Annotated in this window: 58 protein-coding genes, 1 tRNA gene and 1 pseudogene (1 of these 60 cut by a window edge); 29 read left to right on the forward strand and 31 right to left on the reverse strand. The window is 55.8% G+C overall.

The window, feature by feature from the left end:
* Nucleotides 1-260: hypothetical protein (locus tag L1047_RS14410; RefSeq protein WP_235279703.1), on the reverse strand; the 260-nt coding region annotated here is incomplete at its 3' end.
* Between L1047_RS14410 and L1047_RS14415 the strand changes: the two genes are divergently transcribed.
* Together L1047_RS14415 and L1047_RS14420 are read left to right on the forward strand one after the other, a co-directional pair.
* Entirely contained in the window at nucleotides 259-1770 is a 1512-nt protein-coding gene (locus L1047_RS14415; RefSeq protein ID WP_235279704.1) for a hypothetical protein, read from the forward strand. The genes L1047_RS14410 and L1047_RS14415 overlap by 2 nt on opposite strands.
* Nucleotides 1771-1857: 87 nt before the next feature.
* Nucleotides 1858-1937 (forward strand) — tRNA-Leu (locus tag L1047_RS14420).
* A gap of 123 nt (nucleotides 1938-2060) precedes the next feature.
* Here the strand turns inward: L1047_RS14420 and L1047_RS14425 are convergent.
* Nucleotides 2061-3407 carry an aspartate aminotransferase family protein gene (locus L1047_RS14425; RefSeq protein WP_235279705.1) on the reverse strand — a complete coding sequence of 449 codons (1347 nt, stop codon included), beginning with the start codon at nucleotides 3405-3407 and terminating at the stop codon, nucleotides 2061-2063.
* A gap of 34 nt (nucleotides 3408-3441) precedes the next feature.
* Nucleotides 3442-4365, reverse strand: a complete 924-nt coding sequence (locus L1047_RS14430; RefSeq protein ID WP_235279706.1) for an NAD(+) kinase — start codon at nucleotides 4363-4365, stop codon at nucleotides 3442-3444.
* A gap of 184 nt (nucleotides 4366-4549) precedes the next feature.
* Between L1047_RS14430 and L1047_RS14435 the strand changes: the two genes are divergently transcribed.
* A complete protein-coding gene (locus L1047_RS14435; RefSeq protein WP_235279707.1) occupies nucleotides 4550-4963 on the forward strand; it encodes a hypothetical protein in 414 nt (137 codons plus the stop codon).
* Between the two features lie 49 nt (nucleotides 4964-5012).
* Here L1047_RS14435 and L1047_RS14440 read toward each other — a convergent pair whose 3' ends face one another.
* The 3 genes from L1047_RS14440 to L1047_RS14450 form a co-directional block, all read right to left on the reverse strand.
* Nucleotides 5013-5639, reverse strand: a complete 627-nt coding sequence (locus L1047_RS14440) for a pentapeptide repeat-containing protein (RefSeq protein ID WP_235279708.1) — start codon at nucleotides 5637-5639, stop codon at nucleotides 5013-5015.
* A gap of 130 nt (nucleotides 5640-5769) precedes the next feature.
* Nucleotides 5770-6609, reverse strand: a complete 840-nt coding sequence (locus tag L1047_RS14445) for a DNA-formamidopyrimidine glycosylase (RefSeq protein ID WP_235279709.1) — start codon at nucleotides 6607-6609, stop codon at nucleotides 5770-5772.
* A gap of 76 nt (nucleotides 6610-6685) precedes the next feature.
* On the reverse strand, nucleotides 6686-6913 hold the full coding sequence (locus tag L1047_RS14450; protein WP_235279710.1) for a photosystem I reaction center subunit IV: 228 nt from the start codon (nucleotides 6911-6913) through the stop codon (nucleotides 6686-6688).
* Nucleotides 6914-7023: 110 nt separating this feature from the next.
* On the opposite strand from L1047_RS14450, the gene L1047_RS14455 reads away from it, so the two are divergent.
* Both L1047_RS14455 and L1047_RS14460 read left to right on the forward strand, forming a co-directional pair.
* On the forward strand, nucleotides 7024-7959 hold the full coding sequence (locus L1047_RS14455; RefSeq protein WP_235279711.1) for a penicillin-binding transpeptidase domain-containing protein: 936 nt from the start codon (nucleotides 7024-7026) through the stop codon (nucleotides 7957-7959).
* Between the two features lie 96 nt (nucleotides 7960-8055).
* Nucleotides 8056-8208 carry a chlorophyll a/b-binding protein gene (locus tag L1047_RS14460; protein WP_235279712.1) on the forward strand — a complete coding sequence of 51 codons (153 nt, stop codon included), beginning with the start codon at nucleotides 8056-8058 and terminating at the stop codon, nucleotides 8206-8208.
* A 181-nt stretch (nucleotides 8209-8389) separates the two neighbouring features.
* On the opposite strand, the gene L1047_RS14465 is transcribed toward L1047_RS14460, so the two are convergent.
* The gene (locus L1047_RS14465; RefSeq protein WP_235279713.1) at nucleotides 8390-8683 is read right to left on the reverse strand and encodes a hypothetical protein; all 294 of its coding nucleotides are present in this window, start codon (nucleotides 8681-8683) and stop codon (nucleotides 8390-8392) included.
* Nucleotides 8684-9156: 473 nt separating this feature from the next.
* Between L1047_RS14465 and L1047_RS14470 the strand changes: the two genes are divergently transcribed.
* Nucleotides 9157-9324: a hypothetical protein gene (locus L1047_RS14470; RefSeq protein ID WP_235279714.1), complete on the forward strand. Its 168-nt coding sequence runs from the start codon at nucleotides 9157-9159 to the stop codon at nucleotides 9322-9324.
* Nucleotides 9325-9353: 29 nt separating this feature from the next.
* Nucleotides 9354-10811: a DASH family cryptochrome gene (locus L1047_RS14475; RefSeq protein WP_235280086.1), complete on the forward strand. Its 1458-nt coding sequence runs from the start codon at nucleotides 9354-9356 to the stop codon at nucleotides 10809-10811.
* A 6-nt stretch (nucleotides 10812-10817) separates the two neighbouring features.
* Here L1047_RS14475 and L1047_RS14480 read toward each other — a convergent pair whose 3' ends face one another.
* The 3 genes from L1047_RS14480 to bchM all read right to left on the reverse strand — a co-directional run bounded on the left by L1047_RS14480 (nucleotide 10818) and on the right by bchM (nucleotide 13055).
* On the reverse strand, nucleotides 10818-11018 hold the full coding sequence (locus L1047_RS14480; RefSeq protein ID WP_235279715.1) for a hypothetical protein: 201 nt from the start codon (nucleotides 11016-11018) through the stop codon (nucleotides 10818-10820).
* A gap of 242 nt (nucleotides 11019-11260) precedes the next feature.
* On the reverse strand, nucleotides 11261-12280 hold the full coding sequence (locus L1047_RS14485) for a TauD/TfdA family dioxygenase (RefSeq protein ID WP_235279716.1): 1020 nt from the start codon (nucleotides 12278-12280) through the stop codon (nucleotides 11261-11263).
* 109 nt (nucleotides 12281-12389) lie between these two features.
* Nucleotides 12390-13055, reverse strand: coding sequence for a magnesium protoporphyrin IX methyltransferase (bchM, locus tag L1047_RS14490; RefSeq protein WP_235279717.1), 666 nt, complete (start codon nucleotides 13053-13055; stop codon nucleotides 12390-12392).
* A 169-nt stretch (nucleotides 13056-13224) separates the two neighbouring features.
* Between bchM and L1047_RS14495 the strand changes: the two genes are divergently transcribed.
* Nucleotides 13225-13713, forward strand: a complete 489-nt coding sequence (locus tag L1047_RS14495) for a hypothetical protein (protein WP_235279718.1) — start codon at nucleotides 13225-13227, stop codon at nucleotides 13711-13713.
* On the opposite strand, the gene L1047_RS14500 is transcribed toward L1047_RS14495, so the two are convergent.
* Nucleotides 13684-14655, reverse strand: a complete 972-nt coding sequence (locus tag L1047_RS14500; RefSeq protein WP_235279719.1) for a D-alanine--D-alanine ligase family protein — start codon at nucleotides 14653-14655, stop codon at nucleotides 13684-13686. The genes L1047_RS14495 and L1047_RS14500 overlap by 30 nt on opposite strands.
* Before the next feature lie 60 nt (nucleotides 14656-14715).
* Entirely contained in the window at nucleotides 14716-15825 is a 1110-nt protein-coding gene (gene ftsZ / locus L1047_RS14505) for a cell division protein FtsZ (RefSeq protein ID WP_235280087.1), read from the reverse strand.
* A gap of 644 nt (nucleotides 15826-16469) precedes the next feature.
* Between ftsZ and L1047_RS14510 the strand changes: the two genes are divergently transcribed.
* Both L1047_RS14510 and L1047_RS14515 read left to right on the forward strand, forming a co-directional pair.
* Entirely contained in the window at nucleotides 16470-17537 is a 1068-nt protein-coding gene (locus L1047_RS14510) for a metal ABC transporter substrate-binding protein (RefSeq protein WP_235279720.1), read from the forward strand.
* Between the two features lie 102 nt (nucleotides 17538-17639).
* On the forward strand, nucleotides 17640-18389 hold the full coding sequence (locus L1047_RS14515) for a metal ABC transporter ATP-binding protein (protein WP_235279721.1): 750 nt from the start codon (nucleotides 17640-17642) through the stop codon (nucleotides 18387-18389).
* Nucleotides 18390-18508: 119 nt separating this feature from the next.
* Here the strand turns inward: L1047_RS14515 and tkt are convergent, their stop codons facing one another.
* On the reverse strand, nucleotides 18509-20509 hold the full coding sequence (tkt, locus tag L1047_RS14520; RefSeq protein WP_235279722.1) for a transketolase: 2001 nt from the start codon (nucleotides 20507-20509) through the stop codon (nucleotides 18509-18511).
* Between the two features lie 195 nt (nucleotides 20510-20704).
* Between tkt and lipA the strand changes: the two genes are divergently transcribed.
* Both lipA and L1047_RS14530 read left to right on the forward strand, forming a co-directional pair.
* Nucleotides 20705-21634 carry a lipoyl synthase gene (gene lipA, locus L1047_RS14525; protein ID WP_235279723.1) on the forward strand — a complete coding sequence of 310 codons (930 nt, stop codon included), beginning with the start codon at nucleotides 20705-20707 and terminating at the stop codon, nucleotides 21632-21634.
* Nucleotides 21635-21660: 26 nt separating this feature from the next.
* Entirely contained in the window at nucleotides 21661-22824 is a 1164-nt protein-coding gene (locus L1047_RS14530; RefSeq protein WP_235279724.1) for a DUF389 domain-containing protein, read from the forward strand.
* 13 nt (nucleotides 22825-22837) lie between these two features.
* Here the strand turns inward: L1047_RS14530 and L1047_RS14535 are convergent, their stop codons facing one another.
* The 6 genes and pseudogenes from L1047_RS14535 to L1047_RS14560 all read right to left on the reverse strand — a co-directional run.
* The gene (locus L1047_RS14535; protein ID WP_235279725.1) at nucleotides 22838-24034 is read right to left on the reverse strand and encodes a peptidase C39 family protein; all 1197 of its coding nucleotides are present in this window, start codon (nucleotides 24032-24034) and stop codon (nucleotides 22838-22840) included.
* A 140-nt stretch (nucleotides 24035-24174) separates the two neighbouring features.
* Nucleotides 24175-24801: a DNA-3-methyladenine glycosylase gene (locus L1047_RS14540; protein WP_235279726.1), complete on the reverse strand. Its 627-nt coding sequence runs from the start codon at nucleotides 24799-24801 to the stop codon at nucleotides 24175-24177.
* The gene (locus L1047_RS14545; protein WP_235279727.1) at nucleotides 24776-25051 is read right to left on the reverse strand and encodes a MoaD/ThiS family protein; all 276 of its coding nucleotides are present in this window, start codon (nucleotides 25049-25051) and stop codon (nucleotides 24776-24778) included. Before L1047_RS14545 ends, L1047_RS14540 begins: the two co-directional genes overlap by 26 nt.
* 36 nt (nucleotides 25052-25087) lie before the next feature.
* Nucleotides 25088-25600 carry a fasciclin domain-containing protein gene (locus L1047_RS14550; protein WP_235279728.1) on the reverse strand — a complete coding sequence of 171 codons (513 nt, stop codon included), beginning with the start codon at nucleotides 25598-25600 and terminating at the stop codon, nucleotides 25088-25090.
* 94 nt (nucleotides 25601-25694) lie between these two features.
* Nucleotides 25695-27011 (reverse strand): threonine synthase, encoded by a 1317-nt coding sequence (gene thrC, locus L1047_RS14555; protein WP_235279729.1) that lies wholly within the window; start codon nucleotides 27009-27011, stop codon nucleotides 25695-25697.
* 190 nt (nucleotides 27012-27201) lie between these two features.
* Nucleotides 27202-27570: pseudogene (locus L1047_RS14560) on the reverse strand (Uma2 family endonuclease); the annotation flags it as partial.
* Between the two features lie 124 nt (nucleotides 27571-27694).
* Here L1047_RS14560 and mnmG point away from each other — a divergent pair.
* Complete coding sequence (mnmG, locus tag L1047_RS14565) at nucleotides 27695-29638, forward strand: tRNA uridine-5-carboxymethylaminomethyl(34) synthesis enzyme MnmG (protein ID WP_235279730.1); 1944 nt, start codon at nucleotides 27695-27697, stop codon at nucleotides 29636-29638.
* A gap of 52 nt (nucleotides 29639-29690) precedes the next feature.
* Here the strand turns inward: mnmG and tsaD are convergent, their stop codons facing one another.
* A complete protein-coding gene (gene tsaD / locus L1047_RS14570; RefSeq protein ID WP_235279731.1) occupies nucleotides 29691-30839 on the reverse strand; it encodes a tRNA (adenosine(37)-N6)-threonylcarbamoyltransferase complex transferase subunit TsaD in 1149 nt (382 codons plus the stop codon).
* A gap of 297 nt (nucleotides 30840-31136) precedes the next feature.
* On the opposite strand from tsaD, the gene L1047_RS14575 reads away from it, so the two are divergent.
* Nucleotides 31137-31682: a Photosystem I reaction center subunit III gene (locus tag L1047_RS14575; RefSeq protein WP_235279732.1), complete on the forward strand. Its 546-nt coding sequence runs from the start codon at nucleotides 31137-31139 to the stop codon at nucleotides 31680-31682.
* Between the two features lie 20 nt (nucleotides 31683-31702).
* Here L1047_RS14575 and L1047_RS16825 read toward each other — a convergent pair whose 3' ends face one another.
* Nucleotides 31703-31897: a hypothetical protein gene (locus L1047_RS16825; RefSeq protein WP_443081732.1), complete on the reverse strand. Its 195-nt coding sequence runs from the start codon at nucleotides 31895-31897 to the stop codon at nucleotides 31703-31705.
* Between the two features lie 129 nt (nucleotides 31898-32026).
* Between L1047_RS16825 and L1047_RS14585 the strand changes: the two genes are divergently transcribed.
* Entirely contained in the window at nucleotides 32027-32503 is a 477-nt protein-coding gene (locus tag L1047_RS14585) for a photosystem I reaction center protein subunit XI (protein WP_235279734.1), read from the forward strand.
* 110 nt (nucleotides 32504-32613) lie between these two features.
* Here the strand turns inward: L1047_RS14585 and L1047_RS14590 are convergent, their stop codons facing one another.
* Nucleotides 32614-32808, reverse strand: a complete 195-nt coding sequence (locus tag L1047_RS14590; protein WP_235279735.1) for a CsbD family protein — start codon at nucleotides 32806-32808, stop codon at nucleotides 32614-32616.
* Nucleotides 32809-33019: 211 nt separating this feature from the next.
* Between L1047_RS14590 and L1047_RS14595 the strand changes: the two genes are divergently transcribed.
* From L1047_RS14595 to thiD, 5 genes are all read left to right on the forward strand, one after another.
* Nucleotides 33020-33451 carry a ribonuclease III domain-containing protein gene (locus tag L1047_RS14595; protein ID WP_235279736.1) on the forward strand — a complete coding sequence of 144 codons (432 nt, stop codon included), beginning with the start codon at nucleotides 33020-33022 and terminating at the stop codon, nucleotides 33449-33451.
* A 32-nt stretch (nucleotides 33452-33483) separates the two neighbouring features.
* Nucleotides 33484-34599, forward strand: coding sequence for a 23S rRNA (guanosine(2251)-2'-O)-methyltransferase RlmB (gene rlmB, locus L1047_RS14600; protein ID WP_235279737.1), 1116 nt, complete (start codon nucleotides 33484-33486; stop codon nucleotides 34597-34599).
* A 47-nt stretch (nucleotides 34600-34646) separates the two neighbouring features.
* Nucleotides 34647-34904 carry a DUF1816 domain-containing protein gene (locus L1047_RS14605; RefSeq protein ID WP_235279738.1) on the forward strand — a complete coding sequence of 86 codons (258 nt, stop codon included), beginning with the start codon at nucleotides 34647-34649 and terminating at the stop codon, nucleotides 34902-34904.
* Nucleotides 34904-35221, forward strand: a complete 318-nt coding sequence (locus L1047_RS14610) for a 2Fe-2S iron-sulfur cluster-binding protein (RefSeq protein WP_235279739.1) — start codon at nucleotides 34904-34906, stop codon at nucleotides 35219-35221. The genes L1047_RS14605 and L1047_RS14610 overlap by 1 nt, the downstream gene beginning before the upstream one ends.
* A gap of 246 nt (nucleotides 35222-35467) precedes the next feature.
* Entirely contained in the window at nucleotides 35468-36325 is an 858-nt protein-coding gene (gene thiD, locus L1047_RS14615; protein ID WP_235280088.1) for a bifunctional hydroxymethylpyrimidine kinase/phosphomethylpyrimidine kinase, read from the forward strand.
* An 11-nt stretch (nucleotides 36326-36336) separates the two neighbouring features.
* Here the strand turns inward: thiD and L1047_RS14620 are convergent, their stop codons facing one another.
* The gene (locus tag L1047_RS14620; RefSeq protein ID WP_235279740.1) at nucleotides 36337-36540 is read right to left on the reverse strand and encodes a hypothetical protein; all 204 of its coding nucleotides are present in this window, start codon (nucleotides 36538-36540) and stop codon (nucleotides 36337-36339) included.
* Nucleotides 36541-36749: 209 nt separating this feature from the next.
* On the opposite strand from L1047_RS14620, the gene L1047_RS14625 reads away from it, so the two are divergent.
* Together L1047_RS14625 and L1047_RS14630 are read left to right on the forward strand one after the other, a co-directional pair.
* Nucleotides 36750-37814 (forward strand): glycosyltransferase family 4 protein, encoded by a 1065-nt coding sequence (locus tag L1047_RS14625; RefSeq protein ID WP_235279741.1) that lies wholly within the window; start codon nucleotides 36750-36752, stop codon nucleotides 37812-37814.
* Between the two features lie 14 nt (nucleotides 37815-37828).
* Nucleotides 37829-40000, forward strand: a complete 2172-nt coding sequence (locus tag L1047_RS14630) for an amylo-alpha-1,6-glucosidase (RefSeq protein WP_235279742.1) — start codon at nucleotides 37829-37831, stop codon at nucleotides 39998-40000.
* 6 nt (nucleotides 40001-40006) lie between these two features.
* On the opposite strand, the gene L1047_RS14635 is transcribed toward L1047_RS14630, so the two are convergent.
* The 6 genes from L1047_RS14635 to L1047_RS14660 form a co-directional block, all read right to left on the reverse strand.
* Nucleotides 40007-40843 carry a SirB1 family protein gene (locus tag L1047_RS14635; protein ID WP_235279743.1) on the reverse strand — a complete coding sequence of 279 codons (837 nt, stop codon included), beginning with the start codon at nucleotides 40841-40843 and terminating at the stop codon, nucleotides 40007-40009.
* A gap of 23 nt (nucleotides 40844-40866) precedes the next feature.
* The gene (locus tag L1047_RS14640) at nucleotides 40867-41496 is read right to left on the reverse strand and encodes a hypothetical protein (protein ID WP_235279744.1); all 630 of its coding nucleotides are present in this window, start codon (nucleotides 41494-41496) and stop codon (nucleotides 40867-40869) included.
* A 43-nt stretch (nucleotides 41497-41539) separates the two neighbouring features.
* Entirely contained in the window at nucleotides 41540-42001 is a 462-nt protein-coding gene (locus L1047_RS14645) for a divergent PAP2 family protein (protein WP_235279745.1), read from the reverse strand.
* Between the two features lie 79 nt (nucleotides 42002-42080).
* Nucleotides 42081-42974 (reverse strand): geranylgeranyl diphosphate synthase CrtE, encoded by an 894-nt coding sequence (gene crtE, locus L1047_RS14650; protein ID WP_235279746.1) that lies wholly within the window; start codon nucleotides 42972-42974, stop codon nucleotides 42081-42083.
* A gap of 114 nt (nucleotides 42975-43088) precedes the next feature.
* Entirely contained in the window at nucleotides 43089-43673 is a 585-nt protein-coding gene (locus L1047_RS14655; protein ID WP_235280089.1) for a cupin domain-containing protein, read from the reverse strand.
* Nucleotides 43674-43728: 55 nt separating this feature from the next.
* A complete protein-coding gene (locus L1047_RS14660) occupies nucleotides 43729-44304 on the reverse strand; it encodes a sigma-70 family RNA polymerase sigma factor (RefSeq protein ID WP_235279747.1) in 576 nt (191 codons plus the stop codon).
* A 413-nt stretch (nucleotides 44305-44717) separates the two neighbouring features.
* Between L1047_RS14660 and L1047_RS14665 the strand changes: the two genes are divergently transcribed.
* From L1047_RS14665 to gmk, 6 genes are all read left to right on the forward strand, one after another.
* Nucleotides 44718-45416, forward strand: a complete 699-nt coding sequence (locus L1047_RS14665; RefSeq protein ID WP_235279748.1) for a DUF4331 family protein — start codon at nucleotides 44718-44720, stop codon at nucleotides 45414-45416.
* Between the two features lie 40 nt (nucleotides 45417-45456).
* A complete protein-coding gene (locus L1047_RS14670) occupies nucleotides 45457-46080 on the forward strand; it encodes a DUF4331 family protein (RefSeq protein ID WP_235279749.1) in 624 nt (207 codons plus the stop codon).
* Between the two features lie 35 nt (nucleotides 46081-46115).
* Nucleotides 46116-47465 (forward strand): tetratricopeptide repeat protein, encoded by a 1350-nt coding sequence (locus L1047_RS14675; protein WP_235279750.1) that lies wholly within the window; start codon nucleotides 46116-46118, stop codon nucleotides 47463-47465.
* Between the two features lie 25 nt (nucleotides 47466-47490).
* Complete coding sequence (locus L1047_RS14680) at nucleotides 47491-48921, forward strand: nickel/cobalt transporter (RefSeq protein WP_235279751.1); 1431 nt, start codon at nucleotides 47491-47493, stop codon at nucleotides 48919-48921.
* 110 nt (nucleotides 48922-49031) lie between these two features.
* Complete coding sequence (locus L1047_RS14685) at nucleotides 49032-49628, forward strand: Ycf51 family protein (RefSeq protein ID WP_235279752.1); 597 nt, start codon at nucleotides 49032-49034, stop codon at nucleotides 49626-49628.
* A gap of 186 nt (nucleotides 49629-49814) precedes the next feature.
* The gene (gene gmk, locus L1047_RS14690; RefSeq protein WP_235279753.1) at nucleotides 49815-50450 is read left to right on the forward strand and encodes a guanylate kinase; all 636 of its coding nucleotides are present in this window, start codon (nucleotides 49815-49817) and stop codon (nucleotides 50448-50450) included.
* A gap of 353 nt (nucleotides 50451-50803) precedes the next feature.
* Here gmk and L1047_RS14695 read toward each other — a convergent pair whose 3' ends face one another.
* A complete protein-coding gene (locus tag L1047_RS14695; protein ID WP_235280090.1) occupies nucleotides 50804-52108 on the reverse strand; it encodes a dihydrolipoamide acetyltransferase family protein in 1305 nt (434 codons plus the stop codon).
* A 97-nt stretch (nucleotides 52109-52205) separates the two neighbouring features.
* On the reverse strand, nucleotides 52206-54686 hold the full coding sequence (gene ppsA / locus L1047_RS14700) for a phosphoenolpyruvate synthase (RefSeq protein WP_235279754.1): 2481 nt from the start codon (nucleotides 54684-54686) through the stop codon (nucleotides 52206-52208).
* Nucleotides 54687-54973: 287 nt separating this feature from the next.
* Between ppsA and L1047_RS14705 the strand changes: the two genes are divergently transcribed.
* Nucleotides 54974-55537, forward strand: the 5' portion of a protein-coding gene (locus L1047_RS14705) for an RluA family pseudouridine synthase (RefSeq protein WP_235279755.1). Its footprint extends 474 nt past the window's final position; 564 of the gene's 1038 nt are visible here — the first part of the coding sequence; the start codon lies at nucleotides 54974-54976; its stop codon lies beyond the right edge, outside the window.

Raw genomic sequence — 55537 nt, forward strand, 5'->3', positions numbered from 1 at the left:
CAAACTTGCCGTTTCAATTTGAACCTGAGGTGCAAAATATCAACAATTGGCTCATTTGGCAACCGGCACCCTCGACATGGATACCTCGCTCTGTCACGGCTACCCTTTTCCAGCATTATCTGAGGCAGCAGATTCAGGTCAATCCCTTGTCCATAAGGTTTTTTGCGTAGCTCAAGGGCCTGTGTGAAGCCGGAAAAGGCTGTATGGGGATGATAGTCTGGTGCAGGCCAACCTGAGGAGAGGGTTTGAAGCTGTGCCATGAACTCTGCTCAACGGATCATTAAACGTTCCACTTTGAAGGGACGCAATCGCTGGATGCTCCTTTACGAGAAGGGAATGGCCCTAATTGCTCTGAGCAACTTGTGTTTGGTGCTCTTCGATCTCAGCTATGTGCCTGGGCGAGACTTTTGGTTGCAGGGGCGGGTACAAGTTTTTGGTGGGTTTGGCCCCCCAATCCCTCTACCGATCCTCTCCACCGAAACCAGCCGTTCGCCAGTAACCGATCTCTACGATCCGGTGAAAGGCATTGAACCTAACCCAGACACTCAACAATACCTAGAACTGGTGGATGAACTGCGACAGGTGACGCTGCGTTTTGGGGTGGAATCAGAACCTGCGCGACAGATTCTCTTTCAACTGCGGGCTCGCAGCAACGAACTCATTGATACTAATCCCTTTCAGGCAGCGGGCAAAACCGGGCAGTTGGCTCGCATTCTCAACCTGATGCGGGAGCATATGCAGGAAGAATCGGCTCGGGCTGCCTTCTCTCGTTTTTGGACCCCTCAGTACCTGGCCAGTGTGGATCCAGAAGAGGGCATCGAATTTTTCCAAATACGACTGCGACCCCTCTTTGAAACCAATTACTCTCGCCCAATTGGAGAAAGCGGCAACCCTGTCGACTTTTTCCCGGTATTAGATTTTCCCTTTGTGCTGTTATTCGGATTGGAGTTTTTATTGCGGACGGTGGTGATTAGCCGCCGTTATACCGGGGTGAACTGGCTAGATGCCATGCTCTGGCGCTGGTACGATGCCCTGTTGCTCATCCCCTTTTGGCGTTGGCTACGGGTGATCCCGGTAACAATCCGGCTGGGACAATCGCAGTTGCTAAATCTGGAGCGGGTACGGGCCCAGGTGAGCCAAGGCTTTGTTACCCATTTTGCTGAAGATCTGACGGAAGTGGTGGTGGTGCGGGTGATCAACCAAATTCAGGGATCCATTCAGAGAGGATCCCTGCCCTTGCTTTCGGCAACCAATACCCTGCGCGACTACATCGATATCAATGAGATCAACGAGCTCGAGGCCATCGCCAACCTTTTGTTACGCATTATTCTCTACCAGGTCTTGCCACAGGTGCAGCCGGATGTAGAACAGTTGCTCCGCTACAACCTGGATAGCCTGCTCAAACAACTACCCGCGATGCAAACCCTAGAGCGGTTGCCCGGCTTGGGATCCCTGCCCACTCAACTAACACAACGCCTGGCCACCGAACTGACCACCACCACCTACAAAACCCTGACGGGCAGCTTTGAGGATCCCGTTGGTTCTAAGCTCACCGCCCAACTGACGCAACGGTTTGGCGAAGCTTTGGTGCGAGAACTCACCCAACAACATGCCCTAGAAGAGATCCGCTCGTTGCTAAGGGATTTACTCGAAGAGATCAAGATCAACTACGTGGAGCGGCTGTCTCATGAGGATTTGGAAGAGGTGATGGAGCAAACCCGCAAGTTACGCCAAAAAGCCCAACAACTGGAGAAAGCTCGCGACACCTAGAGGCAATTAGACAATTAGAGAAGAAGGGATCCCGTTTCGGCCAGTTGACGAGGTTCTGCCGGTTCTGTAGGATATTAGTCTTGCTCTGGGCGAGTGGCGAAACTGGTAGACGCACCGCACTCAAAATGCGGCGGGAAACCGTGTCGGTTCGAATCCGACCTTGCCCACTTCTCATAAAGGCCTCCGAGATGACCCCACCTTGCGTTAGCGGATGGGGGTTCTTGAACTTGTCATCCGCTATTCATCATTTGTCTTATGGGTAAGCAGTGCTTGCTCTCTATATGAGGCTATTAAGGTAGCTCTTGAAGCACTTGTCTTAGACTGGCGATCAGCTGTTCAATGTGGGTTTCCTCGATGATCAAAGGGGGAGAGAGAGCGATGATATCCCCGGTGGTGCGGATCAATACCCCTCGCTCGTAGCAGCGTAAAAAGGCCTCAAAGGCCCGAACCGTCGGTCGACCAGGGATCCCCTCCAATTCCACGGCTCCGACCAAACCCAGGTTGCGCACATCGATCACATGGGGCAACCCCTTCAGGGAATGGAGGGCTTCTTCCCAGAGGGGGGCTAAGCAGGCGGCTCGTTCGAACAACCCTTCCTGTTGATACAGGTTCAGGGTGGCGAGGCCGGCAGCACTGGCGACGGGGTGTCCAGAATAGGTGTAGCCGTGGAACAGCTCAATAGCGCTATCGGCGGATTCCATGAAGGTGTTATAGATCTCTTGCTTGACGATCACCGCCCCCATCGGAATGGTGCCGTTGGTTAGGCCCTTGGCACAGCAAATTAGATCCGGCACCACGCCAAAATAGTTGGCAGCAAACGGGGATCCCAGACGCCCAAACCCGGTGATCACCTCATCAAAAATCAGCAAAATGCCGTACTTATCACAAATAGCCCGCAGCTTTTCCAAATAGCCGACCGGGGGGAGCAACACCCCCGTCGAACCGGCTACCGGTTCTACGATCACTGCCGCGATCGTGCTGGCATCATGAAGGGCGACGATCCGCTCCAATTCTTCTGCCAAATGGGATCCCCACTGGGGCAAACCGCGACTGAAGGCATTGTGCTCCAGGTTATGGGTATGGGGCAGGTGATCCACTCCTGAGACAAGGCTGCCGAAATACTTTCGGTTACTGGAAATGCCGCCGACAGAAATGCCCCCAAAGCCAACACCGTGGTAACCTCGCTCTCTGCCGATCAACCGCTGGCGGGATCCCTGGCCGCGGACACGGTGATAAGCGATGGCGATCTTCAGGGCAGTATCCACCGCTTCTGAGCCGGAGTTGGCGAAAAAGACGTGATCCAAACCTGGTGGAGTGAATTGGGTGAGCTGTTCCGCCAGTTCAAAGGCTTTGGGATGGCCCATTTGAAAGGCCGGGGCATAGTCCAGTTGGGCCACCTGCTGTTGGATCGCTTCCACAATCGGTGGGCGACAGTGACCGGCATTCACGCACCAAAGTCCAGCGGTTCCGTCTAAGATTTGCCGTCCGTCGTGGCTGGTGTAGTGCATGCCTTGGGCTGCCACCAGCAGACGTGGATTGGCCTTAAACTGCCGATTGGCTGTGAAGGGCATCCAGAAAGGTTCTAGGTTCAGTTCAGCTTGCAGTTCTAAAACTGCTTTTTTCATCGTTTCTGGCATGATTAGTCCCTCTGAAATCCGCATCCCAGTCAGCTCAGGGCAACTCCACCGAAGTTGGCTTGGAGGCATGGGGTAACCCCCAGCCTAGCTTCTCACGCATGATGCGGAAAAATTCCGGTCGCTGCAAACGCATGAGGTCTGTCCAATAGGGGGCGCGCACTACACGGATTTGATCTTCGGGCATGATGTAACACCCTGCATTGCCATCCACCACCAAAACCAAAGGTTGAGGGGTGACGGGGCTAATCCACACTTCCTCAGAATCTTCAAAAACCAAGGCTCGGGAGGCCATGGAATGGGGACAAATCGGGATCAACTGCAACACAGGTACTCCCGGTGTCAGGACTGGCCCCCCTGCGGAGAGGGCATAGGCGGTGGAACCAGTTGGTGTGGCCAAGATCACTCCATCAGCGGCCACATCCAAAGGAGAGTGCTGCCCAATCGTCACTTCGAAATGGCACATGCTGGTCAGAGGTTCGCGGTGCAACACCATCTCATTCAGGCTCAAGACTTCCCAACGCAATTGATGGTTTCGATACACCTGCGCCAGCAACATGCTGCGCCGATCTAGGGTGTAGTCTCCGGCAATGGCGGCTTCAGCCGCTTCTTCCAGATGAGAAAGATAGGTTTCTGTCAAAAAACCCAGGTGACCCGTATTCACAGCCAACAACGGGATCCCCTTTGGGGCCAATTGCCGGGCTGCTGCCAGTACGGTGCCATCTCCCCCCAGCACCACAGCAAATTGCATAGAGGAGTCAAACCCGGCTGGGGCTAGGCTATCCACCTGGGTTAGACAAATGGGGCTGTCGGGCTTGGCATAGCCGAGGATCCCTCCCCAATTGGGGGCAGCATAGACCTCCCAGCCTTGCTGCTGAAACCATTGGGATAACGTCTCGCTACTGCGCTTGGCGGCAGGTTTGGCATCGTTGTAAAGGATCCCGGCTTTGGGCTTGGTCATGGGACAGGGGTGAGGCAGGAGTGCCAAAACTCTATCAGTTCTGTATGCCCTTCTGCCGGAATGAGCTCAATAATACATTTGCATAATTTATCTGCACAATTTGCACAAATATCCGGCCTTCCTTCCCTGCCTGGCCATAGCTGTAGAGGATTTGGCAGAATCAGGAAAGATGCTGGCCTGAACTATGGAACGGGGATTGCTCTGGCTACCCTTGCTGACGGGGTTCTTTGGCTTGGCTGCCCTGGGTTGGTGGGAATACCGTAAGGTGGAAACCTACCGTACTTGGGCTGAAAATTTTGAACGGAGCAAATACGATCTTTATACCGTTTTGGGCTGGACGGATACGTGGCTCACTTGGGGTAAGCCCTCTCCTTTTGGCCCCCGCGACCTCAAAACCCTGAACCTAAAGGATGTACAGGCGGTTTGGCTGTTGTTGGATGAACAGCGCCTGCAGCAGGATCAGAACCCTCTGCAAAGCAAGCCCCCTCGCCAAATTGAGCTGGAGTTTCAACCTCAAGGGATCCGGATCCCGTTTAGCCAGCTGGATCTGGCTTTGGTGTGGTGGCAGGCTCTTTGCCATGCCTTGGAGCAGGATTGATACAGATTTTCGAGTATTTGAGGCTCATCCAGAACAGAAGACTCTTTACCTAAGGTAGGAAAACCATACCCAATTCGCTGGGGTTAAGGTCGGGATCCAGTTGGGTCTTGGCATCGTAAAGTGCGCCCGTTAAATCGGCCTCTGCCAAAAAAGCGCCCCGCAGGTCAGCCCCCCGCAAATCGGCATTGTGTAACTTGGCCCCGGTTAAATCTGTCTGGTGTAGGGTGGCTCTGCGCAGATCTGCTTCACTCAAATCCGCCACCTGTAGGTTCGCACCCGTCAGATCCGCCTGTTGCAGATTGGCATGGGATAGATCTGCCTCCCATAAAAAAGCCCCCGATTGATCGGAGTCACTCAGGTTGGCTTGGCTCAGATCCGCCAAATTTAAGATCGACTGGGACAGGTCAGCAGCTTGCAAATTGGCCTGTTTCAGGATGACCTCTTTTAAGTTGGCCCCTTGTAAATCCACTCCCGGCAGTTCTGCCCCCGTCAGGTCGCAGGCGGGGCAATCTTTGGTGGGGGAGACGATCTGGGAGCGGCCCAACTGGGCATCCAACTCCAACTGCGCCGAGGCCATAGCCCCGGACATCCAGAAGGCCAGCATTGTCCCCATCCAAAAGAAGCTTGGCTGGGTTAACCCCGAAGGCTTCACCGACGGGCTATGAGTCCATCCCATGATATTCACCGGGATCCCCTGGGCGCGCTAAGGGTGTGTTGAGAAGGCTCCTACCATTGATAGTATCCGCTTTGGTTAAGTTTCTTTGGGATCCCCTACATCTTGAGGGCGTTGGGGATGAAAACTGGGCTTAGGGTAACTCCGGCTGACAGTGGGGACAAAAATGCGCCGAGCGTCCCGCCAGTTTGAGCCGCTGAATCGGTGTACCGCACACCCGACAGGGATCCCCTTCTCGACCATAAACCCAGGCTTGCCCCTGGTAGTTGCCATTAAGCCCATTCAGATCTCGGTAATCCCGTAAGGTGGTGCCCCGGTGATTTAACCCTGCCTGCAAGACCCTGACAAGCGTTTCTCGTAACTGCGCTATAGCAACGCTCGACAGCCGGGAAGCGGGTGTGGTCGGGTGAATGCCACTCAAAAATAGGGATTCGTCTGCGTAAATGTTGCCTACCCCCGCCACCAGAGTTTGATCCAGCAGGGCAGTTTTGATGGGGCGCTTGCTCCGCTCCAAAGCTGTTTGAAAGTATGCGTCTGAAAACGCTGTCGAAAAAGGCTCTGGCCCCAACGTTTGCAGGGTCGTGATCACCTGCTCCGGAGCTACTCCGGCGGGTACCAACCACATCTGACCAAAGGTGCGCTGATCGACAAAGCGCAGATCCCATTCCCCTTCTAGGCCTAAACACACGCGGGTATGAGCTGACAAAGGCACGGATCCCTTTAACCAAAGCATTCGTCCGGTCATGCGCAGATGCACAACCAAACTTGCCCCGGAATTCAGGGATCCCAGCAAATATTTTCCTCGTCGCTGCCAATTTGTAAAGCAAGTGCCTACTAAGCTGTACCGAAAGGCTTCCACCGCCGGATAGGCGATGGTGCGGGGCAGAAACACCTCTACCCCGAGCACCGCTGACCCGAGGGTGAGGTCTTGCAAACCTTGCCTAACCGTTTCAACTTCCGGCAGTTCTGGCACGGAACGACAGGCTCAAGCGACACAACTCCCGGCAAATGGATCCCGGCTTGGGTATTTCGTTAGACATCTCAGTGCCTTAGGCGGCAGGAGCAGCTTTGGCCTTGGCTTTGGGAACTTCCAACACTTCCAACTCATCTTCACGGAAGTTGTTGGTGTTGATGTTGTAGTAATTGATTTTGTCGAAACGGACGATGACAGGGTACAAAATACCGCTGGTATCCACAGCTGCGACGGTTCCCACATCCCGATACCAGTAGGATTCTTTCCGCAGCACACGCACTTTGGCACCACGCTGAATCGCCATGAGGGTTATCTCCATTGACCTGAACTCAGATTACCTTAGTCAATGAGGAGGCTGCGATTTCTGAATTTTTGTGACAGGGATCCCTCTCCATCCTTTCTGGTGAACCCCAAATGAAGCGTCGAATCTGTGGGGCTTGGCTGTGCGGGTCTGCCTTGGCTTGGGGACTCCAGGCGGAATGTGAAGGTTTTGCGCAGTCACAACTGCCTCATCCCCGGGATTTTGCCGCCGTTCTAAACCTGCAAACAGGCCGGAAGGTCGCCCTTTTGCAACCGGAACAAGCTTCCCGGATTCAGGCGAGTCCTGGCTCGACGGTGAAGTGTGCTGTTGCGGCGGCGGCTCTGGAAACGGGACTCAGTTATGGACAACGAACCCTTCACTGCCCAGGATGGTGGGATCCGCCACCGCAGTTGGGGTTGGGTCGCCTACCCTGCTGGGATTCGCGTGGCCATGGCTCCCTAACCCTATCTGAGGCCTTGGCCCAGTCCTGTAATGTGCATTTCTACCAGTTGGGGTGGGAACTGGGGGCAGTGGCTCTCTCCGAGTGGCTACACCGCTTTGGCCTCGGAAATGCCCTCCCACTGGCGACAGAAACAGCTCCTCCTCCCCTGTTGGCCACAGGTCAGCTTCCCGGTTGGCAGGTGGATCCCTGGGATTTGCTGGCCTATGGGGCTGCCATTGCCCGACGCGGGGTACCCTTGGAGGGAGAGGTGCGGATCCCAGCCCTTCATCTGGCTGCGCCCATTTGGGATTCGATTCACGCGGGCTTGCGGCTGGCCGCCCTTTCCGGCACCTGCCGAGGGATTGCTCCAGAAGGGATCCCGGTGGCGGCTAAGTCAGGAACGATTCTAAATTCTCGTCGAGTTGGGCGGCGAATTCTCTGGGCCGAGGATTTTCAAGCTTGGTTGTTGGCCTTTTGGCCCCTGCCACAACCTCGCTGGGCCCTAGTTCTGCATCTGCATCAAGGCAAAGCTTATGAAGCCGCCATCCCTTTAGCCCGACAGATCATCGAAACCATCGCATCCTCCTCCCATTCCTTGCAACCATGAAGAAATGCAAACTATACTGAAGGCCAAGCCTGTTCCTATTTGTGATTCTTCACACGTCCATTCTCACCCTTACTTCCACTCATCTCGGAGGTTCTCATGTCTAACCCCAATTTGTCTGAACCCAAGTTTGGCTTTAACGAATACGCGGAGCGCCTCAATGGTCGCGCTGCGATGATTGGTTTTGTCTTGGCGATTGTCATCGAAGCGGTTACTGGTCAGGGGGTTGCCTCTTGGCTGGGCTTGCTCTGAACCAGATGTCCTCTCCGGTTGGATCCAAGTGAACTTCCTCTGTAGGCCAGCATCTCCAAACTAAAAACAAAAAATCAGGGACGACCGCAAGAGCGTCCCTGATTTAAGGGCTCAATTTGGATCAATTTACCCCTAGATTAGAGATGAGATTACAGATGAGCTAGCCATCCTCTAGGGGATATCATTTCCGTTTTAGATTGCGGGCCATGTTGCGGAAGGTATCCATGTCGGATCCCGCCTGGCGCCGAGGACTGGTCTGCCTACTGCTGCTACTTGTGGTATTGGATCCCTGTTCAGAAGTGGCTTCAGGAATTTTAGTCTCTTCCGTGATCAGCTTGATCTTACCAAGGGAAGAAACTTGCTCTACAACTTCCACTTTTTCTGTAGCACCAAAATCCAAGAAGGTATGTTTCACGATTTTCGGGGTGCGCATGTAGTCGATATTGCCAAGGGTTTTGGCTTCATCAGGATCCAAGAAAAAAGAGTTGTCTCTTGACTTTGACTTTGTGGGCTTAGAAACGGGTTCTGGAGCGGGTATGGAATCTGCTTTGCCACGGGAGCCAAAAAACCGTCTGAAGATACCTACCATGGTTGTTCTACCTGCGATGCGAGGGTTGGATGGAATTAGCTAAGGAAAGGGGCTGGATTCCCTCGACCAGGGATCCGAAAGTTATGCCCAATCATGAAATTATGTTAAGCTAGTCTAGGATAGCACGCCCTCTGCTGGTGCTGAGGATTTTTCTTGCCCGGCGCTCATGTTCTGAAATGTTGAGGCAAGTGGGAGTAGAGATGAAGCAAGTTTGGCAGCCTCTTCAGCGAATTCAGGGATCCCACTTGCCCACCATCGTACAAGCTATCAGCTCAAAGATCCGTACTGATTCGCTTCTCTTTGTGTAGTTTAGTGCTCCATGATCAGGGTTGGGAGTGGGGTTTGATCTAGGAGGAACCATGACCATCCAATCGATTGTCGAGGAGATACTACAAACCCGCTGCTTTACCTCGCAACACGAAACCCTGATCCATCGTTTATTGTGTAACCGTTGTTTTGATGATAGGGATTTGCTCGCATTGGCTAACCTGACCGAAGCGATGATTCAAGGTGCAGTGCTTCGCTAAGATGCAAGCCCGGCTAAGATGGCAGCATGATGGCCAACTTGCTTTGGTTCCGCAGCGATTTGCGCCTGCTGGATCACCTGCCCCTGACAAAAGCCTGTCGCCAGGGATCCCCGTTGATTCCGGTGTATTGCCTGGATCCCCGCCACTTTGCCCAAACTTCCTTCGGATTTCCCAAGACCGGGGCTTTTCGGGGCCAGTTTTTGCTGGAGAGTTTGGCGGATCTGCGGCAGGCCCTACAAACGGAGGGATCCGATCTGGTGATCCGACGGGGCCAGCCGGAACAGGTGATCCCGGCCTTGGCCAAAAAATGGGAGGTGAGCGCGGTCTACGCTCATGAGGAAGTGGGTACAGAAGAAGAGACCGTTACCCACGCCCTGAGGCTGGCTTTGGAATCGTTGGGCGTTCCCCTCTACACTTTTTGGGGCCATACCCTCTATCACCCCCAGGATCTTCCCTTTCCCATCGCCAAAGTGCCGGAGCTGTTCACCCGCTTTCGCAAACAGGTGGAGGCCGAAAGTTCCATCCGGGATCCCTTGCCCATCCCCAACCTTCCCCCTCTGCCCCAGGGTTTGGATCCTGGCCCATTGCCGCCGCTGGCGGAGTTGGGGTTATCCTTGCCCGCTCGGGATCCCCGCGCTCGGTTGGTCTACACCGGCGGGAGTGCAGCCGCCCAAGCCCGCCTACACAGCTATTTCTGGGAACAGGATCGGCTGCGCTTCTACAAGGAGACTCGCAACGGCATGTTGGATCCCAACGATGGGTCGCGGCTTTCCGCTTGGTTGGCCCTGGGTTGTATCTCTCCGCGTACGGTGTATGCCGAGGTGAGCCGCTACGAACAAGAACGGGTGCGCAACGAGTCCACCTACTGGCTGGTGTTCGAGCTGCTGTGGCGGGATTATTTTCGCTTGATCTTGGCCAAACATGGGCGCAAGCTGTTTCGCCCTTCCGGTTTGCAAGGGATCCCGATTGCTTGGCAGCAAAATTGGCCACAGTTTCGGCAGTGGTGTCGGGGAGAAACCGGTTACCCGCTGGTGGATTCCAATATGCGGGAGCTGGCGGCGACGGGCTTTATGTCCAATCGCGGGCGGCAGAATGTGGCCAGCTTTTTAACCAAGAACCTGGGCATCGACTGGCGGATGGGGGCGGAATGGTTTGAGTCTCTGCTGATCGACTACGACGTGGCCAGCAACTACGGCAATTGGAACTACAGCGTCGGGGTGGGCAACGATGCCCGTGGCTTCCGCTACTTCAACATTCCCAAACAATCCCGCGATTACGACCCCAAGGGGGAGTACCTGCGCCACTGGCTGCCGGAACTGGCCGGGATCCCGGGGGATAAAATCCACGAGCCTTATCGTCTCACTGCTTCTGAGCAGAAGCAGTTTGGGGTGCACCTGGGGGGAACCTATCCGCGTCCTGTGGTGGATCTACAAAAATCCTTGCAGATCAATCAACAGATCTACGAGGCGGCCCTAGCACAGGGTTAAATGCGGTCAGGCGGCTACATGATTTCCACAATAGTCAGATGAGGTTTGGATCTCTTTACGAACAATCGCCTCTACCAATTCGTCCAAGGCATCTAGGTCAGACAGACTGTAGGTCTGTTCCAAGAGGATTTTATTAATGGCCGACTCCTGCTGTAGAGTTAAAACTGAGGTTTGTAAAACCTCTCGGATGATCTCGCGAATGGACATTTCAACCTCGCAAAGATAGAAAAAGGGTTTATCAAGGCAGTAATTCTAGAATGCTGGAAATGAGTTGTATCTGCCATCGGAAGATCACGTATTTTTAATCAGAACCTCATCGGGAGGATCGGTTTTCTCTCAGGGGAAATGCCCATAGTAGTCTCACGGAGCTTTGAATGCTGCTCTGGGTAGGACTATGGTTTTTTGCAGAAGGAGATAGTCTTATAGGTCTTACAGTCTGACTTACAATCTTAATTAAGCGCCGGTCGGTCAGCAGTAAAAGCTGTGCGAATGATTCGTTCCCCAGGATAGCGATCTACCGCCGAAAGGCCGAGATCCCGAACCACAAATGAGCGTTGGATCCAGCGGTCGAAACCGTCGTAGCGGGGGGTAAAGGCGGTACGTCCATGGACAGTGCGGCGGTTGTCGATGCAGAGTAGATCGCCCGTTTCTAATTTGAGGCCTCGGTAGACAGAGTTGATCGCTCCCTTCAGGGCTTCTAGGGCCATACCGGCTTCGGGGGTCAGCCCCACCATCAAGTCTTCGTCGTAGTTCAAGAAGGGATCCTCGCGGCGGCCATACAACACGGGCAAAATTGGGCCATTGGTCAAGGTTTGCAGGTTGCCGAAGGAATAGTCGATGCCGGTGCGGTAGAGGGGTTCAAACAGCAACTCCCGCTCCCGCTCGCTCAAGAGGGGTAGGGCATGGCTGACGCTGGCGTAGGTGGTTTCTGCCACACGGTCATGGTCGGGGCGTAGACAAAACAACAGCAGAAATTCCGGCGGGTAGGGGTGAAAAACCGTCTCACGGTGGAATTGGAGCCGGGTGCGGGATCCCTCTGAAGATTGCACCTCTTCACTACCCGGTGTGGGCACTAAGTTTTGGAACAAATCGCCGTTTTTCTCTTGAATGTAGGAAACCAAGTGGCCCAGGCGGCTGCCGATCATGGCCAAACAGCGTTCGCTGACAAAGGTGGTTTTCTCCTCTGAACGCTGGGCTAGAGCCGGAGTATGAGTGTGGTAGAGCCCCGGATCCACAGGCAACCCCCGCAACAACAGGATCCCTTCCGGGTTGGAATACACCTGAAACTCCAGCAAAGCTCGCCGCAGATAGCGGGGCAACTCATCCGCCCGCATTTCACAATCGAGCAAGAATTCTTCCGTTTCCCGATAGGGATGCGGCCCTGGCAACAAAAACAAATTCACGGTCGTTTCATCGAAGATCCGACAATCGATGAGCGGGTATCCTTCTCCGAGCTGTAGAGTTCGCATGACAATCCCTCACCACCCACTGCTCTAGTCATAGCAGTTGTGGCGAAATTTTGGCGGTGATCTAAGTACCCAAAAAATTGGGAAATGATCTTGGATCCAGGCTCAGGATTCACCGGGTCAGATCCAGAATCCAGGCAAAGTAAAAGCGGCTACGAATGGTTTGTCGTTGCCGAACCTTCCAGCCCAATTCGGTTAATTTGCTCACCAAAATGGCTTCTCGGTGTTGGTAGGCACGGGTGGCTTTGCTGGGGCCAGGAAAAAATTCCCCCACTTTTTTGAGCAGGGTGAGGAGAGGGGTTTTGGGGGCAAAACTGAAGATCAGGCGAGACTGGGCCAGGCGGGTCAGATGTTCCACCATGCGCAGGGCATCGGCTTCTGGGTAGTGGATCATCACATCCAGGCAAATCACCACGTCGTAGGATCCCGTCAGGTCTTCCAAATCGGAGACGCAAAATTGCGGGTTTTCCGTGGATCCCAACTCGATTTTTTGGCGGCGGCGCGCTTCGTGCACCATTTGTTCGGAAATGTCGCTGGCGAAGACCTTGGCCCCCTTGGCGGCCAACGGCAAACTGAGGCTGCCAACCCCACACCCAGCATCACAAATACGCAAACCCGAGGGATCCCCCAACCACTCCAACACCGTGGCCACAGTACGGGCATGGCCGGAGCGAATATCTTTTTGGACAAAATTGACCTCCCCTTCGCCATAGATGCGCCGCCAACGGTCGAAACCAATGGAGTTGAAATAGTCGCGGACGATGCTTTTCTCTTGCATAGAACTGTCAGGTGTGCTGTGGGGATCCGATCAGGGAAAGGGCGCGTCAGGGGCGGATGTCTCTTCGCTAATGCGAACCGTATTCTACCCTGGAACCCCCACAACCATCCGAAGCATTAGCCCTAGGATTGTATTAGAATTAACCCGCCTATGTTCGGATGTTGCCCTTATGACCGAAGCTGAGATCGCAGCGGTGTTGCAGTCCCGGTTGGCTGCCCCCGTCAAGATTGCCATTAAACGTCGCCAGGGGCACTTACATGTTTTGCTCAATCGGCCCTCCCAAGCTCGGCTGGATTACCCTCACCTTACCGATCAGGTGCAGGCGGAACTGAAGGCGTTGGCCCTATCCGGCTTAGAGCAGGTGACGGTCTATGGACGCGAGTCGGGCCATACCGAATACGAGTGGGAACAGACGGGATCCCTGCTCAATCCCACCTTGGCGATGGCAGACACCACAGTTTCTCTGGCGGAGAAAAGCGATCTGCTCTTAGAGGATCTGACTATTGTCGCGCCCGACCCGGTTAATCTGCGACGCAATCCTAGGCCAGAACCGGTGGATCGAACCGAGACTGGATCCCGTTTTTCGTTGGTTTGGTTGGGAGGAGCGTTACTGGCAGCAGGAATTGGGTTAGCTTTTTTGATTCTGGCTTTCCTGTAGGGTTGGGCGGTGCAGAGCCGGAGAGGTTTTTTGGAGGGCTTCTCGCAACATCCGCTCCACCAATTCTGTAAACGTCCAACCCAGCGCTGCCGCTGCATCCGGACAAAGAGAAGTGGGGGTCATGCCGGGCAGTGTGTTCACTTCCAGCACCCAGGGGTTCTCGGCGGGATCCACCCGCAGATCCACCCGCGCTAAGCCCTCGCATCCTAGGGCCTGGTAGGCTCGCAACCCCGCCGCCTCGCAGCGGGCCAATCCCGCCGGGCTAAGGGAACAGGGGATGAGGTGCCGGGATCCGCCAGGTGCATACTTGGCTTCGTAATCGTAGAAGCTGCCCTGAGTTGGGATAATCTCAATGGCGGGGAGAACTTGCCCTGACAAAATCGAGAGGGTGATCTCTTTGCCAGGAATATAGCGTTCCAAGAGGATCCGCGACGAGACCGACCGAGCCAGTTTCAGACCCTGAGCAAAGGATCGCTCATCCTCGACGATGCTAATACCGACAGTAGAGCCATCGTTGCTGGGCTTGATCACCAACGGGGATCCCAGCTCTGCCGCACACTCGGCCCAAGTGTGGGGGTTCTGCTCATCCCAAGCCATCCAATCGGCAGTCGGGATCCCTGCGGTTCGAAAGATCTGCTTGGCAACCAACTTATCCATGGCTAAGGCACTGGCCAACTGCCCGGATCCCTGATAAGGCAGGCCCAGCCAATCCAACATCCCCTGAACCACCCCATCTTCGCCACCGGGGCCATGCAAGGCGATCCAAACGAAATCACAACCTGCTTCCCGTTCTTGCCAAAGGCGTAGAGGCAAATCCACATCTGGATCGATGAGCTTCACCTGATGTCCCAGATCTTCAAGGGCGCGCTTACAGGCTTTGCCAGTGACCCAGGAAACCTGACGCTCTGCCGAGCGACCTCCTGCCAAAACGACGATACGCATTGCTCCTGCTCTCCCTCACCCCACCATCAGCACAAGGATTCTGATTTCACTGATTTCACCCTACAGGGTTGGACGGCGGCGACGCAAAAACTCGGGAATATCTAGGCCACTAGACGTTGGCGGTTCGGGCTCAGCCGCTTGACGTGGGGAAGGCTCAGGGCTGGGGGCGGCGGGTTTACGGGCTGTAGATTTGCTGGATACGGGCACCTTGGCTGGGGTTGCTGTGCGTTGGGATCCCCCTTCAAAGCCTGTGGCGATGACCGTAACACGCACTTCACCCTGCATACGCTCATCTTGGACGGTGCCGAAAATGATGTTGGCTTCGGGATCCACAGCTTCAGCAATGATCTCGGCGGCGGCATGGACTTCGTGTAGAGACAGATCCAGTCCACCGGTGATGTTGAAGAGAACGCCCTTGGCCCCTTCGATAGAGGTTTCCAACAGCGGGGAAGAGACCGCCGTGACAGCAGCTTCGCGGGCGCGGGATTTACCGGATCCCATGCCAATCCCCATCAAGGCTGAGCCAGCATCGGCCATGACGCTGCGCACATCGGCAAAATCAACGTTGATCATGCCGGGGATGAGAATGATATCCGAGATGCCTTGTACTCCCTGGCGCAACACATCATCGGCAACTCGAAAAGCCTCCTGCACGGGGGTTTGCTCTGAAATCACCGAGAGCAACTTGTCGTTGGGGATCACAATCAGGGTATCGACGGCCTCCTGCAGCACTTGGATCCCTTCTTCTGCTTGGCGGGTACGGCGCTTGCCCTCAAAAGAAAACGGCCGAGTTACGACCCCCACCGTCAAGGCCCCACTTTCTTTGGCAATGTGGGCAACAATGGGCGCTCCGCCTGTGCCTGTGCCGCCTCCCATGCCCGCGGCGATAAACACCAAATCAGCTCCCTCTAGGGCAGCAGCCAATTCTTCACTAGATTCTTCCGCGGCTTTTTGCCCCACAGCCGGATTACCTCCAGCCCCCAAGCCCCGCGTTAGCTTTTGTCCAATCTGTAGCCGATTCAAGGTGGAAGACTGAATCAGCGCCTGAGAATCAGTGTTGACGCTCCAAAATTCCACACCAGTCAGATTGCCGGCTGCCATCCGACTGACCGCATTACCGCCACCGCCACCCACGCCCACAACCTTAATCTTCGCGGCATTGCTCGGCATGATCCCCTCTGGATGACCCGCCGTTTTGGTCTGTGACCCATTCTTCTCGTACTCGGCGTGAGAAGCCTCGCCCATGTAGCGCTCACTCCAACGGGAAGGTGCTGTCTGGGTTTGATCCAACCCTTGCCCTGGATTAGGAGGATGGATATCTGACCAATTGGATGGCATGTCAGCTCTCAAGATAACTTAATTCCGGCAAATATCGAACATGCTAGCTGATTTAATATAGAGCAACTCTCTTCGAATGCCAACGCTGAAGATATTTGTGGATTTTCTGACTGGATTCCGGTTTCCAACTGTACTGAATCATCTGGTTCTCCGTAGCCTCAGGTTCCATGCTTTATTTGAGAAACCTGACTGGAACCAAGGCTGCTCTGAGGTTGCTCTTTCCTTCAGTTCCCATCCGTAGGGATTCGTGTTTTTCAATACTTGCACAAGCCCATTTGCTGCTGTTGAGATCTCCTCAGGCATTGCTGATCCTTACACTTGCGTGAAATTGAACCTTTGCTGCCGATCCAGAGTTGCCAGGAATACCAAACCCTGGGATCCCACCCCTTGCGACTAAAAATGATAATGATTATCCTTGTACGGACGGTGGCCCTAGGGGCCTCATCCGTAGTCTGTAGGTATTTCTGGGATGACTTATGAAAACTACACGCGCTGCACTCTCACAGCACTCCCTCTGGAGCCTAAGCCTATCGCTCTTATGCTTGATTGGGCTGCCAGCCTGCCGCTTGGCGGAAACACGCGCTTCTAGTGCCCAGGGTTCTGAGTCTCCGGTGGTGGCCCAAGTTCCGGCGGGTGTGGAGGGGTCTGTTGAGCCGGAGGTGCAACTGCGGGTGCTGGCCAGTACCAGCTTTATCGCCGATATCGTCCAAAATGTGGCCGGGGATCGTCTGCAGGTGGATTCTCTAATCCCCATTGGGGTGGATCCACATGGGTTTGAACCTGCTCCCAGTGATTTGCGCCGTGTTGCGGATAGCCAGGTTTTGATCGTGAATGGGGGTGGATTTGAGGAGTTCCTGGGCAGCTTGCTGGAGAATGTCGGGGGTGAACGGCTGCTGATCGAGGCTTCGGCTGGCTTAGAAATGCGGCAGATCCCGGAATCGGAGGAAGCCTTGTTTGCACATGCACATGGGCACGGGCACAGCCATGATCATTCCCATGGGCACAGCCATGCTCACGACGGGGATCCCCACTTTTATCTGGATCCTCTGCAAGTGATCCGCTATGTGGAAAATATCCGCGCCGGTCTGACCGAAGCGGATCCCCCTGGAGCAGATGTATACGCCGAAAATGCTGCCGCTTACATTGCCCAGTTGCAGGAGCTGGATGCCTGGATCCAAGAGCAGGTTGCGCAGATCCCTGAGGCTAATCGTTTGCTGGTGACCAACCACGATACCCTCGGCTATTTCGCCGACCGCTACGGTTTCCGGGTGATCGGGACGATCCTGCCTGGTGTAAGCACCAATGTCTCCCCTTCAGCGCAAGAACTGGCCAGTCTCATCGACACCCTTCAGGAAACCCAGGTGCCAGCGATTTTTCTGGAGACGGGCAATAACCCGCAACTGGCGGAGCAACTGGCCCAGGAGTTGAATTTGCAGGTTAAACGCCTCTACAGTCACTCCACCTCTACAGCAGATGGCCCCGCTGCCACCTATCTGGACATGATGCGCTACAACACCGAAACCATTGTCACTGCTCTGCAATGAAGTAGAGTTCGCCTGTCAATCTGGGATCCCCTCCCAATCGCGTCAGCGGGACGGAGTCCTATCCGACCATTTGTGTGCCGTTAGCAGTGTGGATGAAAAACAGTGTATATCCGCTTGCAAGATGTGTGGGTTGCCTATGGTGAGCAGGCGGTGCTCCAGGGGATCGACCTGCATATTCCGATGGGATCCCTGGTGGCGGTGGTGGGGCCGAATGGGGCCGGTAAGTCCACTCTGTTTAAGGCGATGGTCGGACTGTTGCCCCTCTGGCGGGGAGCGATCCAGGTCGGTGGGGGGGCACGGGATCTCTCGGGTTCGGTTGCCTACATTCCACAGCGGGAGGAGGTGGATTGGCGCTTTCCGGTGACGGTACTGGATGTGGTGCTGATGGGGCGCTATGGTCAACGGCACTGGCATCAACGTTTGCAAGCTTCTGATCGAGAAATTGCCTGGGTTTGTCTGGAGCGGCTGGGGTTAGCGGGGCTGGCGACCGCTTCTATTGGGGAACTGTCGGGTGGACAACAACAACGGGTGTTTCTGGCGCGTGCTTTGGCGCAGCAACCGCGGGTTTTGTTAATGGATGAGCCCTTGAGTGGGGTTGATGTTTCCCATCAAGAGGTGGTGTTACAAGTGCTCGCAGAGTTGCAAAAGCAAGGGGTGACGATCCTGCTTTCCACTCATGATTTGGGCTTGGTTTGGCAACGGTTTCAACAGGTTCTCTTACTCAATCGGCGGGTGATCGCCTTTGGGCCTTGTCAGGAGGTGATGGTATCGGGGTTTCTGCAACAAACCTTTGCCGGACAATGGATAATCCTGCCGGATGGATCCCTGTTGACGCAACCTTGTGTAACCTAATCGATAAAGTATCATCCGGCTCAGGGACGGAGCCGGATAAGCTTTGTACCAAGGGCGCGCTGCGCTACGTATGGATATGCCTACAGGAGAGCGCGGTACCCCTGCTGCTCTAGCTGAACTTAGTTCAACAACTGCTTGGCCGTATTCACTACGTTTTCTACCGTAAAGCCGAACTTTTCCATACACACTGGGCCGGGAGCAGAAGCACCGAAGCGGTCGATGCCGATGGCCACCCCCTCAAAGCCAAGAAACTTGTGCCAGCCGAAGGTGGATCCCGCCTCGATGGAGATGCGCTTGATAACGCTGGGGGGCAACACGGAATCCCGGTAGCTCTGCGGCTGGGCCTCAAACAATTCCACACAGGGCATGGAGACCACCCGCACCGCTCGGCCAGCTTCTTTGAGCTGGGCGGCTGCTTTGACCGCCAGTTCCAGCTCAGATCCAGTGGCGATCAGGATCAACTCTGGGTTGTCGGCATCCACTACCACATACCCCCCCTTGGCTACGCCTTCGATGGAAGTGCCCTCCACCGGGTTAACGGCTTGGCGGGTGAAGATCAACAAAGAGGGGGTTTCTTTGGCTTCTAGGGCTACCTGGTAGGATCCCACGGTTTCTCTGGGATCCGCCGGACGCAGCACGTACAGGTTGGGGATCGCCCGCAGCGAGGCGATGGTTTCCACCGGTTGGTGGGTGGGGCCATCTTCTCCCAGTGCTACCGAGTCGTGGGTCATGACGTGCAACACCCGCACTTGCGAGAGAGCCGACAACCGGATTGCCGCTCGCATGTAGTCGGTGAAGATCAAGAAGGTGGCATCATAAGGGATGAGGCCGCCGTGCAGAGCCATGCCATTGGCTACTGCCCCCATGCCATGCTCCCGTACCCCAAAGCGGAAGTTGCGCCCTTCATAGGATCCGGGCTGAAATTCCGGGATCCCTTTCAGGAAGGTCATGTTGGAGTGGGCTAAGTCGGCGGATCCCCCCAGCAGTTCCGGCACCACTCCCGCCAGAGCATTCAAACAAAACTTGGAGAGGTTACGGGTGGATTCTTTGCCGGTTTCAGCGATCGGGGCCAGGGCTTCCTTCCAGCCAGATGGCAATTCTCCGGCCATGATCCGCTTAAACTCGGCAGCCTCGGCAGGATAAGCCTTTTCGTAGGCAGCAAAGCGTTCGTTCCATTCCGCTTCTGCTTTCGCTCCTTTGTCCACCGACTGACGGAAGTGGGCCAACACTTCATCGGGAATATAAAATTCCGGCTCCAACGGCCAACCGAGGTTTTCTTTGGTCAGCTTCACCTCATCCGGCCCCAGCGGTGCCCCGTGTACCCCTTCGGTTCCAGCCTTGTTGGGGGATCCGTAGCCGATGGTGGTCTCGACGATGATCAAAGAGGGCTTGTTGCTGACTTCTTTGGCCTTTTGGATGGCCTCGGCAATGGCTTTCAAGTCGTGGTTGCCATCCTCCACCTTTTGCACATGCCAGCCGTAGGCTTCGTAGCGCTTGCCCACATCCTCGGTAAAGGCGATCTCAGTGTTGCCGTCAATGGAGATGTGGTTGCTGTCGTAGAGCATGATCAGCTTGCCCAACTGCAGATGACCCGCCATGGAAGCAGCCTCTGAGGCCACCCCCTCCATGTTGCAGCCATCCCCCAAGATCACGTAGGTGTAGTGATCCACAATCGTGTGGCCGGGCTTATTGAAGCGGGCCGCCAAGTGAGCCTCGGCAATCGCCAAGCCGACGGCATTGCCGACCCCTTGACCGAGAGGGCCGGTGGTCACTTCCACGCCGGGGGTTTCGAAGTTTTCCGGGTGGCCGGGAGTTCTGGATCCCCATTGGCGAAATTGCTTCAGATCTTCCATCGTCACATCAAAGCCGTTCAGGTGCAGCAGCGCGTACTGCAACATACAGCCGTGCCCCGCCGAGAGCACAAAGCGATCCCGATCCGCCCACTTCGGGTTGTGGGGGTTGAATTTCATGAATTGCTGCCAAAGCACATAGGCCATCGGTGCTGCCCCCATCGGCAGGCCAGGGTGACCGGATTTGGCCTTCTGAACAGCATCTACCGCCAAAAAGCGAATCGTATTGATGGAGAGTTGTTCCAAGGAGGGAGGAGCAGCAACAACCATGTGGGGGGATCCCTATCGCTCGACATTCGCTTTCCAGTATGCCCCCTTTTGGGTCTTGCTTCCGAGCCGGTCTGGGCTAATCTGTACCGCCAGCAGGGATTTGGTCAAAGGGATCCCGCTGCACTTGGGTTAACAAGATAAGCTGAAGGACAGGCTCGCTGCTCTCAGATAACCGGACCTGATCGGAGTGTTCCTTTGACTGCTTCTTTTCCCACAACCGGCAAACCCCCTTGGCTGCGGGTGAAAGCCCCTCAACGGGTGGGATCCGTTAAACAGTTGCTGCGGGATTTGCACCTGAGTACGGTTTGTGAAGAAGCCTCTTGCCCGAATTTGGGGGAATGCTTCGCCAACCGCACCGCCACCTTTTTGATCATGGGGCCTGCCTGTACGCGGGCCTGTCCCTACTGTGATATCGATTTTGAAAAACGCCCTCAACCTTTGGATGCCACCGAACCCGAACGGGTGGCTGAGGCGGTGGAGCGGTTGGGCTTGCGCCATGCGGTGATCACCTCGGTGAATCGGGATGATCTGCCGGATGGGGGAGCCCGTCAGTTTGTGGCTTGCATTGAAGCGATTCGCCAGCGTATGCCCCTGACCACCATCGAGGTATTGATCCCGGATCTGTGTGGCAACTGGCAGGCGTTGGAGCAGATTTTGGCCGCTAAGCCGACGGTGCTCAACCACAATACCGAAACGGTGCCGCGCCTCTACCGCCGGGTGCGTCCACAGGGGAACTACGAGCGCTCCCTGAAGCTGCTGGAGTTGGCTCATCAACAGGATCCTGGCCTGTATACCAAGTCGGGGGTGATGCTGGGCTTGGGAGAAACCTCTGAAGAGATTTTGCAGGTGATGCAGGATTTGCGGCGGGTGCAGTGCGACATTCTCACCTTGGGCCAATATTTGCAGCCCAGCCCCAAGCATTTGCCTGTCGAGCGCTACGTCACTCCAGAGGAGTTTGACCATTGGCGACAGGTGGGGGAAGAGCTGGGCTTTTTGCAGGTGGTGTCTTCGCCCTTGAGCCGGAGCTCTTACCATGCCGAAGCCGTACAGGATTTGATGCGCCACTCTCCCAAGTCTGTGCCGATGCCAGAACCGCAAAAACGGGACGAATTGTCCCTAAGCTAGACTCCTGAAAGGATGTGCTTGGGGAGATGAGTGTGGAACGGATCCCTCCCACCCGGATTGATGCAGATGCGGTAAATCCAGTAACAGATAGCAACGGGATCCCGCCATCCCGGCGCTGGCCGGCTGCGTTCCGGTTGCCAGTCGCCAATCCTGAAGAGTACGCGGAGCTGATGGTGGGGTTGATGCGGGAGTCTCGCCTCAGCTTGAACTATCTCATACTGGTGATTGGCTCTTGTGTGATCGCCACGTTGGGGTTGATGGCCAATAGCCCGGCGGTGATTATCGGGGCGATGATCGTGGCCCCTTTGATGCTGCCGATTCGTGGCATGGCCATGGGGGCTTTGGAGGGCAATCTCGTCCTGTTTCGTACCGGGATTCTCTCGATTATTGTCGGCACGGGCATCGGGGTGGGGGTATCGTTTCTGCTGGGGCGGCTAGTGGGTTTGCCCGAGTGGGGTAGCGAAGTGTTGGCCCGGACTCAACCCAACCTGCTGGATTTGGGGGTGGCACTGGCGGCAGGGGGAATTGGTGCTTTTGCCAGGGTACGCAAGGAGATCTCCGACAGTTTGGCAGGGGTTGCTATTGCGGTGGCGTTGATGCCGCCGGTCTGTGTGATTGGTTTGGGACTGGCCCACGCCGATTGGAGCACCAGCTTGGGGGCGACCCTGTTGTATGCGACCAACTTGCTGGGGATCGCGCTGGCTTGTATGGTTACCTTCCTGGCCATGGGCTACGCACCCCTGCACAAGGCTCGCTCGGCATTGTCTTGGATGCTGGGGTTGGTGCTGCTGCTGGTGGTGCCGCTGGGGGCCGGTATGACGCGGCTTGTGTATCAAGCCCGATTGGAGGCGGCGTTGCGATCGGCTTTGTTGAATAAAACCATCACCTTTCAACGGGTAACTCTGGTGCGCAGCGATTTTAACTGGGTGGTTTATCCGCCGGAGGTGGTGTTGTCGGTACGAGCCGATGAGCCGATTACCCCCAGGCAGGTGACTTTACTCGAAGAATTCGTGGAATCGGATGTGGGCCGTCCTTTTACTCTTATTTTTCAGGTGGTGGAAGCCCAGGAGATTCGCCGAGAAACACCTGCCCCGGAGGATCCTGTGGACGAAGAAAACCCTGGGATCCCTTCCAACCCGGCTGCGTCTCTTTCTTCTCGAGTTCTCAGAGGGATTATTCCACCCTATTAACTGACTTTGCGCTTCAGAGTTTAGGTGTCGGCCAGTCGGGAGGATGAATGAGATAAACCGTTCCCCCAGAATGCTCTAGCCACAAAGACTCCAATTGAGCACGACGGTAGGTTCTCCGCACTTCTGTATCGGTTTTGGCTGCCGGATCGTTCACCACGGGATCCCCATTGGCATCAAACCCCACCAAGACCGCCAAGTGGCCATCACTTTTGGGAATTGGTGCTCCATCTAGGTCTCCTTCTGCCCAAGCAAAGCTAAGGATCACGGGCACTCCCGCGGCAATCCAGTCTTCTGCCTGGGCAAAACTTTCCAAGCGCGCCACCACCCCAGCCAAACCCTGTTCGGCTGCATGGGCTACGTTAAAGACCCAATTGCCGTGGCCTCTGTACACCCAGTCGTATACCCCGGCCACGGATGAGCGCACCATTGGCTCACAGGGGCCGATATCCTGCTGCCAATAGGCCATGACCATGGCCAAAGAGGTGGGGCTACACCACACTTCTCCCCCCTCCGGGTAAACCATTTGGGAGCACTGCGGCACTTCCAAGATCTGACCCCAACGGGCGGGATCCCCTGGCAGCAGGCGGTCGGGTTTAACCGGCACATTGGAGAGGGCAACTGCCACCTGATCCACCCTTGCCGAACGGCCTGGATCTTGGGTGAACAGGCGCAACTTCACTTGGAAGGCTTCTGCCCCATTGATTTCATCATCCAGCACCAACAAATCGGTATACAGGGTGCCATCTTCATCCCGTTGCCCTTTCACAGAATGACTGGCCAGTGTGGAGGGATCCGCAGCCCATACCCCGCCGTGATACCATTTCGTCCAGCGATCCTGGACTTTGGCGCGAATTAACAGCTCTAACCAAGTGCCCCGTGGAGTGATGGCATTCCAGGAGGCGATAGCTCCTACCATAGCGAATCCGGTCGGAACTGCCGGGCTAGTAGCCTCTCCAACCCAGTAGCTACCGCCCGTGTAAAAACTGCCTGCCTGTAAGCTGTAGGCACTAAGTTCTCCCGCAAGAGAATGAGCAAACTCTGGGTCGGGATCCTCCTCTCGAGTCAAGCCTTGGGGATCCAACTGCATCTGCCCCTGTGCGTTGATATGGATCCCTTGAGTTGACCAGTCCCGAAACCCTTGACCTTCTCTTGAGCGCCAACGATGGAACCCTGTGCGGTAGGTCGGGTAAGTTTGAGGTTCGGTTGGCATAGATACCAGTTCAAAAGAGGGTTGAGCTTGGGCTGGCAGTGCTGGATATAGCGAGAAAAACCCGATCAGGACTAACAGAATCCCTTTCCCACTCTTCTTGCATTGTGTGAACAGTGTGAACATCTTCCCTCTCTCCCCCACTAATAGCGGGATACTGATGGATGCCCACCAATGTACCAGCGCCACGGGATCTCGGCTCCCCGAGTAATGCCAATGCGGGTGGTTTGGATGATTTGTGCCTGTGATTGTGTGGGATCCAAGGTGGATCCCTCTAACCAAAATCCCTCCTCATCCGTTTTGGTTTTCCGCAAAGGCCAACCATTGTGGGAGCGATCAATCCGTAGAGCCTGACAAAGCAAGCCTGGCCCGGCCCCAACCCGTTCGGGTTGACGACGCTTTTGGGGTGGGATCCACTCAGGCAGTTGATCCAGTTGCACCGCCCGAATCAAGACTGCTGCCGGGATCCCTTCCGCTTCGGTGACGATATTCAGGCAATGGTAAAGGCCATAGATCAAATACACATACAGATGTCCCGGTGGGCCGAACATGACCCGGTTGCGCTCCGTCTTACGACGGTAGGCATGACAGGCAGGATCCCCAGGGGCGTAGGCTTCCGTTTCCACAATCTGGGCACGCAGTTGCAGCCCGTCGGCAAATTGGCGCACCAAAACCTTACCCAACAAAGCTGGGGCTACCACAGGAGCAGGCTGGTTCAACCAGTCCACAGCAGACTTAGCCGCCTTAACCCCCAGCAATTGCCGGAACAATACTCACCTCATCCCCATCCTGTAGACGAGTATCGGATCCCTCCAAGAAGCGAATATCTTCGCTGTTCACATAGAAATTAACAAAGCGGCGCAATTCCCCACTTTCATCACACAGCCGCGCCTTAATCCCCGGGCAGTTGTGTTCCAGAGAATCCAGCAATTCCCGAATCGTGGATCCCTCGCAGTTCACCACCGCCTGATCCTGGGTAAGCTTCTGTAGAGGAGTGGGGATCAAAACTTTTACCGCCATAGCCAAATGCTCTCATCCATCCAAAACATCAAAAAGTCAGGGTAGCAGCACCCCATCAATGCCGTGAATCACACCGTTGGAAACCGGGATATCCCCCACGATCACGTTGGCCCCATTCACCGTGATGCTGCTGTCGGATCCCACCTGCACTTGTAGAGGTAAACCCGCCAGAGTGGTGAGGGTCGCCGATTGGCCCGGCTGCAAATCAAACGAAGTGATCCGCCCCGGCACCACATGATAGGTGAGAATGCGGGTTAATTGGCCTCGGTTGGCTGGCTGTAACAAACTCTCCACCGTACCCGCTGGCAGTCGTCCAAAGGCTACATCAGAAGGCGCAAAAACGGTGAAAGGCCCAGAACCTGCCAAAGCCGTGTTCAACCCTGCTGCCTGCAAAGCCGCCGCAAGAGTGGAGTAGCCGCTGGGTAGGGTTTCCAACTCGACTGGAATCGTGTTGAGCCCCTGAGGCCGGGCGACGGGGGCAAAAGCGAAGGAGGCAACCACTGCCGCCGCCACCGGGATCCAACGCTGAACAGAACTAAAGACAGACATTGTGCAAGGCTCCTGTGGAACTTGGGTATTGCAGGGCATCTTAATAGTTCTTCACTAAGCTCTCTTTAAGAAACCCCCCAGAATCTCAGTGCTCTCAAACTGAGACCTCTTGCCAGTCCAGACGCTCCAGGGTGCGAGCCCGCTCCAACGCCTGTTCAAAGCTCTCGATCTTGGGTGAGATCAACAAGGGGTGCCCCACATGGGGTTGAATTGCCTCTTGGGTTTTCAAGCCATTGCCGGTGATGTAGGCAACAGTCACGGCCTCAGGATCAATCTGCCCAGACTCCGCTAGCTGTTTGAGCACCGCGATTGTCGTGCCACCGGCGGTCTCGGTAAAAATGCCTTCGGTCTCGGCGAGGAGTTTGATGCCCGCCACAATTTCAGGATCCGTAGCCGCTTGAATTTGCCCACCGGTTTTGCGGGCGATATCGAGGGCATAGATCCCATCGGCGGGGTTGCCGATAGCGATGGACTTGGCAATGGTATTGGGTTTTACCGGGGTGACAAAATCCCGTCCCTCTCGGAAGGCTTGGGCAATGGGTGAGCAGCCTTCTGCTTGTGCGCCATTAAAGATAACAGGCTTATCTGCCACCAAGCCCACCTTCACAAACTCCTGAAAGCCCTTGTAGATCTTGGTGTACTGGGATCCAGAAGCCAAAGGTGCCACCACCTGATCCGGCAGTTGCCAGCCCAGTTGCTCGGCCACTTCGTAGGCTAGGGTTTTGGATCCCTCGGAGTAGTAGGGGCGCAGGTTGATGTTGACAAAGCCCCAACCATACCGATCCGCCACCTCCGAGCAGAGACGATTCACCTGGTCGTAGTTGCCCTCCACCGCCATCACCGTCGGGTTGTAGATCAGGGATCCCAGCACTTTACCCGACTCCAAATCCGCCGGGATAAAAATGGTGCACTCCAGACCGGCATGGGCCGCAATGGCTGCGGTAGAGTTGGCCAGATTGCCCGTGCTGGCACAAGAGACCGTGGTAAAGCCCAGCTCTTTGGCGCGCGTTAGAGCCACCGATACCACCCGATCCTTAAAGCTGAGGGTGGGCATGTTGACGGCATCATTTTTAATGTAAAGATTTTTTAGCCCCAGCCGCCGCCCCAACCGCTCCGCCTTGACCAGGGGAGTCATGCCCGTACCCACATCAATGGGCTTCTCAGACGTCACGGGCAGAAAAGGCCGATAGCGCCAAATGGAATGGGGCCCCTGCTGAATGCTTTGGCGGGTAACAGTGTGCTTCAACCAGTTGTAGTCATAAGCCACCTCCAGTGGGCCAAAACATAGCTCACAAACGTGTTTGGCAACCGGTTCATACTCCGCTCCACATTCCCGACAGCGCAGGTGACTAAAGCCCAACTTCTGGGAATCGGTAGTGCTGAGAGGACTGGCGGATAGGGTTTGAGTCATAGGAGGTCTCAGAGTTGGGAATGGGTGAGCACTAGATCTTGTTTACCCATCATTGAGTCGAATCCTATCACCCAGGATCCATCCCGTCAATCAATCCCGACTAAAACAGTCTGGATTAAGTCTGGCCATCGGGATCCACTTCCAGGTCTCGCAGCTTCTGGGCCAAGGCTTCTGCCCTGTGACGGGCTTCGCCGTACTGGTCATAAAACTCCAACTTGTGGGCCATTTCCTTGAGGGTATTGCCGGGTGAAAGCACTTCTACCACTACTTGGGGCGGGATCCCACCTTCTTCCCACTGTTTGTAGGAGCCTCGGTAGCCCTTGGGCCGGCCAAATACCACCATCAAATCGGGGGCCATGCGGATTTTCGGATCCCCTTCAACCGGGTACCAGAACAGATCTCCGGCCACGAAGACGTTGGGATTATCGGCCAGCAGGATCTCGGTATTGTTCTTAAAAATAACGATCCACTCGAATTGCAGCGTATTGTCGGCTATCGGTTGACCATCGCTATCGGGGTAAACAATGGCCTGGGGTGGAGTCTGTAAAGGAGCGATCATCCCAGCCTCGCAATAGGCGCTATTTGTGGGCCGATCCTAGCTTTTTGCCCAGGGGCCGATGGCTACACTGAATAAGCAGGGACATGAATCGGGATCCCGCTGATTTCAGTTTGTTTGCCACTTTATGCTTAGGGTTGGACAAGACAGCATCGATTTTCTCGATCACTACGATGTGGTGGTAGTGGGAGGCGGCCATTCCGGTTGTGAGGCGGCCTTGGCTGCGGCTCGGCTGGGCTGCAATACCCTGATGCTGACCTTGAATCTGGACAAGATCGCTTGGCAGCCCTGTAACCCGGCTGTAGGGGGGCCAGCCAAATCGCAATTGGTGCATGAGATCGATGCCCTCGGTGGCGAGATGGGCAAAGTTACCGACCGTACTTATCTGCAAAAGCGGGTGTTGAACCGCTCGCGGGGGCCAGCGGTGTGGGCGCTACGGGCGCAAACCGACAAACGGGAATATGCGCGGGTAATGCGCTCGGTGGTGGAAACCCAAGCCAACCTCACCCTTCGGGAAGGCACCGTTACGGATCTGGTGCTGGGGCGCAACGATGAGATTGTCGGGGTAGTCACCCATTTCGGCACCGTGTTTGGATGCAAAGGGGTGATCCTAACCACCGGCACATTTCTGGGGGGACGCATCTGGATTGGTCGCCACTGGCAAGCTGCCGGACGGGCTGGAGAATTTGCCGTAGAAGGGCTGACGGACACCCTCAACCAACTGGGGTTTGAAACGGATCGCCTCAAAACCGGCACCCCCGCCCGCGTGGATCGCCGCAGTGTAGATTTTTCCGTGATGGAGCGGCAACCCGGGGATCCGGATCTGCGCTGGTTTAGTTTCGATCCGCAGGTGTGGATCCCACGCGAGCAGATGGATTGCCACTTGACCCGCACCACCCCGGAAACCCACCGCATCATTCGAGAAAATCTCCACGAAACCCCTGTCTATGGCGGCTGGGTAGAGGCCAAAGGGCCGCGCTACTGCCCTAGCATCGAAGACAAAATTGTTCGCTTTGCTGACAAAGACAGCCATCAGATTTTTATTGAGCCGGAAGGCCGGGATCTGCCGGAGCTGTATATCCAGGGTTTCTCGACGGGCATGCCGGAGAAAATCCAGATTCAAATGTTGCGCTCCCTGCCGGGCCTGGAAAAGTGTGTGATGCTGCGCCCGGCCTATGCGGTGGAATACGACTATTTGCCCGCCACCCAGCTTTATCCCACCCTGATGACCAAACGGGTGGAGGGGTTGTTTTGTGCGGGGCAACTGAACGGCACCACCGGCTATGAAGAGGCGGGGGCGCAGGGGTTGCTGGCCGGGATCAACGCTGCTCGCCTAGCTCAGGGCCAGCCTTTGGTAACCCTACCGCGGGAGTCCAGCTACATTGGCACCTTGATCGACGATCTGTGCACCAAAGAGCTGCGGGAACCCTACCGGATGCTCACTAGCCGCTCGGAATACCGTCTCATCCTGCGTTCGGATAATGCCGATCAGCGGCTAACGCCTCTTGGACGCGAATGGGGCTTGGTCGATGACCGCCGCTGGGATCTTTTCCAAGCCAAGCAAGCTCGCATTGAAGCAGAAATTCAACGGCTGGAGCAGCAACGGGTGAAAGCTCAGGATCCGGCTGGGATCCACCTCAGCCAACTGACTGGGCAGGCGATCAAGGGATCCGCCACCCTAGCCGAGATTTTGCGCCGCAATCAGGTGCATTACCTGGATCTTCTGGAGTTGGATTTGGGGGATCCAGAGTTGGATCCCTTCGAGCAAGAAGCTGCCGAAATTGCCGTGAAATACAGCGGTTATATTCAACGGCAACAAACCCAAATCGAACAGGTGAGCAAACAGTACCATCGCCCTTTGCCTACCGATCTCGACTATCAGGCCATCCACACCCTGTCCAGAGAATCGCGGGATAAGTTGTCTGCTGTTCGCCCTCTGACACTGGGCCAAGCCGCCCGGATTGGCGGTGTCAACCCGGCTGATATCAATGCCCTGTTGATTTACTTGGAGGTGCAGAAGCAGCAAAACCGGGTGATGCGGGATCCCGTTGGGGTGACCCCTCAAGGGTGACTGGGCTGAGCTGTCATGGGAGCTTTGGCCTGCCCTCCGAGAGGATCTGGATTCACTGGATTGACTGGGCTTGGATTGACTGGGCTTCCAGTGAGCAAACCTGCGGTTGAAGGCACTGTGATTGGGCGGAATGGGCTTGCTCGGTTCCCGGAGCTGAGGTGTACAGGGCAGGGATCCCTTCCAAGGGCATCCGAGAAGCCACCCCCAAGTCCAAGGGTGAAACTTCCCCCCGCAGCCAGTGGCTCAGGCCTGCCGCACCGATCATGGCCGCATTGTCGGTACACAAAGCAATCGGTGGGATCACCACCTGCAACCCTTTGGCAGCCCCAGCTTCCGTTAGACGAGATCTCAACTCCCGATTGGCGGCCACTCCTCCCGTCAACAGCAGGGTGGATAGGCCCAAGTGTTCTGCACAGGCCAGTGCTTTTTCGGTGAGCACCCCCGTTAAGCGGGCTTGAAAGCTGGCGGCAATATCGGCGATGGGAAGCTCCTTGCCTTCGGCTTGTAGCTGCTGGGTGAGGCGCAGCACCGCTGTTTTCAGGCCGCTGAAACTGGTGTCGTAGGGATGATCCACCTTGCCTTCGGGCAAGGGAAAGCGCTCTGGATTTCCCTGTTGGGCCCAGCGGTCGATCTGCGGCCCGCCCGGATAGCCCAACCCCAAGAGACGGGCCACCTTGTCAAACGCCTCCCCTGCCGCATCATCGCGGGTACGACCCACCGTCTGATACTCTCCGTAGGTCTTCATCCAGATCAAGCTGGTGTGCCCGCCAGAAACCAACAGACACAAACAAGGGGGGCGCAAATTCGGTTCTGCCAAAAAGCCGCTGAACAGGTGCCCTTCCAGATGGTGAACCCCGATCAAAGGTTTGTTGTACAGCAGGGCCAAGGTTTTGGCCCCCATGAGCCCCACCAACAGGGATCCCACCAAACCAGGGGCACAGGTCACCGCGATGGCATCCACCTCGGCCAGAGTCAAATTTGCCTGGTGCAAAGCCGCCTCAAGCACAAACGGCAGGGTTTCCACGTGTTGACGGGAAGCCACCTCGGGCACCACTCCCCCATAGGCGGCATGGATCTCGATTTGGCTGGCCACAACCGAGCTCATCACTTGTGGGGCAAAGTCGTTCTGAGCCAGATCTGCCTCTACCACAGCCACAGCAGTTTCATCACAACTGGTTTCAAGAGCAAGGATGCGGGGCATAGGTCGGGATCTGCCAGAAGCAGGAGAGAGAAAAGGGCTTTCCTTAAGAATTGTGTGAGCTGAAACCCAGGATCCGTTGAGGCGAGACACTCAGGAGTATGATACTAACCGTTTAGTGCCCGTTTCCGCTTCCCAAACAGGTTTTGGTGTTGCGGAGTTGGTTTTCCTCAGGCTTCTAGGTTGTCTTTAGAGACGGTCTCCTGAGAACCAACTCAATGGGCGAGTGCTAATTGGCCCTGAACTGGGATCCCAACCTCATTCAGATCTTAGCCCCCTACCTCAAGGACACATCCTGCTATGCGAACCTTTTTGAGCCTTATCCTGGCCCTTTGCATCGCGCTTGGCCTCACCCAATCTGTGCAGGCAGAGCCCTTGATCGGTCTGAAACCTTGCAGCGAAGTTCCCGCTTTTCAGGCCCGCATGGACGATCGGCTGAGCAGCCTGGAAGACAAGATTGTCAGCGCCAGCCCCGAAATGGCCGCCTTTTACGAGCAAAAATTGGCCCAAACCACCCAGCGTTTTGAACGCTACAGCACTCTGCTCTGTGGTGAGGAAGGCTTGCCGCACTTGGTCACCGATGGCCGCCTGAACCACGCGGGCGAGTTTCTCATCCCTGGCTTGCTTTTCCTCTACATTGCTGGCTGGCTGGGCTGGGCGGGTCGCTCTTACCTGATTGCTGTGCGGGAGAGCGATAGCCCTGAGATGAAAGAAAGCTCCATCGATGTGGCCTTGGCTCTGCGATGTTTCCTCACTGCCTTGGCTTGGCCTGCGGTTGCCTTCAAAGAAATTGCCAGTGGCGAAATTCAAGCTCCTGAAGCTGCTGTGCCCATTTCTCCTCGCTGAGAATTTTGAGGGTTTTCAGTTCAGTTCTTTATCTTGTTTGCGCGGCCCATTCTGAATCCAATACTTGATCCAATACTTGAGAGGCATGTATGGCTGATTTCACCAAGTTTCTCACTACAGCCCCAGTGGCGTTCATTCTCTTCTCCACCTTCATTTTTGCGCTGTTCATCGAGATCAATCGTTTCTTTCCTGATATCTTGACTTTTTAAGCCCATTTGTCAGGGATCCCAGCGGTCAACAACCAACGCCTTTTGGGATCCCTGCTCTCTTTGAGATTACTTTTGAGATTACGTTTTTAGATTGGATTGCTTTATTCCTTTCGCACTGGATATAGAGTTGCTGACATGGTTGAACCCAATGCCGACAGTGCTCCGCTCAGCGAGGGCTACATCACCGTTCCTGAGGGGGATCCGCAAATTGGCGATCTGTGGACGCCGATCAACCATGCACCTGCCATCCGCTTGTTGATTGACTGGTTACCGATCAATCGCCCCGGCCTGAGCCCAATTTGGCGTGGACTGGAAATTGGTATGGCCCATGGCTACTGGTTGGTGGGGCCTTTTGCCAAGCTAGGCCCGTTACGCAACGAACCGACAGGACTTCTGAGTGGTTTTTTGGGCGCCTGTGGCCTGACTTTGATCATGACGGCGGTTCTTTCTCTTTATGGCACCGTCACCTCGCAACGCAACATTGGCCCAGTGGGGGGATCCCAGGCCTGGAGCGAGTTGGCGGCTGGCTTTTTGGTGGGCAGCATTGGTGGGGCAATCGTCGCCTACTTGCTGTTGCTGAATGCGGATTTGTTGTTGCCAGGCTTGGGCTAACGCTCTGTTTGTATTGATCGGTTGTTTAGAAGACTCAAGCTCCCGAAATTCTTCTACCGCTCAAGGGATCCCAGTCGGTCGAATTGGGGTTGAACTGGGGTGAGCGCTACTCACTCCATCACATCATCCACCACATCTTTGATCGGTTCTCGGACATCTTCAACCACATGGCGGGCCGCCGCTTCCGCTTGTTTGGCCTTGCCTTCCAGCTTTTCCCGTTGGTCTCCGGTGAGTTCACCGACAGCCTCCTGGATTTTGCCTTCCAGATTTTTGGCAGTGGCTTCAACTTGCTTTTCAAGGTTCATAAAGCAGGCCCCTCCAGTTGTAGTGCCTCGTCCATTCATACAACATGCCACCTCCCCTAGCCCAGTGATCCAGATCACCCCTTGGGCTGTTTTGGGTCGTGATGATCAGGCTGGCCGAACAGAGGAGGGTTGTCCTAGCATAGATTGAATCTTGAAATGAGCCGACGACAGCGATTCCGAATATTTTTCTACACAATTTTCCCGAGCTGCTGTGAACGATTTGCTGTCTGATTCCACTTCAGAAAAGCTCTCTCTGGCCGAGATTCGCCGTTTGTCGCCGACAGCCTTGGCCTACCTGGGGGATGCCATCTACGAACTGCACGTACGGCGGCAACATCTGTTTCCTCCGGAGCGGCTGGAGCGCTATCATCAGCAGGTGGTGGGGCGGGTGCGCGGCTCTGCCCAGGCAAAATTGTTGCTGGCGTTGTTGCCCTATCTAAACCCGGAAGAGCAGGAAGTTGTCCGTTGGGGGCGCAATGGCTGCGGTCGTCCCCCCCGACATTTACCCCTAGCGGACTATCAAAATGCCAGTGGGTTGGAAACCATCCTCGGCTACCTGTATTTGGCCAATCTGGAGCGGTTAAAGCAAATCCTAGCTCTGACTGATGTTTTGGCGAAGACCGTGGCGGAAATAGAAGGTTAGGATAGTCTTCTGCTGTTCATCCGTTCGCTCTCATGCCCAGGCCCCCTCAGCGCAAACCTTCTCCGCGGCTGTCCCGCACGGGCAAACCGCAGCGGCGCGGAGGGCAATCCAGTGGTGTCAGTCGGGCCCAGCGGCCCAAACGTAGAGATTGGCAAGAGGCTTCTCCTCAAGCTCCCAGAGCTGCTGCGGAGGAAGCCCCGGTAAAACCAATTCGCCGCGATTCGGAACGGCCTAAGCGGGTGATTCGTACCCAACCTGCACGTGAACGCCGTCGGGATCCGATTCCCCCACTTCGAGAGGATCTGACAGAAGTCCCCTCGAGTTCTGATCCCCAAGCGACGGCAGACCCAGAGCCCGATCAAGAGATCATCTACGGTCGTCAGGCATTGCTAGCGGCTCTGCGGGCCCAATCCACCCTCAACCGGGTTTGGATTCTCTCCAGATTGCGCTATAGCCCACAGTTTCTGCCCCTCCTAGAAGAGGCCAAGGTCCGCGGTACCGTCATTGATGAAGTTTCCCCACAGCGATTAAATTCCCTCACAGATGGAGCCAATCACCAGGGTATCGCCGCCCAAGCCACCCCCTACCAGTACATGGATCTGGAGAGTTTGGTGGAACAAAGCCAGCAGGCCAGCCCCAACCCTGTTTTGGTGGTACTAGACGGGATCCAGGATCCCCACAATTTGGGTGCCATCGCTCGCAGTGTGGAAGCGTTTGGTATGCAGGGGATGGTGATCCCGCAACGGCGGGCGGCTGGGGTAACCTCGACGGTGCTGAAGGTGGCGGCGGGAGCCTTGTCTACCTTGCCGGTGGCACGGGTGGTGAACCTGAATCGAGCCTTGGAGGTTCTGAAAGAGCAGGGGTTTTGGGTTTATGGCGCTGCTAGCCAGGGGGCAGCCCCTGTGTACAGTGCCGATTTTAAGCGTCCTATTGCTCTGGTGATCGGCTCCGAAGGAGAAGGAATCAGCCTGCTCACCCAGCGCCATTGTGACCAACTTCTATCCATTCCCTTGGCGGGCCGAACCGAGAGCTTGAATGCTTCGGTGGCGGCTGGCATCGCCCTCTACGAGATCCACCGACAGCGCTCTCCCCAACAATTGAAACGAACTGAGTCTGATACGTTCCTCAACAAAGGCAGTAGAATCTAGAAGATTGCAAAAGATGTCGAACGATCATTAACACCTGTTAATGGGGGATGGATCCCGTGAGTAACCCTTTGGCCAACCTGTTGGATAGGTTCCGCGGCCTATCGGTCTGGATTGAGATCACCACCGAGGACTGCACCTACTACTATGGCCCCTTCACCACCGAGGCAGAAGCAGAGCAACTCAAAGGTCAGTACATTGCCGATTTGAAAGCAGAGGGATCCGCAAAGATCCAGGCACTAGTGAAGAAAATGCGCCAGCCGGAGTCTCTGACGGTGGCTCGTACCCGCACTGGAGCCCGATCTTGATGGCAGCCACCGCTTACCAGGTAACCGTTCATCATCGGGGCCAGACTTACCAGTTCACCGCTCCTGCTGATCAACCGGTTTTGCAAGCGGCCTTTGCGAAAGGGATCGAGCTACCTTCTTCTTGTCAGGCGGGGGTTTGTACCACTTGTGCGGCGCGGCTGAAGTCGGGATCCGTTACGCAAGTGGATGCGATGGGGATTGGGCCGGAGTTAAAGGAGCAGGGGTTTGTCCTACTGTGCGTAGCGTATGCAACTTCTGATCTGGAGGTGGAGACCGATCAAGAAGATGAGGTTTACCGTCTACAATTTGGTTCTTGAGTCTCTTGTCCCCTTCTTTGTGAAGCTGCATTTGCTCCACCTGAGCTTGCCCTTGGTTTTACCCCTCCGTGCTGCACAGCTAGAAGAGCAGCTCTGTCAACAGGTGAGCCAAACCTTAGGCCAGTCTGCGGATCTGTTGCGCTGGAGTCTGACGGCGGTTGATGGGGAGCAGGTTTGGGCGGAGGTGGTGGCAACGACGAACGGGCCAGTGGATCCCCAAAATTCCCCAAAATCATCCTCAAAATCATGGTGAACCTTGGGCCTTCCGTGAGTGAAGCAACTGAAGTAACGGCATTACATCCCCCTGTCGCCCTCACCATTGCCGGATCCGACAGTGGTGGTGGGGCGGGCATTCAAGCGGATTTGCGCACCTTCGCCTTTCAGCGGGTGCATGGCACCTCAGCGTTGACCTGTATTACCGCCCAAAATACCCTTGGGGTCAGTCGAGTCGATGCTTTACCTCCAGCAGCGGTGGCGGCTCAAATCGAGGCGGTGGCTGGCGATATCGGCGTGCAAGGGATCAAAACCGGCATGTTGCTCAATAAAGATATCGTTCAGGAGGTGGCCCGCCAAGTGGAGCGGTTGGGGTTACAGCCCTTGGTGGTGGATCCGGTGATGGTGTCGCGCACGGGGGCGAAGTTGTTGGCGGAAGAGGCGATTGTGGCGATTCGAGAACGGCTACTCCCTTTGGCCCAGGTGCTAACCCCCAACCGTTATGAGGCGCAAATTTTGTCCGGTTTGGAGCTGCACTCCCTGGAGGATATGAAAGCTGCCGCAGAACAGATCGAATCTGCGGGATCCCTGGCCGTGCTGGTGAAGGGAGGGGGCATGCCCGGGGATCTGCAGGGGGTGGATGTGTGGTTTGATGGGCAGCGGCTGGAGGTGCTGAGAACTGAGCGGATCCCGACTCGCCATACTCACGGCACCGGCTGTACCCTCTCGGCGGCGATCGCAGCCCAGTTGGCTTGGGGCAAGGATCCTTTTCAGGCAGTTCAGCAGGCCAAGACCTATGTGACAGAAGCGCTGCGGCATCCTCTGGCAATTGGCTCTGGTCAGGGGCCGGTAGGGCATTTTTACCCGTTGCTCGGTCACCAAACAGGCTGAGACTTTGCCAGTTATCGAGCAAGGGCAATGGTCACCATCAGCCTATGCAAAAAAATATTGGCGGGCCAGGGATCGATCTGGGTGGTGCTCCCTGCCTCAATTCGAGCAGCGCCCCACAGCTTACCGTTCGTGCCTGAGCCGAGAATACCCTCAGCCTTGGATCCCTTCGAAGGGATCCCTTGCCACTGCACCGGCTCTTGCCAAGCCAAGACCATTTCTGCTAGCTACAAAGTACAGCCTTTTCCAGCGTTATCTGATATGGCAGACTCATGTCAATCCCTTGCTCCAGAGGGTTTTGGCCTAGCTCAAGGGCTTGTATGAAGTCGGAAAAGGCTATATCGAGCAACATTTGTGAAGCAACATTGTGAGCAGAAGTTGGTGAGTCTCTGATAGGCAGCCTGGAAAATCCTACGGGAGGAGTGAGATGCGCATTGCTCAGATCGCCCCTTTGCATGAAAGCGTGCCCCCCAAACTTTACGGCGGCACCGAACGGGTGGTGTCCTGGCTTACGGAAGAGCTGGTGCGCCGTGGGCACGAGGTGACCCTGTTTGCCAGCGGAGATTCCCAGACTCAGGCGCGGTTGATCCCCTTTCGGGATCAGGCCCTGCGGCTGGATAAAAATGCTATCGACACGGTGGCCCCCCACATCCTGATGGTGGAAAAGGTGTTCCAGATGGCAGATCAGTTTGATCTGATCCACGGCCACATCGATTACTATCCCTATGCTTTGGCCCGTCGCCATCCCGAAGCTGCTTTTGTTACAACTTTGCACGGGCGACTGGATATTCCCGAGCTGCAACCCCTCTACAGCGAATTTAACGACATTCCCCTGGTTTCGATTTCCAATGCTCAGCGTAACCCGCTGCCCCAGGCCCGGTGGGCTGGCACGGTCTACCATGGCCTGCCTTTGGATCTGCATGCTTTTTACCCGGAACCGGGGGATTACCTAGCCTTCTTGGGGCGGGTGTCGCCGGAGAAGGGCCTCGATACGGCTATTGAAATCGCGACCCAAGCGGGCATGCCCCTCAAGGCTTCCATCAAGATTGACCCGGTGGATCGCCAGTACTACGAGTCCTACATCGCTCCGATGGTTCAGAATAACCCCAATGTGGAGCTGACCGGGGAGATCAATGAGCAGGAGAAAAGTGAGTTTTTGGGCAAAGCTTATGCGGTGTTATTCCCGATCCGTTGGCCGGAGCCGTTTGGCTTGGTGATGATTGAGTCGATGGCCTGTGGCACGCCGGTGATCGCCACCCGCTTTGGCTCGGTGCCGGAGGTCATGGCGGATGGGCAAACGGGCTTTATTGTGGATTCGGTGCCCCAGGCGGTGGAGGCGGTTTCTCGGGTGGGATCCCTGAGTCGGCAGCGGGTACGGCAGGTGTTTGAAGACCGATACAGCATCGCCCAGATGGTGAATGGCTATGAGGCCCTCTATCAGCAGTTGCTCAGCAGCCGAGCTTCGGCTCAGGCAGAGGTGACAGCAGCCTAGCAGAGGACAGATGGATGCCAGAAGACATTATCCAGATTCAGGAGCAGTACTACATCCGAGCCAGCGCCTCTCTGGCAGAAACTCGCTCTCATGTGCTTAAGCACGACAACTGTTTTGCGGTATTCGACCGGCTGGGGAACATGCGCCCTTTGGGGATCCGCGATCACGGCCTCTTTCGAGATGACACCCGGTTTTTATCGCGGTTGGTGCTGGATCTGGAGGGAAAGCAGTTTTTGCTCCTTAGCTCGGAGGTGCGGGAGGACAAGGATATTTTGGCGGTGGATCTGGCCAATCCTGAGTTCACCACCTCAGAGGGGCAATTCATTGGCCAGGATACCCTCCATGTTTTGCGTACCACCTTTTTGTGGAATAATGCCGCCTATGAGCAGATCCGAATCCATAATTATGGCTCGGAGGCCTTTCGGGTTCCGATTACCCTGCGATTTGAGGCGGATTTTGCCGATATTTTTGAGGTGCGTGGGATCCCGCGCAGCCGGCAGGGGGAGAGGCTCTCGCCTCAGGTGACCTCTGATGAGGTGATCCTCCCTTATCGGGGGTTGGATGGGGTGGAACGTCAGACCCATCTGCGGTTTTCGCCCGCGCCAGCGGTGGTGGGCCAGGATTGGGTGCAGTGGTGGGTGCCGCTGCACCCCCAGGAGGAGCGGCAGCTGTGGCTGACGGTGGTCTGTGCCTACAAAGGAGAGGAGGGGGGAGGGGGATCCCCAGATTACGAAGAGGCCCTGCAATCGGAACGAACCCAGCGCCAGCAGATGCGGGCCCAATCGGCCCAGATCGATACCGGCAATGCCCAATTCAACGATTGGCTGAATGCCTCGCGGGATGATCTGCTGATGATGCTCACCCGAACCCACCACGGACTCTATCCCTATGCGGGGGTGCCCTGGTTTAGCACCGTCTTTGGGCGGGATGCTTTGATCACGGCCTTAGCCACCCTCTGGTGGCATCCTCAGATTGCCCAGGGAGTGCTCCTCTACCTAGCTGCCCAGCAGGCCACTGAAGAGGATCCCAGTCGGGATGCCGAACCCGGCAAGATCCTGCACGAGCAGCGTCGCTGCGAGATGGCCAAAACCCGTGAGATCCCGTTTGGGCAGTATTTTGGCAGCATCGATTCAACCCCGTTGTTTGTGGTGTTGGCGGGCCGCTATACGCAGCGCAGCGGAGATCTGGCTCTGCTTAAGCAGCTCTGGCCCCACATTGAGGCTGCCCTCACCTGGATGGATACCTACGGGGATCCCGATGGGGATGGTTTTGTGGAATATGTGCGTAAGGCTCACAAAGGACTGCGCAACCAGGGTTGGAAAGATTCAGATGATTCGATTTTTTATCCGGATGGATCCCTGGCAGAACCTCCCCTGGCCCTGTGTGAGGTGCAGGGCTATGTCTATGAGGCCAAGGTGCTGGCGGCTCAGATGGCTGAAATTCTGGGTCAGTCGGAGCGTGCCACCACCTTAAGATGGCAAGCCCTGAGCCTACAGCAGCAGTTTCTTAAACACTTCTGGTGTGAGGAGTTGGGGGGCTATGCCCTAGCTCTTGATGGAGAGAAAAAGCCCTGCCGGGTACGCAGCTCCAACATGGGTCATTGCCTGTTTTCCGGCATCGCCGACTCAGCCCATGCCGCCCGCATCGCTGCTCAGATGATGCAGCCGGATTTCTTCACTGGTTGGGGGATCCGCACCGTCCCGCAGGGGGAAGGCCGCTTTAACCCCATGTCCTACCACAACGGCTCCATCTGGCCCCACGATAATGCCCTGATCGCGGCGGGGTTTGCCCGTTATGGCCACAAAGCAGAGGCCATACGGGTATTGACGGGTCTATTCGATGCCACCCAGTTTTTGGATCTGAAGCGCTTGCCCGAGCTGTTTTGTGGGTTTTCCCGCCGACAGCGGGAGGGTCCCACCCTCTACCCGGTGGCTTGCTTGCCCCAGTCCTGGGCAGCGGCCAGTGTATTTTTGCTCTTGCAAGCCTGCCTAGGGCTTGAGATCGATGGCCAACATCAGCGGGTCAGCCTGACGCAACCTACCCTGCCCCTGTGGCTTCCCCATGTCACCCTCCACAACATTGCCGTGGGAGAGGGATCCATCGACATCGGCCTTTACCTGCACGGCGGTGGAGTGGGGATCAATGTCTTAGGCCGTAGGGGGGAGGTTGAGCTAATCGTGAAATGAACCTTATCAACCGAGGTGGCTTTCCAATCTCTGCAGGATTTCTCGGATCAGATGTTCATCAGAGCGATTGGGCTCCCCCCCTAGAGGGGCTTGATGCAAATAGGATTCGAGATCCTGGCGGGCCTGTCGCCAACGGCCCAACTGGTAATACAACAGGCCGCGATCCCGCAGTTGTAGCAGGGCTTCGGGGGTCAACAACAAAATTCGTTCCACTGCCGCCAAGGCAGACTCTAGCTCAGCACGGCTCAGGTAAATCTGTTTGAGATTGTTGAGCAAGCGCACCAAGATCATGCGGGAAGGGGTGGGCCGTAGGTAATGGTCTTGTAAAGGGATCCCAGGGCCATAAATTTGGGCCAATCGTTCCTGGCAGTCTTCCGGAAACAAAATTTCTCCCTGATGAAAGGGATCCACAAAAATTTCCGATCCCTCAAACAGGGGACGAACCAAAAAGTGGCCGGGCATCCCCACTCCCGTCATGGGAAATTCCACCCGTCGAGCCAACTCTAGGTACAGCAACGACAGGGTGATCGGGATCCCGGTGCGCCGGTCGATCACCTCATTCAAAAAGCTGTTGCGTGGATCGTAGTAATCTTCGTTGTTGCCCCGAAAGCCTAGGTCTTCGAACAAGTAGTGATTCAAGGTTTTGAGGACGCGCATCGGGTAGCGCTCGGGGGGCAGCCGTTCCTGCACCTCTGCCGCCATCTCATCCAAAGCGGCCCAATACTCTTCCACATCCAAATCTGGGTAAGTCTCTTGGGCGATCCAGAGGGCAGCTCGCCCCAAATCGATCGGATCGGCTTGGATTTCAGCGGTGAACCGTTCTCGGGCGGCAGCAACACTCATGAGCCTTTTCAAGCGAAGCCAACTCAGAATAGCAAGGTACAAAAACTGGTCAACAGCAACGTCACCGCCGTCAAGACAAGGCTGAAGCTCCAAAGCCGCAAAGCCGCGAACAGGAGGAGCCCGATCACCCAAATCAATAGAGCATTCCAATAGGGCCGGTTGGGGGCCTTAGATACATTAATTTTTTGAAAGAAGGGCACCAGGATAAAGGACACATCCAAAAGCAGGCGTGGCAGCCGCAAATTGTCCGGCAGGGGCAGATCCCGCACCGCCAAGTAGAGCAAGCCCCAACTGAGTAAAAGCGGGATCAACAATAAATAGCTGGATTCCGTCAAGAGGGGACGATCCACCACGATCGGAAAGAGGGGGCTGATCCCCCACAGCACATACAAATACAAGTTGAAATTCAGGAGCGGCTGGATCAGGCGCGGCACCCCGAGGCGCTGACTTTGCTGGCTGGCCCACTGGCTGGCCCCACTCACCTGAGCTTCCACTTTGTCGGCTAGGGATCCCGGTTTGTGAGGGGTTTTGGTCGCCGGGGTGGCCCGCCAACCGCAGTGATCACAGTAGGGGGACTTGTGTCGATAGGCCGGGATCGGCTTGCCACAGGAAGGGCAACGTTGGATCTGACGAGGTTGAGGCTTGGAGGTCATGACCGCACACGCTCACTTCTGCTCTAGCATGCCCCAATCCCATTCAATTTACTCCCAGCGCGAAGGACAAACCGATACAAGCAGCGCCCAAGGCCGCTCCCGCGATCACCTGCACAGGGGTATGACCGAGCAATTCCTTCAGATAAGGCTCTTTGAAGCTACCAGCACCTTTTTCTTCAAACCATTCTTCCATGAGGCGATTCAGCACCCGCGCCTGTTTCCCCGCCGCCTGACGGATCCCGGCGGCATCGTACATCACCACCAGCGCAAACACCACGGTAGCCGCGAACAACAGACTATCCCACCCCTCCTGTAGCCCGACGCCGATGGCCAAAGCAGTGACCAACGCCGCATGGGAGCTGGGCATTCCGCCGGTTTCCACCAGCACCCGCAGGTTCACCTTGCCCGACTGCGCATAGGTGAGGATCAGCTTCATGGCCTGGGCCAACAAACTGGCGATCAAAGCGGTCCAGAGGACGTGGTTGGCCATCAACTGTTGCAGCATACGGCTCTCCAGGGCAGGAACTTGAGCGGGGCATCCAACAGAGGAGCAACGGGTGGCAGGGATCCCATCTTGATTCGTCCTAATGCTGACGGCGGGTAATGAAATCTGCTAGGGCCAACAGCGGTTCTGCCTGGGATCCATAGGGGCGCAGTTGTTCTTTAGCGGAGCGGATCAGCTCTTCGGCCTTTTGACGGGAGGCTTCTAAACCCCAGAGGCTGGGATAGGTGGCTTTGGCAACGGCTTGATCTTTGCCTGCCGTTTTCCCCAGTTGCTCACTGGTGGCGGTGATATCTAAGATGTCGTCGATGATCTGGAATGCCAAGCCAATATCTTGGGCATAGCGGCTCAGTCGGGCCAACAACTGCTCATCTCCCCCCGCCAGGATCCCTCCCGACACCACCGAGATCTCCAGTAGGGCACCTGTTTTGTGGGTGTGAATGTATTCTAGGGTCTCCAAAGAGATGGTTTTGCCCTCTGATTCCAGATCCACCACCTGGCCCCCCACCAATCCGGTAGCGGCGACAGCATGGCCAATCCGGGCGATCACCTGCAGCACCAACTGCGGCGGCACCCCCTGAGTTTGGTGGGCAATGTGCTCAAAGGCAAAAGCGAGTAAGGCATCTCCGGCCAGAATGGCAATATCTTCTCCGAAAACCTTGTGGTTGGTGGGTTTGCCGCGGCGGAAGTCGTCGTTGTCCATGGCCGGCAGATCGTCGTGGATCAGGGACATGGTGTGGATCATCTCTAGGGCACAGGCGGTAGGCAGGGCCTGTTCAACGGATCCCCCGGCCAGTTCACAGGTGGCCAAACAGAGGATCGGGCGGAGGCGTTTTCCCCCCGCCAGAACGCTGTAGCGCATCGCCTCGTAGATTCGCTCTGGATAGGTGGGAATCAGGGCGGCCGACAAAGCCTCTTCCACCTGTTGCTGGCGCTGGCTCAGGTAGGTCTTCAGGTTGAAGGTTTGGGCAACCAAGTGGGGTTTCCTCTCAACTCAGCAACGGGGGGATCCCTGTCGAACACTTCTGCAACAGGCTTGCAAGGTGACATTATCTCACGTCCGCCCCAGATTGCGGGTTGGGATCCTGGCTTAGGGGCTGAAAGGGGAGGAAGGGAGCGGCTCCAGAAATTGATCATCCATGGAGGTGCGAAAATGGAACCGGCACCCCCCCTGAGTATGAGCACGATGAACCGAGCCAGGGCCGTAACGGATGAAGTCCCCCGCCCGAAACACTTGGTCTTCGATCACCAGATCCCCTTCTAGCATGTAGATCTCTTCGCCAAGGATATGTCGATGTTGCGGATACACCGCTCCGGCATCGGCCTCCAACAGCCCCACCACTTCCCGGGTTTGGGGGTTTTCGTAAAGCTTGGCAATGCGGATCCCAGCTAGAGGGGTTTTCTGCCACTTCAAATCTGCGGCTCGAGTCGATAAGAATTCGGCCTGCGGGGTTGTAGATTGAATTTGCTGGAATAGGCGTTGTTTCAGGTTGGGAGACAATTTGGGCAAGGGCACACTGTAGGCAAGCATGGCTGCCACCCCCTGCAACTCATCAAGAGGAGGTTGAGAAGCGGCAGAAGCAGTGCCAGACTCGGCCAACTGAACATCTTCAGGATCTTCTGAGGTATCGAGCGCACGAAAAGCGGCGATTTCCTCAAAATCCTGCTTTTGCATAGTCACGACAGCATTCAATCCTCAATAGCAACAGGTATAACCTTCTTCATGGTAGTCAATTTTTAAAGCTCCACCCCTTGGCCAGTAGCAGATTCCGCAATTTCCAGAGACCTAAGCGGATTCGTTTTTTCACCGTCCCCAAAGGGATCCCAGTTTTTGAGGCAATTTCTGTCTGGGTTAGCCCATTGAAATAGGCTAATTCCAGCACTTGCCGCTGCTCTGGGGGGATCTGCTCTAGAACCTCTTGGAGCACTTCCTGCTGCTCAGATTGAAACAAACGGTCATCCGGTTCTAAGGGTTCGGGATCCGAGCGAACAATCGCTTCTGAAGCAGAGATAGCCTTGGCAGCGCGTGTCAAAGCTCGCAAGCGATCCAAAGCCCGACTGCGGGTGAGCATAAACAGCCACACATCCACCCGGCCACGATTGGCATCGTAACGGGGGGCAATCCGCCACACCTGATTGAATACGTCCAATACCACCTCTTCTGCTTCCTCCAAGGATCCTAATACTTTGTAGGCTAGGCCCAAGAGAAGGCGAGCGTAGCGATCATAAAGTTCTGAAAGAGCAGCCTGATCCTGTTGCCCAATCCTGACCAAGAGCAGAATCTCTTCATTTTCACGCTCAGCCATAGGAAATCCGCATCCGCAGGGTGAATTAGCTGGACAGGTTGCCGACCGGGAAGATGACCCATTCAGGATTGGGCTAGAGCTTTTCATTCACCCTCTGGGATCCCGGCTTTGCCCATGTATCCCTAGGGGAGGGATCCAATTGGCTGCCTTCAGCGTATAGGCATTGAGGAGCAATTCTTTTGATTCTGCATCCTTTTTCGCCCAATTCCTAGATCTTCTGGGGAAAGCTTTTGCTGCGGATATTTGGGTGCTTTATGTATCCGTCGACTTGAGCTGGGTCTAACCTTTATCACCTGTTGAGAAAATCCATGAGGATCCCTCTAACGCCCACGGTTCCCAAGCCATTTTTGCGGCAGTTCTCCCAATGGCAACAACACCTAGGCGTAGGACTTGGACTGTTGTTCCTAGTATTCATGAGCACTCTCCTTCCCGCCCGAGCTTCCGATCACCAAGACACCTCCTTTTTGGGGTGTCGTTTTCCGGCTGGAGATCTCACGGATCTCTACGTTTTTGAAAGTCCGGATCCTAACAATGTTGTGTTAGCGATGGACTTTGACCCCTTTATCCCTCGCGGTGCCGATCGCCCCTTCGATCCCGCTTTACTCTACCAGTTCAAGGTGGATACTACAGTTCCCCCCGATGGACTTGAAGAGTTGGTATTGCAATTTCAGTTCAGCGGCACAGCTCCGAATCAGACCGTCACGATGTATGGCCCAGCAGCTCCCAATGTGGCGGGCACCCGCTCCACCTTGTTGGCAACGGCACGCGGAAGCGGCCCAGTCAACCAGACGATTAACTTGCCGGATGGGGTGAAACTTTTTGCTGGTTTGCGCAAGGATCCCTTCTTTTTTGATCTGGAGCGCTTTTTTGAGATCCTTCCCGATCGCAACTATTTGCTACAACCCAATCCGGCTCCTCCTTTGCAGGTTTTAAGTTTTAGGCCGCCAGGTCAAGCCATGGATATGTTCGCCAACTTCAATGTTCACTCTATTGTCGTAGAACTGCCGCGACAACTGCTAGGTGGAGGGCGAGCCGGAGTGTATATGTCCATTAGCTTGCCAGAGCAAGACTTTGCCAATGTCCCGCCAACTGGAACTGTTTTTGCCTGCTGAGCCCACGTTCAAATTTACTCTTCAAAACAGGAGTTAGTCGATGGAGATACTGTTGAAAATGAAAGACTGGAACTTGTCTTTATCAGAAAAAGTTCAGCAGTTTAGGGTGCATTTGCTGGTGATGGTCAGTGTTCTCATCCTGCTGGTGGCGAGTGCTTGTGGAGCTAGCAGCGGTACGGCCATTTCCCCCATCACTCCACCGGCGGCAACTACGTTTGTTCAACTGGAGCGGCTGGCCGTTCCGGCCTTGATCGAGTTGTTTCAGGACTTTGCCGATCACGATCAAAGCAACCGTGCCACGCCTAGGGCAGATGCTGGCTTTCAAGAATTGGCGATTCGATCTTTTTTTCGAGCCATTGGTCGACCTCAAGCGATCGCCGATTTGGTGGTAGCTGTTACTCTGCCGGATGTAGTGGAGGCAGATTTGTCTCAGCCTGCAGGAGCCTATTTTGGAGTGGAATTGGCTGGTGCCGGTGTCGTTGGCCCAAATTTTGGTGGCAGGCGGCTGCGGGATGATCCGGTGGATGTCACGTTGCAGGTGGTGTTTGGCGATCTGGTGCACGGTATTACCGAAGGGCAGATCCCGGCTTTAACCTCCGATAACGTCAGCCCAGAAGCAATTCGTGATACCAATACCTTTCCCTACCTGGGTAGCCCCGCTTAAGCCATTCTCTTAAACATTTCTGTCCTATTTCTGTCATGAAATCCCTGAACCTTTTCCGTTGGCCAGTGATCTTGGCCTCGCTGGTGCTGTTGCTCTTTGTTGGGTTGCGCTCCATCTATGCCTCCCCAGGGATCCGGCGCCCCACTCAACCCTGGGTTGCCCCTGTTTATCCGGATTATCAGGATCGCCATGCCTGGGTCAGTGGTTACGAAGCGATTGTGCAGGAACACCCCTCGTTTCTTTCCCTGCGCTTGCTGGCAGAAGAATATCTGAAGCGGTTCCGCGAAGTTGCGGATCCCGAAGATCTCCTGCGGGCGGAAGAGGCGGCACGGCGAGTACTGGGGATCAAAGCTCAACCGGAGAGCAGCCGGGTCATTGCCTATTCGGTTTTGGCTTCCGCACTGGTGGGGCAGCATCGCTTTGCGGAGGCTCTTGCCGTGGCTGAACAGGGGGAACGCATCGCGCCCGAACCGCTACAAACGCAGCTAGCCTCCATCCTGATGGAGTTGGGGGAATACGAACAGGCTGAGCAGCACCTGAAGCAGGTCAAGGGGGGCGGGACTGTGCAGGCGCGCTATCTGGAACTGACGGGGCATCTACAAGAAGCGCGCCAGAGGATACAGGAAAGTATGGCTCAGATCGACCGCTTCTACACCAATCCTGCCGAGTTGCGCTCTTGGTTTCATATGCGTGCTGCGGATTTAGCCTTTCTCGCAGGAGCGTTGGACGAGGCTGAGCAGCGCTACCAGGAGGCACTGCAAATCTACCCGCAACAGGTTCCTGCCCTGACGGGGTTGGCTCGTCTTTATGCTGCCCAACACCGCTGGCCAGAGGCTCTGGAGGTGGCCAGTCAAGGTGCCGATCTCTTGCCCACAGTGGATAACCTAGGCCATAAAGCCGATGCCCAACGAGCCTTGGGAGATTTTGAAGGGGCAGCCGCTACCGAAGAGCTGATTGGAACAGTGGCGCACTTGGGCCGAGTCAAGGGCTTGTATGATCGGGCTTTGGCAATCTACTATAGCGAGCACGGCATCCATTTGTCTGAGGCGCTGCAGATCGCCCGTCACGAACTTTTGCTACGGCAGGATATCTACTCCCAAGACACTCTCGCCTGGGCTGCGGCAGCGAATGGTCACTGGCAAGAGGCCAAAAGTGCTATCCAACAGGCCTTGCGCCTTAACACCGAAGATCCGTTACTGCACTTTCACGCCGGCATGATCGCAGCGCAGGTGCAAGAGCCCCAGGAGGCGGTACAACATTTCTCCCAAGCCTTGGCTCTCAACCCGCATTTTCATCCTCGTTACGCCGAGCAAGCCAGAGAGATGTTGAAAGAGCTTGGGATCCAAAACCCCGAGTCCCTTCAGCCTTTATCTCCATTGGCCTAAGACCCTATTCGTTATGGAGAATGCCATGCTTAACCTGCGCCGCTGCTGGCTATTTGGAGCCACTTTGTCTCTAACCTTGGCTTGGGCAACGGGAGCCTTTGCTCATCCGCTGGGCAACTTCACCATCAATCACTACGCTGGCCTAGATCTAAACCCCAACGGGATCCACATCGACTATGTGCTGGATATGGCGGAAATACCGGCATTTCAGGAAATCCGCCGCATCGATCTCAACCGGGATCAGCAAGCGGATCCCACTGAATCGCAAACCTATGCCGCGGCCCAGTGTGACTGGATTGGTCAACAATTGGTTTTGCAAGTCGGGGGGCAGGGGATCCCTGTCGCGTTGCAGAAGGCCACGGTGGAGTACCCACCCGGGGTCGGGGAATTGGCCACATTACGGCTAGGTTGTGAGTTTGAGGGATCCCCAATGTTCGCGGGTGCCGATCTGGAGGTGCTATTTGCCGATCATGCCTATGAGCACCGCTTGGGCTGGCGAGAGATCACCCTTTCCAGTCAGGGGATCCCGGTTCAGTCCCAGGTTCCCAGCCAGAGCATCAGTCAACGCCTGCAAGCTTATCCTGCCGCATTGCTGAAGAGTCCCCCCCTTCAGCGTCAGGTCAGCTTCCTCCTCAACCCGAGCGGAAGGGTTGTTTCGACTGCCTCAGCGTCACCCAGTCTGGCGGAGCAATCTCTGGAGGGTCGCAACAGGGATGGGTTGACCCGCTTGATCACCCTAGAGCACCTCAATCCACTCACCATTTTGGTTGCGTTGGGCGTTGCCTTTGTTTGGGGAGGATTTCACGCCCTCACCCCAGGTCATGGCAAAACAGTGGTTGGTGCTTACCTGGTGGGATCCCGTGGCACGGCTTTACATGCGCTGATTTTGGGTTTAACCACGACTTTTACCCATATGGCAGGAATTCTTGCTTTGGGGGGGGTGGCATTGCTGGCCTCACAATCGATTTTGAGTGAGCAAATCTACCCTTGGCTGAGTATGGTCTCCGGCCTGTTGGTGGTGGCTATTGGCCTGTCTTTGGGGCGGCAGCGGTGGCAAGGGAAATCTGAGCATTCTGGACATCCCCACCCTCATCCCCACCCTCACGGGCATTCCCATCTTCCCCACCAGGGATCCCGCGTTACCTGGGCTAGTTTGTTCGCTGTGGGCATTTCCGGGGGGTTGCTACCCTGTCCTTCTGCACTGGTGGTTTTGTTGAGCGCTATCGCCTTGGGTAAGATTGGGTTTGGCCTGGCTTTGGTTCTGGCCTTTAGCCTGGGGTTAGCGGGAGTTTTGACGGCCATTGGCCTGCTGCTGGTGTACGCCAAGTCTTGGCTAGACAAACTTCCGACCCGGTTACCCCAAAGCACTCACTTGTCGACTTTGAGCGCCCTGATCATTGCCCTGGTTGGTTTGGGAATGACGCACCAAGCCTTGGTTCAGCTCGGTGTCTTCTAGCCCCATACCCCTGCCCCCGTACCCCCACCAGTTAGGGTTCGTGTCCTTGAAAAATTGTGGGAGAGTCTTCTGGTGATCTACCCTGTGCAAGTGACTTGCGAAAGGGCTGTATGGATAGGACTTTAGAATCTTTCTTTGCCTCTGCCACCCAAATCGGGCTGGGCCTAGCGGGCTTGCTGGCTGTACTGACCTTACTGGCCTGGATCCGCAATTGGCCCCTCAAGTTTTCGCTGGTGGGTTATACGGCCTTTATGTTGGTGTTGGCTGCTGGGTGCTTTGCCCTGAGCTTGGGGCCAATTTTTCGCTCGCGGATCCCGGGGGCCGTTCACTACACCACCGTCTATGATCAGGGGGCGGATCGAGCCGTCATCGCCGTCAGTCCCGATATCACTCCAGAGCAGCTGATCTCAACCCTAAGGCAAGCCGCCAGCGACCTGGGATCCTCAGGGCGCTTTTCCACCGGCACGTCCCTATTTACCCTGCAGGCTCGTACTGTGATCCATCCCGAGGCAGAGATTTCTGTGCCTTTGCTCTTGGGCACCCTGCAACAGCCGTTGGGGATGCGCCTGCGCACGGATGAAGAACTGGAACGGCAGCAGATCCAGCTAGAAGAAGATGCCTTTGCCCAGTTAAGCTCCTTGAACCGGGTTGACGTTTCCCCTACCCCTAGAGGCGGGGGATCCTTTCCCGAACAGGTAAGGGGCTAAACCTCACTCCAATCGGGGACGCCGTTCCCCCAACCACTAGGACTGCCCTGTTATGGATCATTGTCAGCAACTGGGTGGGCAGCCTGAGGGACAAAGAGTGAGATATCCTAAAACAAACCAACTGCTTGGCCACCCTCCGTTGGTCTTCAGACTATGCCAGCCTCTCCCACCATGCTCCTCTTTCCAATGTCTTCCGAGGGTGTGCAGCGGCAAGATGTGCTAGAGGGGACTCAGGGATCCCTGGAGCCCAATCGTGGTCGTCTGCTGGTACTCACGGGGCCCAGTGGTGTGGGTAAAGGCACAGTCGTGAGGCAGTTACGCCAGCGTCATCCCGATTTGCATTTTTCTGTTTCGGTCACCACCCGCCCCCCCCGCCCCAGCGAACAGGAAGGAGTTAACTACTATTTCCGCAGCCGGGAAGAATTTCTTCACCTCATCGAAGCAGGCGAATTACTAGAATGGGCACAGTACGCGGGCAATTTCTACGGCACCCCCCGCGATGTGGTACTGGCTAAGCTCAGCCAAGGGCAGGATGTCTTGCTGGAGATCGAACTGGCTGGGGCACGTCAAGTGAGTCAACATTGCCCAGAAGCGATCCGTATCTTTTTGTCTCCTCCCTCTCTGCAGGAGCTAGAGCGGCGCATCCGCGAACGGGGCCAAGACTCCGAGGCCAGCATTGAGCGGCGTTTGCAACAGGCCCAAAAAGAATTGGATGCTCAAGACGAATTTGACTATGTGATCGTCAACGATGATCTAGAGCAAGCCCTGCTTCAACTCGAAACCTTGCTCTATCCAACAGGGCCGGAAGTCCCCGTCAGCTAATGGGCGGGCCTGTGGGTTTTTCTCAGTCGATTTGAATGCTCACTTGGCTCAGCAGAGGATGCAGGTGAACTCTGCCTAAGCAGTCTGAAATTCAATCGAAATTGGACTAATGCGAGAGGTTGATAACTAGGATCCTCTCCGCCCTTGAGATGGATCATTTTACTGAGCCAAATCAATTTTTTCAGCTCTCTTAGGTTATTTGTTTCCATAAGCGAGCAAAGTCCATGCTCTCTGTTGGAGGAGTGGATAGAGTTGCTGGAAGAAGATCTCGGTGATGGTTAGTTAGGCTCCAAAAATGGGCTGAACCGGTTGATCCGCTTGTTACAACCTCTTTATTGCAACTTTGTTACAAGTTACAACGTCAGGGATCCCACATTTTGTTCCAACAACTGGGCTAGATCTTGCAAGAAAGCCGCCGCATGAGCTCCGTAGATGACGCGGTGATCGCAGGTGAGATTCACTTGCATCTGGGATTGAATGGCAATCGCGTAAGCGGAGCGGAGCTCTTTCGCTTTTTCAGGAATGGCGACCACCGTCGGGCGAGAAGCGCCAATCGCCAAAATGGATCCCTGATTGGGGGGCAAAATGGCATCGAAGCGATCCACCCCAAACATGCCCAAATTGGAGAGGGTAAAGGTGCCGCTGTTGTATTCTTCCGGCTGCAGTTGCTTTTGTCGCGCCCGCTCCACCAGATCTTTCCAACGCCGGGAAATCTCGTACAAGTCCAGCCGGTTCGCCTGTTTCAGCACTGGTGTGATCAGCCCGCCATCCTCCATCGCCACCGCTACGGCAATGTTGATGTCGGCTTTGTAGTGGATGCCGCCATCGCTGTAGCTGGCATTTAACAACGGATGCTTTTCCAGGGTCATGGCGACTGCCTTGGCCAAAAGAGCCGTCATGGTCACCCCTTTGGGTTTCACCTGTTTGTAGAGACCATCCAGGCCATCGGTGGTAAGGGTATAGCCCACATGAAACACCGGCACACTGAGGCTGGCATTCATGTTGCGCACAACAGCCGCCTGCAGGGTGCTGAGGGGAACGGTTTCCCCTAGGGGAGCAGCCACTGCAGGAGGAGGAGTCGGGGTTGGGCGAGTCACCCCCGCAGAGGACGGGATCCCTTGGGCAGCGGCACGTTCTACATCCTCGGCCACAATGCGACCGTTGGGGCCGGAGCCGCGTAGGGTGCTCAGGTCAATATTCAGCTCTTCTGCCAGCTTTTTGGCACGGGGAGAGGCCAGTATCCGCTCGGATCCCGACCCATTAGAGGGAATCGGGATGGCGACCGCAGTAGAAACGGCAACAGGAGCAGGGCTAGTCGGTTGAGAGGCAAGGGGCGCGGGGTCTGGTTTGGGGGCAACCACGGTCGCAACACCCCCAGATAGAGCTTTGGCCTTCTCTTGGGCTTGGGCGACTTCTGCTTCGCTTTCGGCAATCAGGGCAATGGGGGCACCCACAGGAGCAGTTCCCCCGGCTGGCACGACGATGGAGGCGAGGATACCCGCATAAAATGACTCCACATCCATGTCGGCTTTATCCGACTCCACCACCAGGATGTTCTCGCCTTTCTCCACGCGATCTCCCGGCTGTTTTAGCCAGGAAACGATCTTGCCCATTTCCATCGTGGAGCTGAGGGCAGGCATGGAGACTTCGTGGATCATGGTGGGTGGCACACAGAGGAGCTAGCAGGAAAGATTCTAACCTAGCGCGCTGACCCCTAGCGCACCCAATCCTCATCCTCCTCTGACGGCATCTGGCTCAGGATTGCTCTGCTTCGGCCACCAGAAGCAGGGTTTTCAGCAGCGAGTCGGGGTTGAGGCTAATCGAATCAATCCCCTGTTTCACCAAAAAACGAGCGAACTCGGGGTAGTCGCTGGGGGCCTGGCCACAGATGCCAATCTTGCGACCATAACTTTTTACGGTGCCGATCACCTGAGCGATCATCCGTTTGACGGCTTCGTCCCGTTCATCGAAAAGGTGCGAGACCAAGGCCGAGTCTCGATCCAACCCCAGGGTGAGCTGGGTGAGATCGTTGGAGCCAATTGAGAAGCCATCGAAAATTTGGCAGAACTCATCCGCCAGGATCACATTGCTGGGCAACTCGCACATCACGTAGACTTTGAGGCCATTTTCGCCCCGGATCAAACCATGACGAGCCATTTCCGCCAAGACTCTGCGGCCCTCTTCCGGAGTGCGACAGAAGGGGATCATCAAAACCACATTGGTCAGGCCCATCTCATCCCGCACCCGCTTCATGGCCCGACACTCAAGGGCAAAACCTGCTTGATAGCGCGGATCATAGTAGCGGGAAGCCCCCCGCCAGCCGATCATCGGGTTTTCTTCGTTGGGTTCGTAGCGGGATCCCCCCAGCAGGTGGGCATATTCGTTGCTCTTGAAATCCGACAGCCGCACGATCACTGGTTTGGGATAGAAGGCGGCGGCGATGGTACTCACCCCTTGGGCCAGCTTGTCGATGAAGTATTCTGGCTTGTCGGGATATTGGTGGGTCAGCTCCGCCAAACGGGGTTCTTCTTTCACCGCCTGTTCGTAGTTGAGCAGGGCCAGCGGGTGTACCTGAATGTGGTTGGCAATGATGAACTCCAGACGGGCCAAACCCACCCCATCACAAGGGATCCCGCTCAGGCCAAAGGCTTTTTCCGGGTTGCCGATGTTCATCATCAGTTGGGTTTGGGGTCGCGGCAAGTTTTCCAGGGGGATCTCGCTGACTTCGTAGGGCAGCAAACCGGGGTAGACGCGCCCTTCTTCCCCTTCGGCGCAGGAAATGGTGATCGGCTGGCCGGAGCTGAGCAACTGGGTGGCCTTTTCGCTGCCAACAATCGCCGGGATCCCCAACTCGCGGGCGATGATCGCCGCATGACAGGTTCTACCCCCCTGGTTGGTGACGATGGCGCTGGCCTTTTTCATGATCGGCTCCCAGTCGGGATCCGTTTTGTCGGTCACCAAGACCTCTCCAGCCCGAAACTGATCCAGCTTGCGGACATCCAGGATCAAGCGTGCCGTCCCTTGGCCAATCGCTTCTCCCACGGCGCGTCCGCGCACCAAGGGTTCCGGTCGGGCATCGGGGCTTGTCAGGCGATAGGTTTTGAGTAGGTTGGCCGCCTTTTGCGATTGCACCGTCTCCGGGCGGGCTTGCACGATGAACAGTCCTCCGGTGATGCCGTCTTTGGCCCACTCGATATCCATGGGCGTGAAATGACCGTGCTGGGCTGAGTAATGATCCTCAATCCAACAGGCCCACTGGGCCAGCTGCAAAATTTCCTCGTTCTTGAGGGCATATTGCTTGCGCAAGCCGTCGGGAACAGCCACATTTTTCGTGAAACGGGATCCCCCTTCGTCGTAGATCATCTTCAGCTCTTTACTGCCCAGTTTGCGGGAGAGGATCGGGCTAAAGCCTTGCTTGAGGGTAGGTTTGAACACCACATATTCGTCGGGGTTGACGATCCCTTGCACCACGTTTTCTCCCAGACCATAGGCGGCTGTGATCAACACCGTATCCTTGAAGCCGGTTTCCGGGTCGATGGAAAACATCACCCCTGAACAGGCCAAATCCGAGCGCACCATCTTTTGTACCCCCACCGAGAGAGCCACCTGAAAATGGTCGAAGCCCTTGATCTGGCGGTAGGAAATGGCTCGGTCGGTAAATAAGCTGGCGAAGCAGTGATGACAAGCATCCAAGACGCCCCGCACCCCATGCACGTTTAAATAAGTCTCTTGTTGTCCGGCAAAGCTAGCATCCGGTAGATCTTCGGCAGTGGCGCTGGAACGAACCGCCACATCGGTATCTTGGCCATACTGGGCACACAGGGTGAGGTAAGCTTCGGTGATCGCCCGCTGCAACTCCAGAGGAAAGGGGGTATGCAAGATCAGGGCACGGGCTGCCTTGCCCCGATGGCGCAGATTGTTCACATCTTCTACATTCAAATCTTGAAAGATCTCCCGCAGTTTTTCTTCTAGGCCCGCCGAGGCAATGAACTGACGGTAAGCATGGGCCGTGGTGGCAAATCCTGTCGGCACCTGGATCCCCCGTGGGGCCAACTGTTGCAACATTTCTCCCAAAGAGGCGTTTTTCCCGCCCACCTGGGCAATATCCTGTAGGCCCACCTCCGTCAGAGGCAAAACCAAAGGTGGCTCCGGCAGCAGCCAGCGTTCTTGTCCTTGTGGGCCGGATTCTGGCCCACCTTGTTGGAGCCGGGATCCCATAGTTGCTCCATCCGACATGCCCCACCTCCTTGACTGATTCTTGACTGATTGTTGTCATTATTGGCGGCAGGAGAAATACTCCTTTACCTACCCACGATGGGCTCTACTCTCACTCTATCGAGGAGTTTGAGCCGGTTAAAATGCCCGGATATCAGCAGCAAGAAGGCCCAGAGGGAGACGGGGCAAAGGGGATAACAGGGGATCCCACTTTTGGGGTTGGTACAAATCTTTGGCCTTCGTTACCCATAGCAAAAATGCCCCGCCTGTCAAAATGGAAAGGGAAGGATTTGAGATGGCAACTCTGCATGGGTGATGAGATCACAACCGCTAAAAAACCAGATGAACTTCCAGAGGAAGACCTAGATGACTTACTGGATAATTTATTAGATGGCGTAGATGGGGGTGTGGATGGAGCCGAAATTCGACGGATCGCGATCCCAGAAACCCAACAGGGATCCCGGCTGGATCGGGGCTTGGCAGAACACTGGTCAGATCTGTCTCGGTCTCGCCTACAACAGTTGATTCGGGAGGGCCAGGTTTGGCTGAATGGGGATCCCTGCCTGGATAAAAATCGCACCCTACAAGCAGGGGATCAGATCGAAGTACGGATCCCGGCGGCAACTCCCCTAACCCTGCAACCGGAGCGGATCCCGCTGGATATTCTCTACGAGGATGCCGACTTGATCGTGCTCAACAAACCTCGCGATTTGGTGGTGCATCCCGCCCCCGGCCACAGAAGCGGCACCCTGGTTCATGCCCTTTTGGCCCATTGCCCCGATCTGTCGGGCATCAACGGCGAACAGCGCCCAGGTATTGTGCATCGCCTCGACAAAGACACCACCGGCGCTCTGGTGATCGCCAAACAGGAT

It is taken from the genome of Synechococcus sp. Nb3U1 (genome assembly GCF_021533835.1).
Classification (GTDB): domain Bacteria; phylum Cyanobacteriota; class Cyanobacteriia; order Thermostichales; family Thermostichaceae; genus Thermostichus.

Bases quoted from the DNA above. Each gene is read 5' to 3' on its own strand.
- tsaD (WP_235279731.1), bottom strand. From the start codon at position 30,839: ATGCCCCGCATCCTTGCTCTTGAAACCAGTTGTGATGAAACTGCTGTG.
- L1047_RS14545 (WP_235279727.1), bottom strand. From the start codon at position 25,051: ATGGCGGTAAAAGTTTTGATCCCCACTCCTCTACAGAAGCTTACCCAG.
- L1047_RS14655 (WP_235280089.1), bottom strand. From the start codon at position 43,673: ATGCAAAAGCAGGATTTTGAGGAAATCGCCGCTTTTCGTGCGCTCGAT.
- L1047_RS14455 (WP_235279711.1), top strand. From the start codon at position 7,024: ATGAAGCGTCGAATCTGTGGGGCTTGGCTGTGCGGGTCTGCCTTGGCT.
- L1047_RS14415 (WP_235279704.1), top strand. From the start codon at position 259: ATGAACTCTGCTCAACGGATCATTAAACGTTCCACTTTGAAGGGACGC.
- thiD (WP_235280088.1), top strand. From the start codon at position 35,468: ATGGTGAACCTTGGGCCTTCCGTGAGTGAAGCAACTGAAGTAACGGCA.
- L1047_RS14585 (WP_235279734.1), top strand. From the start codon at position 32,027: ATGGTTGAACCCAATGCCGACAGTGCTCCGCTCAGCGAGGGCTACATC.
- thrC (WP_235279729.1), bottom strand. From the start codon at position 27,011: ATGACTCAAACCCTATCCGCCAGTCCTCTCAGCACTACCGATTCCCAG.
- L1047_RS14550 (WP_235279728.1), bottom strand. From the start codon at position 25,600: ATGTCTGTCTTTAGTTCTGTTCAGCGTTGGATCCCGGTGGCGGCGGCA.
- L1047_RS14430 (WP_235279706.1), bottom strand. From the start codon at position 4,365: ATGACCAAGCCCAAAGCCGGGATCCTTTACAACGATGCCAAACCTGCC.
- L1047_RS14695 (WP_235280090.1), bottom strand. From the start codon at position 52,108: ATGATCCACGAAGTCTCCATGCCTGCCCTCAGCTCCACGATGGAAATG.
- L1047_RS14435 (WP_235279707.1), top strand. From the start codon at position 4,550: ATGGAACGGGGATTGCTCTGGCTACCCTTGCTGACGGGGTTCTTTGGC.
- L1047_RS14510 (WP_235279720.1), top strand. From the start codon at position 16,470: ATGAAAACTACACGCGCTGCACTCTCACAGCACTCCCTCTGGAGCCTA.
- mnmG (WP_235279730.1), top strand. From the start codon at position 27,695: ATGCTTAGGGTTGGACAAGACAGCATCGATTTTCTCGATCACTACGAT.
- tkt (WP_235279722.1), bottom strand. From the start codon at position 20,509: ATGGTTGTTGCTGCTCCTCCCTCCTTGGAACAACTCTCCATCAATACG.
- ppsA (WP_235279754.1), bottom strand. From the start codon at position 54,686: ATGTCGGATGGAGCAACTATGGGATCCCGGCTCCAACAAGGTGGGCCA.
- L1047_RS14440 (WP_235279708.1), bottom strand. From the start codon at position 5,639: ATGGGATGGACTCATAGCCCGTCGGTGAAGCCTTCGGGGTTAACCCAG.
- L1047_RS14660 (WP_235279747.1), bottom strand. From the start codon at position 44,304: ATGGCTGAGCGTGAAAATGAAGAGATTCTGCTCTTGGTCAGGATTGGG.
- rlmB (WP_235279737.1), top strand. From the start codon at position 33,484: ATGCCCAGGCCCCCTCAGCGCAAACCTTCTCCGCGGCTGTCCCGCACG.
- L1047_RS14425 (WP_235279705.1), bottom strand. From the start codon at position 3,407: ATGCCAGAAACGATGAAAAAAGCAGTTTTAGAACTGCAAGCTGAACTG.
- L1047_RS14665 (WP_235279748.1), top strand. From the start codon at position 44,718: ATGAGCACTCTCCTTCCCGCCCGAGCTTCCGATCACCAAGACACCTCC.
- L1047_RS14590 (WP_235279735.1), bottom strand. From the start codon at position 32,808: ATGAACCTTGAAAAGCAAGTTGAAGCCACTGCCAAAAATCTGGAAGGC.
- L1047_RS14535 (WP_235279725.1), bottom strand. From the start codon at position 24,034: ATGCCAACCGAACCTCAAACTTACCCGACCTACCGCACAGGGTTCCAT.
- L1047_RS14575 (WP_235279732.1), top strand. From the start codon at position 31,137: ATGCGAACCTTTTTGAGCCTTATCCTGGCCCTTTGCATCGCGCTTGGC.
- L1047_RS14620 (WP_235279740.1), bottom strand. From the start codon at position 36,540: ATGGTCTTGGCTTGGCAAGAGCCGGTGCAGTGGCAAGGGATCCCTTCG.
- L1047_RS14625 (WP_235279741.1), top strand. From the start codon at position 36,750: ATGCGCATTGCTCAGATCGCCCCTTTGCATGAAAGCGTGCCCCCCAAA.
- L1047_RS14460 (WP_235279712.1), top strand. From the start codon at position 8,056: ATGTCTAACCCCAATTTGTCTGAACCCAAGTTTGGCTTTAACGAATAC.
- L1047_RS14495 (WP_235279718.1), top strand. From the start codon at position 13,225: ATGACCGAAGCTGAGATCGCAGCGGTGTTGCAGTCCCGGTTGGCTGCC.
- L1047_RS14635 (WP_235279743.1), bottom strand. From the start codon at position 40,843: ATGAGTGTTGCTGCCGCCCGAGAACGGTTCACCGCTGAAATCCAAGCC.
- L1047_RS14685 (WP_235279752.1), top strand. From the start codon at position 49,032: ATGGATAGGACTTTAGAATCTTTCTTTGCCTCTGCCACCCAAATCGGG.
- bchM (WP_235279717.1), bottom strand. From the start codon at position 13,055: ATGCAAGAGAAAAGCATCGTCCGCGACTATTTCAACTCCATTGGTTTC.
- L1047_RS14640 (WP_235279744.1), bottom strand. From the start codon at position 41,496: ATGACCTCCAAGCCTCAACCTCGTCAGATCCAACGTTGCCCTTCCTGT.
- L1047_RS14645 (WP_235279745.1), bottom strand. From the start codon at position 42,001: ATGCTGCAACAGTTGATGGCCAACCACGTCCTCTGGACCGCTTTGATC.
- L1047_RS14670 (WP_235279749.1), top strand. From the start codon at position 45,457: ATGGAGATACTGTTGAAAATGAAAGACTGGAACTTGTCTTTATCAGAA.
- L1047_RS14485 (WP_235279716.1), bottom strand. From the start codon at position 12,280: ATGCGAACTCTACAGCTCGGAGAAGGATACCCGCTCATCGATTGTCGG.
- L1047_RS14680 (WP_235279751.1), top strand. From the start codon at position 47,491: ATGCTTAACCTGCGCCGCTGCTGGCTATTTGGAGCCACTTTGTCTCTA.
- L1047_RS14530 (WP_235279724.1), top strand. From the start codon at position 21,661: ATGAGTGTGGAACGGATCCCTCCCACCCGGATTGATGCAGATGCGGTA.
- L1047_RS14610 (WP_235279739.1), top strand. From the start codon at position 34,904: ATGGCAGCCACCGCTTACCAGGTAACCGTTCATCATCGGGGCCAGACT.
- L1047_RS14475 (WP_235280086.1), top strand. From the start codon at position 9,354: ATGGCCAACTTGCTTTGGTTCCGCAGCGATTTGCGCCTGCTGGATCAC.
- L1047_RS16825 (WP_443081732.1), bottom strand. From the start codon at position 31,897: ATGGGCTTAAAAAGTCAAGATATCAGGAAAGAAACGATTGATCTCGAT.
- L1047_RS14675 (WP_235279750.1), top strand. From the start codon at position 46,116: ATGAAATCCCTGAACCTTTTCCGTTGGCCAGTGATCTTGGCCTCGCTG.
- gmk (WP_235279753.1), top strand. From the start codon at position 49,815: ATGTCTTCCGAGGGTGTGCAGCGGCAAGATGTGCTAGAGGGGACTCAG.
- L1047_RS14605 (WP_235279738.1), top strand. From the start codon at position 34,647: ATGGATCCCGTGAGTAACCCTTTGGCCAACCTGTTGGATAGGTTCCGC.
- L1047_RS14630 (WP_235279742.1), top strand. From the start codon at position 37,829: ATGCCAGAAGACATTATCCAGATTCAGGAGCAGTACTACATCCGAGCC.
- ftsZ (WP_235280087.1), bottom strand. From the start codon at position 15,825: ATGCCGAGCAATGCCGCGAAGATTAAGGTTGTGGGCGTGGGTGGCGGT.
- L1047_RS14500 (WP_235279719.1), bottom strand. From the start codon at position 14,655: ATGCGTATCGTCGTTTTGGCAGGAGGTCGCTCGGCAGAGCGTCAGGTT.
- L1047_RS14450 (WP_235279710.1), bottom strand. From the start codon at position 6,913: ATGGCGATTCAGCGTGGTGCCAAAGTGCGTGTGCTGCGGAAAGAATCC.
- L1047_RS14480 (WP_235279715.1), bottom strand. From the start codon at position 11,018: ATGTCCATTCGCGAGATCATCCGAGAGGTTTTACAAACCTCAGTTTTA.
- L1047_RS14470 (WP_235279714.1), top strand. From the start codon at position 9,157: ATGACCATCCAATCGATTGTCGAGGAGATACTACAAACCCGCTGCTTT.